Below are 56,927 nucleotides of genomic sequence, written 5' to 3'. Positions count from 1 at the left end.
CGGTACCGGTGTACGACCTCTCGCTGAGTGCCCGTACCGGCGAGGAGACGCTGCACATCGGCCGTACCCCGCTGTTCATCGCGGAGGGCGTCTTCGCCGCGGAGATCGTCGAGCGCTGCCGGGAACTGGGCCTGCTCGCGGACGCGCTGTGCCTGTCCCGCGGTCCTGTCGCCACCTTCCGGCGGCGCTTCCTGCGCGATCTGCGGGAGGGCCGCAAGTCGGTGCCGTTCCTGCTGCGCCGCGGCTGGCGGCTGATGCGCACGGAGCGCTCGATCGTCGCCCGCCAGGTGTCGCTCGGCGCGCACCCCTGCGACCGGGACGAGGCGCTGGGCCGGCTCGCGGCAGCCGCGGCGGGCCGGCAGGTACGGCAGCGGACGGCGGCCTGACCCCGTACCACCCCGTACGCACGCGAGAGCGGGGCCGGCAGGCCCCCCGGCCCACCAGCCCCGCTCCCTCGCTCCCCCGTGTTCCCCCGAAGGCCCACCCCCCAGTGGTCCCCCGTTTCTCCCCCGTTCCCCCCGTCGTCCCCCCGGACCTCAGGCGACCAGTTCGCCGAAGGCGTCCTCCTCGTCACGGCCGAAGCTGAGGACCTCGTCCTCGCGCAGCCGGCGCAGCGAGCGCCAGATGCTGGACTTCACCGTGCCGACACTGATGCCGAGTATCTCCGCGATCTCCGGGTCCGTGCGGCCCTCGTAGTAGCGCAGGACCAGCATGGTGCGCTGGAGTTCGGGCAGCCGGGCCAGCGCCTGCCACAGGACCGCGCGCAGCTCGGTGCCGCGCATCGCGTCCGTGTCGGAGGGCGTCTCCGGCAGTTCCTCGGTCGGGTACTCGTTGAGCTTGCGGCGCCGCCAGGCGCTGATGTGCAGGTTGGTCATGGTGCGGCGGAGGTATCCGCCGACCGCGGCCTTGTCACTGATCCGGTCCCACGCCCGGTACGTCGAGAACAGCGCGCTCTGCAGCAGGTCCTCGGCCTCGAAGCGGTCACCGGTCAGGTGGTAGGCGGTGGCGTACAGGGAGGCGCGGCGCTCCTGGACGTAGGCGGTGAACTCCGCTTCCGTCAGCGAACGGCGCTCCCCCGGGTCCTCCCTGTACGCGGCTCCCCCGTGAGCTTCCCCCCGTGTGTCAACCACCGCCATGTACGCGGTGTGCTGACGCCCGGTGCCGCGAGCGCACCCCCGCCCTCCCCCACGCTCGAACACGCTCGCGCGGGAGGGACCCCCCTCGGCACCGGACTTCTCCGGTCCCCGGTGCACGTCGTGCAGACGCGTGACCACTGCGCTGGTGCTGATGCTGTGCAGCGTGTTCATCTCGCGCTCCCCGTCGTGGACTTCCGGTGACTCCGTTGTGCCCGGGCTGGTTCCGGCCGGCGGCCTTGCCCGTGCCCAAAAGACTGCCGGGGTCACTTCATGGCCGTGTCTGCCGACTGTCACAGACCTGTCACAGGGGTCCCGCCGAGGCGGGTCACACACCGCGCACAGCCGGTGGCGCTACGGATGACCTGGTCCCGGCAGGTCGTACGGCGACCCTTCCATGGGCCAGAATGAGCCCGTGCCTTCCCTGTTGCTGATCGAGGACGACGACGCCATCCGTACGGCCCTGGAGCTCTCCCTGACGCGCCAGGGACACCGGGTGGCCACCGCTGCCAGCGGCGAGGACGGTCTGAAGCTGCTGCGCGAGCAGCGGCCGGACCTCATCGTGCTGGACGTGATGCTGCCCGGCATCGACGGGTTCGAGGTGTGCCGGCGCATCCGGCGCACGGACCAGCTGCCGATCATCCTGCTGACCGCGCGCAGCGACGACATCGACGTCGTCGTCGGTCTGGAGTCCGGCGCCGACGACTACGTCGTCAAGCCGGTGCAGGGCCGGGTGCTGGACGCCCGGATCCGGGCCGTGCTGCGGCGCGGGGAACGCGAGTCCAGCGACTCGGCGACCTTCGGCAACCTCGTCATCGACCGGTCGGCCATGACCGTCACGAAGAACGGCGAGGACCTCCAGCTGACCCCGACCGAGCTGCGGCTGCTGCTGGAGCTGAGCCGGCGGCCCGGTCAGGCGCTGTCCCGGCAGCAGCTGCTGCGGCTGGTGTGGGAGCACGACTACCTCGGTGACTCGCGCCTGGTCGACGCGTGCGTGCAGCGGCTGCGCGCGAAGGTGGAGGACGTGCCGTCGTCGCCGACGCTCATCCGTACCGTCCGTGGTGTCGGCTACCGCTTGGACGCCCCTCAGTGACCGGTACGCAAGGGGGGCTGCGCGGCTGGGCCGCGGGGCGCAAGGGAGGTCTGTCGCGGCTCAGGTTCACCAGCCTCAGGCTGCGCCTGGTCGTCGTCTTCGGGCTGGTGGCCCTCACGGCCGCCGTGTCGGCGTCCGGGATCGCCTACTGGCTCAACCGGGAGGCCGTGCTCACCCGCGCCCAGGACGCCGTGCTGCGCGACTTCCGGCAGGAGATGCAGAACCGCGCGGGCGCGCTGCCGGAACACCCGACCCAGGACCAGGTGCAGCGCGCGGCCGGCCAGATGGCCGCCAGCAGCCAGCACTTCAGCGTGCTCCTGGTCGCCCAGGACGCCGGCGGCAAGACCGTGTACGGCAATTCGGGCGGCATCAACGGCTTCTCGCTGGAGGACGTGCCCCGGTCGCTGCGGGACGCCGTGGCCAGGCGCCAGTCCGTGACAGACTCCAACAAGGAGCCGTACCACCTGTACTGGCAGCGGGTCGTGGAACACGGCACGCCCTACCTGGTGGCCGGTACGCGCGTCATCGGCGGCGGCCCGACCGGCTACATGGCGAAGTCCCTGGAGCCGGAGGCGAAGGACCTCAACTCGCTGGCCTGGTCGCTGGGCATCGCCACCGGGCTCGCGCTGATCGGCGCCGCGCTGCTCGCGCAGGCCGCCGCCACGACCGTGCTGAAGCCCGTGCACCGGCTGGGCGTGGCCGCGCGACGGCTCGGCGAGGGCCGGCTGGACACCCGGCTGCGGGTGTCCGGCACCGACGAACTCGCCGACCTGTCCCGGACGTTCAACAACGCGGCCGAGGCGCTGGAGCAGCGGGTCGCGGAGATGGCCGCGCGGGACGAGGCCTCGCGCCGCTTCGTGGCCGACATGAGCCATGAGCTGCGGACGCCGCTCACCGCCATCACCGCCGTCACGGAGGTGCTGGAGGAGGAGCTGGAGGCGGAGACCGGCAGCATGGACCCGATGATCGAGCCGGCCGTCCGGCTGGTGGTCAGCGAGACCCGGCGGCTGAACGACCTCGTCGAGAACCTGATGGAGGTCACCCGATTCGACGCCGGCACCGCCCGGCTGGTCCTGGACGACGTCGACGTCGCCGACCAGATCACCGCGTGCATCGACGCCCGTGCCTGGCTGGACGCCGTCGAGCTGGACGCCGAGCGCGGCATCCACGCCCGGCTGGACCCGCGCCGCCTGGACGTCATCCTCGCCAACCTGGTCGGCAACGCGCTCAAGCACGGCGGGTCGCCGGTGCGGGTGTCGGTCCGGGAAGCGGACGACTCGGTCGAGATCCGGGTCCGCGACCACGGGCCCGGCATCCCGCAGGACGTCCTGCCGCACGTCTTCGACCGCTTCTACAAGGCGAGCGCCTCCCGGCCGCGCTCCGAGGGCAGCGGGCTCGGCCTGTCCATCGCCCTGGAGAACGCCCACATCCACGGCGGCGAGATCACCGCGGCCAACTCACCCGACGGCGGCGCGGTGTTCACGCTCCGGCTGCCACGGGACGCCTCCGCACTGACCGAGGAGGACGGCGGGGACACCAAGGCCGGCGAGACCGGCCACGACAGCGCGGGGAAGGAGGGGTCATGACCGTACGACGCCTGCTGGCGCTGCCCCTCCTGGGCGTGCTGATCACCGGCTGCGGCATCCGGGCCACGGAGGTGCCGACCGACTTCGGGCCGGCGCCGTCCCGGGTGCCGTGCTCGCTGGCCGGGCCCGACGCCTCCGCGCAGTCCGCGCGCGGGGTGCCGGTACAGGTGTTCCTGCTGTGCGGGGCGTCCCTGGTGGCCGTCGACCGGACCGTGCGGGTCCCGGAGGGCACCCCGGACGCCCGGCGCCGGGTGATCGTGGCGCAGGGGCTGCTGGACCAGCTGGCCACGTCGCCGTCCGCCGCGGAGCGCTCCGCGGGCTACACGACGTACGTGCCGGGCGGCCTCCGGGTGACCGGGCCCGGCCCGAAGGACCCCGAGGACACGCTCCGGCTGGGCACGGCGCCGTCGCGGCTCACCGCCTACGCCCTGGCGCAGCTGGTGTGCACCCTGTCCGACTCGGCGGCGACGGAGGACGACGGCTCGGTCATCCTGGCCGGTCCCGCCCCGGACGCCCCGCGCCGCTACGCCTGCACCGACGAGGTCCGCGACCACCCGGGCACCACGCAGCCGCCGTCGAGCGGGGTCCCGAACGCGTAGCGCTGCGCTTGGCCTGGGCGGGGTCTCGGTTGCCGTTCGCCTTCGGCGTGGGCCGGTGTGACCGCCGCGGCCGGCGGGGTCGCGTCGCGGGGAGCCGCCGTGGGGGGTTCGTCCGTCGCCCGGCTGCGGGTCCGTCGTAGCCGCTCGCGCAGTTCCCCGCGCCCCTTCGGGGCGCTCCCGTCGGCGCCGGTCTGCGGGAGCGTCCCGGGCCGAAACGTTTCCACCGCGGAACCGATCGGGCCCGCCCCCGCGTCTACGGGGTCGTGCAGCGTCAAGGCTCCATCGGCGGCAGCGCCGCGATCCGCATCCGTGTGACGGGAGGTGTCCTCCTCGTCGCACATCTCGCCCTCGTCGCCTGGCTGATGCTGCGCCCCCTGGACGTCCCCTGGGTGATGCCCCCGAACCTGCGCCCCCTGGCCGGCATCCGGGCCGACCTGGCGCTGGGCTGGCCCCAGGCGGTCAGACCCCTCGGCGAGGGACTCGCGCTGCTCGCCCCGCTGGGCGTCCTGCTCCCGATGGCGCACGGCAGGCTCACCGTCTCCCCGGTCGCGTCCCTGATCCGCACGGCAGCGGCCGGCGCCCTCCTCTCCCTCGGCATCGCCCTGGTGCAGACCGGTGTGCCGGGCAGGGTCGTGGACGTCGACTCGGTGCTGCTGAACACGACGGGAGTCGTCCTGGCCCACCTGGCCGTCGTCCCGGCGACCCGCCTCCGGCTGCGCCGCCGGGACACGGGGGAGCTCGGTGCGCCCGAACCGGCGGTCTCCGTCCAGGAGGAGCTGTCTCAGGGCCGTACCCCGACGATTCCCAGGGTCGGTATCGCCCCTTGGAGTGATGCTTCGTCCCCTTCGTCTCCGTACTGTTGAAGGCAGTTGAGGGGTCCCGGACCGAGGGGCCGCCACCGGCTCGTGCGAGCCGACGACCACGGAGGATCCGACATGACCGCCCTTTCCCGCCCCACCCACGGCCGCGTGATCGGCGGAGTCTGCGCCGGACTGGCCCGGCGCTTCGGCACCTCGGCCACGACGATGCGGGTGATCTTCCTGGTGTCCTGCCTGCTGCCGGGCCCGCAGTTCCTGCTCTACATGGCGCTGTGGCTGCTGCTCCCGTCCGAGGACAAGGCCCGCACCGCCTGGTGAGCCCCCGCGCCGGCGCGGTCACGGACGCGGGCATGCCACAGGGGCGCGTCCGGACGTACCGGAGCGCCCCGCGCGTCGGACGGAAGCCGGGCTCAGCCGACCGGGATGCCGTTGATCGGCACGCCGTGCGTGGGCAGACCCTGCAGCGGGAGCCCGCCGAGCAGACCGGCGACCGGCTTGGTCGGCCCCTCGGCGAGGACGTTCTGGACGACGGGCTGCGCGGTGGCCGCGCCCTTGCGGACGGCCGGCAGAGCCGCGGCGACACCCGTCTTGGCCACGGGCTTCACCGTCTTCACGGCACCGCTGTCCGGCAGCGCCTCGATGACCTGCTCGGGCGGCAGCATCTTGGTGACGGTGTTCAGCGTCTGGCCGGCGTCGGGGCTGACCGGGGCCGCGTCGGCCGCGCCCGCACCGGCGGCGGCGAAAGCGGCACCGAGGGCGGCGACACCGAGGGTCTTGGCAGCAGACTGCTTCATGGTGAATGCGTCCTTGCATGCGGAGACGGAAGATCACGAACGATCTGAGCGGTCCACGACCGTAAACATCCCCGGCCGTCCGCCGCAAACACCGAAATGCGGACGCCGTGTGAGAGCACGCCCGCATTCCGGTCCGGCAAGCACCCGTCCGCTAGGCCCCGGAACCGCCAGAACCGCTGGTGGACGCGGTCTGCCGAAACAGCCATTCGGATTTCAGCTCGGCATATCCGGGCTTGATGACGTCATTGATCATGGCGAGTCGTTCATCGAAAGGAATGAACGCTGATTTCATCGCATTGACGGAGAACCACTGGAGATCGTCGAGCGTGTAACCGAACGCCTCGACAAGGTGCTCGAACTCCCGGCTCATCGTGGTGTGCGACATCAGCCGGTTGTCGGTGTTCACGGTGGCCCGGAAGTGGAGCCGGCGCAGCAGCCCGATGGGGTGCTCGGCGTAGGAGGGCGCGGCCCCGGTCTGGAGGTTGGAGCTGGGGCACAGTTCCAGCGGGATCCGCTTGTCGCGCACGTAGGAGGCGAGCCGGCCCAGCTTCACCGAGCCGTCCTCGCGGACCTCGATGTCGTCGATGATCCGCACCCCGTGTCCGAGCCGGTCGGCCCCGCACCACTGGAGCGCCTGCCAGATGGACGGCAGCCCGAAGGCCTCGCCGGCGTGGATGGTGAAGTGGTTGTTCTCGCGCTTGAGGTACTCGAAGGCGTCCAGGTGCCGGGTGGGCGGGTAGCCGGCCTCGGCGCCGGCGATGTCGAAGCCGACCACGCCCGCGTCCCGGTAGCGGTTGGCGAGTTCGGCGATCTCCAGGGAGCGGGCGGCGTGCCGCATGGCGGTCAGCAGGGCGCCGACCCGGATGCGGTGGCCGTTCTCGCGGGCGAGCCGCTCCCCCTGCCGGAACCCCTCGTTGACGGCTTCGACGACCTCCTCCAGGGACAGCCCGCGGTCCAGGTGCTGCTCGGGCGCGTAGCGCACCTCGGCGTAGACGACCCCGTCCTCGGCGAGGTCCTCGGCGCACTCGCGGGCGACCCGGGTCAGGGCCTGCTTGGTCTGGAGCACGCCGACGGTGTGCCGGAAGGTCTCCAGATAGCGTTCCAGCGAGCCGGAGTCGGCGGCCTCCTGGAACCAGATGCCGAGCTTGTCCGGGTCGGTCTCGGGAAGGCCGGCGTACCCGGTCTCCCGGGCGAGGTCCACGACGGTGCCCGGGCGGAGCCCGCCGTCGAGATGATCGTGCAGCAGTACCTTGGGCGCCCGGCGGATCTGGTCCGCGGTGGGGGCGTTCCCGGTGGGTGCGGTCTGGCTCGTCATTTCCGCACTCTAACTCCTACGCGCGTAGAGGGCCCGGTGTGCGCCACAGCGGTTTCCCGGCGCTTTTCCGTCGATACCCAACGGTGACCGGACGCACGGGTTCAGTACACCGCGCCGTTCTGACACTGTTCTGCCATGGGACAAGCGACGCCGGTCCGAACGGCCGGGCTGGGGAAGGCAGTCGGCGCGGAGCCGACGTCGGTGAGCGGAGCGGTGCTGCTGCTCCCCGGCGGGGAGGAGGTCTCCGTCCGCCGGCCGTCCCCTGTCCGGGCGCTGACCCTCGTCCGCTCCCTGGGCCGCGCGCTCGCCCGCGCGGGCCGGGACGAGGGGCTGGCCGTCCATCCGGTGCAGTACCGCTACCGCGGCTGGAACGGCAGCGAGGCCCATCCGGCGGCCGATGCCGGGTGGGCCGCCGACGAGGTCGTACGGCGGTACGGGGACGTTCCCGTGTGTCTGGTGGGCGTGGACATGGGCGGGCGCGCGGCGCTGCGGGCCGGCGGGCACGAGGCGGTTAACTCCGTGGTGGCGCTGGCCCCCTGGATGCCGGAGGAGGACGTCGCCGCGCCGCCCGAGCCGGTGAAGCAGCTGGTCGGGCGGCGGGTGCTGATCGTCCACGGCACGAACGACGACCGGACCGATCCGGAGCTGTCGTTCCGGTTCGCGGCGCGGGCGAAGAAGGCGAACCGGGAGGTGTGCCGGTTCGAGGTGCACTCCGACGGGCACGGGCTGCACGGGTACCGGGACGAAGTGCTGTGCCTGACGGTGGATTTCGTGATGGGCGCGCTGTTCGGGCACGCCGTGTCCCGCCCCGTGGAGGACGCGTTGGCCGCGCCCCCGCCGATCGGCCTGCGGATGCCGCTGGCCGCGGGGTTCGGCAAGTCGTGGAAACGGTAGGCCGGGCGTCCCTCAGCCGGGCAGCAGGTTGCCCCTCCTGGAGAGCAGGAACTTCTTGAAGGCCGCCACCGGCGGGGTGTCGGGGCGGCCGGCCGGCCAGGCCACGCCGATTTCGCGGACCGCCCTGGGGGCCGTGACCGTCAGTTCCGCCACGCCCGGGCGCGGGACGGTCGGGGGCGGCAGGAGGGCGACCCCGAGGCCCGCCGCCACCAGGCCGCGCAGCGTCTCCGCCTCCTCCCCCTCGAAGGCGATGCGGGGCTTGAAACCGGCCTCGCGGCACAGGTCGTCCGTGATGCGGCGCAGGCCGTAGCCCGGTTCCAGGGTCACGAAGGTCTCCTCGGCCGCCTCTGCCAGGCGGATGCGGCGGCGGCCCGCCAGGCGGTGGTCCGCGGGGACGACCAGGCGCAGTTTCTGCTCGTCCAGGCGCCGGGCGACCAGGTCGGGCGCGTCGGGGACGGGTGAGGTGAGGCAGAGGTCGAGTTCGCCGGCGCGCAGCCCCTCCAGCATGGCCTCGCCGTAGTTCTGCACGAGGCTGAAGCGCACGCGCGGGTGGTCGGCGCGGAAGGCGTGCAGCAGGCCGGGCACGGTCTCGGCGCCCATGGTGTGCAGGAAGCCGAAGGCGACCTTGCCGGTGGCCGGATCGGCGTCCGCGCGGACCTCCTCGGCGGCGCGCTCGATCTCGGCGAGGGCCCGCTCGACGGAGGCGAGGAAGGTGCGGCCGCCGGTGGTCAGGGAGACCGTGCGGCCGTGCCGGGCGAACAGGTCGACGCCCAGGTCCTGTTCCAGGCGGACCATCGCCCGGGACAGGGTGGACTGGGGGACGTCCAGCTCCCGCGCGGCCCGGGTGACGTGCTCGGTGCGGGCCACGCCGGCGAAGTACGCGAGGCGGGGCGCGAGCAACAGCGCCATGTCTTCTGCGTCACTGGACGGTGACAGTCGCGCCGGTGAACTCCGCTGATGCGCCATGGGAACGATTATGGCGATTCCATGCATTGGACGCATGAGTGGGGCCGGTCTACGTTCGGAGCATGTCTCCCGCCAGTACCGGGGCGCCCACCGGCCTGGGCGCCGTTCCGTCCCTCCGCACCCCCGACTCCGGCTCCGACTCCCGGCTGACCCCGGGCGGCCCCGGCTACCGCCGGATGAGCCTCGCCCTGTTCCTCGCCGGGGTCGCCACCTTCGCCCTCCTCTACTCCACCCAGGCCCTGCTGCCGCTGATCTCCGGGGAGTTCGGGGTCGCGGCGAGCGAGGCGAGCTGGACCGTGGCCGCCGCGACCGGGGGTCTGGCGCTGTTCGTCCTGCCGATGAGCGCGCTGTCGGAGCGGTTCGGACGCCGTACGGTGATGACCGCCTCGCTGGCCGTGGCCGTCACGGTCGGCATGCTGGTGCCGTTCGCGCCGTCGCTCGGCGCGCTGGTGGTGCTGCGGGCGGTGCAGGGCGCGGCGCTGGCCGGGCTGCCGGCCTCGGCGCAGGCGTACCTGGCCGAGGAGGTGCGGCCGAAGGCGCTGGTCACGGCGATCGGGCTGTTCGTGGCGGGCAACAGCGTGGGCGGCATGAGCGGCCGGGTGATCACCGGCTGGGTGGCGCAGGAGTGGGGCTGGCGGGTGTCGGTCGGGGTGATCGGCGCGGTCGCGGTCGCGTGCGCGGTGGCCTTCCGGCTGCTGCTGCCGGCCCCGAGGCACTTCACGGCGGGTTCGCTGCGCCCGCGGGTCCTGCTCGGCACCGTCCGCGACCACCTCTCCGACCCGCTGCTGCGCCGCCTGTACGCGATCGGCGCGCTGTTCATGACGGTGTTCGGCGGGGTGTACACGGTGATCGGCTACCGGCTGACGGCGGCGCCGTTCGGGCTGCCGCAGGGCATCGTGGGCTCGATCTTCCTGGTCTACCTGGTGGGCACGGTCTCCGCGTCGGCCGCGGGCCGGCTGGTGGGCCGCCTCGGCCGCCGGGGCGCGCTGTACCTCGCGGGCGGTACGACGGCGGCGGGGCTGCTGCTGTCCCTGACCGCCTCGCTGGTGCTGGTCCTGGCGGGTCTGGTGCTGATCACGGCGGGCTTCTTCGCCGGGCACGCGGTGGCCTCCTCGACGGTCAGCAAGACGGCCACGCACGGCCGGGCCCAGGCGTCGGCGCTGTACCAGTCCGCGTACTACATCGGCTCCAGTGCCGGCAGCACGGTCGGCGCGCTGGCGTTCCACGCCGACGGGTGGGCGGGCACGGTCGGCGTCGGCCTCCTCGCGGTCCTCGGCGTCGTCACGATCACCGTCCTGGGCTCGCGGGCGGCCCGGGTGGCGGCGCGGCGGGAGCCGGCAGGCGCGCACTGACCCGGCGCGCACTGACCCGGCGCACGCCGCCCGGCTTCTCCGAGCAACCATTGTGAGCTGGGCCTTTCCCCACTCCGGGGGCCATTGTCAGTGGGCTGCGGTAGCTTCCCAAGTGCTGGAGCGCGACGGCGCGCTACGGGGACGGCCACAGGGGTGGGTGGACGATGGGCAACAGCACGGCGACGGCGGATCTGGACGTCGCACTGGAGAAGCACCGGACCGAGCTGACCGGGTACTGCTACCGGATGCTCGGTTCCTCCTTCGAGGCCGAGGACGCGGTGCAGGACACCCTGGTGCGGGCCTGGCGGAGCTACGACAAGTTCGAGGGCCGTTCCAGCCTGCGCTCGTGGCTGTACCGGATCGCGACGAACGTGTGCCTGGACATGCTGGCGGCGGGCAGCAAGCGGGCCCGGCCGATGGACCTGTCGGAGGCCACCCCGCTCGCGCGGGCGGCGCTCTCCCCGCGCCCGGACAACACCTGGCTCGAGCCGATGCCGGACGCGCGCGTGCTGCCGGTCGTGGAGGACCCGGCGGAGGCGGCGGTCGCCAAGGAGTCGATCCGGCTCGCCTTCATGGCGGCCCTCCAGCAGCTGCCGCCCAAGCAGCGGGCGGTACTGATCCTGCGCGAGGTGCTGGCCTGGAAGGCGAGTGAGGTGGCCGAGCTGCTGGACACCACCGTCGCCTCGGTGAACAGCGCCTTGCAGCGGGCCCGGGCCACGCTGGCGGAGCGCGGGGACGCGGGTACCGAGGGGGCGGTGTCCGATCCGCTGGACGAGGAGCAGCAGAAGCTGCTGGAGCGGTACGTCAAGGCGTTCGAGGGCTACGACATGACGGCGCTGACGGCGCTGCTGCACGAGGACGCCATCATGACGATGCCGCCGTTCGACCTGTGGCTGCGCGGCACCGCGGACATCACCGGTTTCATGACGACCCTGGGCGCCTCCTGCGCCGGTTCCCGGCTGCTGCCGGTCCGCGCCAACGGCCTGCCGGGCTTCGCGCACTACAAGCCGGACCCGGACAACGGCGGGTTCAGCCCGTGGGCGGTGCAGGTGCTGGAGATCTCAGACGGCCGGATCACCGGATTCCACTGCTTCCTCGACACCCAGCGCTGGTTCCCGCTCTTCGGTCTGCCCCTCCACCTGGAAGCGGAGTCCGACGAGGCCGAGAAGGGCGTGTAGCGCGGGGTCGGGATCGCGCAGCCGTATCCGCCCGCCGGCCCGGCGGGCGGTCAGCTCCAGCCGGGCCAGCAGGTCGACGGCCGCCAGTCCCGGATGCCCGAGCCCGCCCACGTCGCACACGACCACCCCGGTCCCGCCGGCCTCCAGCAGCGCCCGCACATCGGCACACAGCCCCGGCACGTCGTCCCGACGGACGGGCCCGGGCAGCACCAGCACGGCGGGGGTCTCGGCATCCACGTGCGGTAGACCGGTGGGGCGGGCGGAACTCATCGGGGGCGGTGGCGGGGCCGCGGTGCCGGTCCGGCCGGCGGGGGGGGCGGCAGTGTCGGGGTGACGCCGGTCAGTCGACCGGGAACTCGCCGGTGTCGATGGTGAGGCCGAACGGCTCCGGCAGCTCGATGAGGTCGCCGAACTTGACCGCCTTGAGGACCCGGTAGACGTCACCCTTCGGCTCGCCGTAGAGCGTCGCGGTGGGGCCTTTGGGCGCCCAGCGGTCGATCAGGAGGTACAGCGGGATACCGGCGGTGGCGTAGGCGGCGGGCTTGCTGACGCGATCGTGGCCGGCGTTGGACTTGGAGGTGACCTCGACGACGAGTTCGGCGAGGGCGGCGGGGATGTGGGAGTCCGACTCCGCGCATTCCCGCACCGGAGCCACCAGCAAGTCCGGGATGAACATACCCAGCCGCGACGGCACGGCGATGGCCAGCGTCTGGAAGATCCCCCGGTCTTCGGGGACTACGGAGTAGAGGCGACGCTGGATGCGGGCCGCGATCACGCTGTGGCGAAACGCGGGAGCGGGTGACACGGTGATGATCCCCTCGATGATCTCCACCTTGCTGCCCTCGGGCCACTCCATCTCCTCCCAGTACCGGACGAGGTCGTCCCAGTTCTGGTCGGAGTCCTGGCTGACGATGCGTGCGCTCATGGCGGTCCCCTGTCGGTGCGTCAGCCGATCCGAGCATGCCGAACGGGACCGGTGCAGGTCCACCGGTCCCGTTCACCCGAAAGGGCCGTGACATGAACGGCCTACGGCCGCGGGCGCAGCTCAGGCGATACGTTCCCGCACCACCGGGGTGGCCTGGAAGGCCGTGCCCGGGGCCGCGATGTCGTAGGAGCCCGCCACCGCCTGGAGCGCGTACTCGAAGCGCTCCGGGGTGTCGGTGTGCAGGGTCAGCAGGGGCTGGCCCTCGGTCACCGTGTCGCCCGGCTTGGCGTGCAGCTCGATGCCCGCGCCCGCCTGCACCGGGTCCTCCTTGCGGGCCCGGCCGGCACCGAGGCGCCAGGCACCGACGCCGATGTCGTACGCGTCGAGGCGGGTCAGGACGCCGGAGGCCGGGGCCTTGACCACGTGCTGCTCCCTCGCGATGGGCAGCGGCGCGTCCGGGTCGCCGCCCTGGGCCGCGATCATGCGGCGCCAGACGTCCATCGCCGAGCCGTCGGCGAGGGCCTTCGCGGGGTCGGCGTCCTTGATGCCCGCCGCGTCGAGCATCTCGCGGGCCAGGGCGACGGTCAGTTCCACGACGTCCGCGGGGCCGCCGCCGGCCAGGACCTCGACCGACTCGCGGACCTCCAGGGCGTTGCCCGCGGTCAGGCCGAGCGGGGTGGACATGTCGGTCAGGAGGGCGACCGTCCTCACGCCGTGGTCGGTGCCGAGGCCGACCATCGTGGAGGCCAGCTCGCGGGCGTCCTCGATCGTCTTCATGAAGGCGCCCGTGCCCACCTTCACGTCGAGGACCAGCGAGCCGGTGCCCTCGGCGATCTTCTTCGACATGATCGAGGAGGCGATCAGGGGGATCGCCTCGACCGTGCCGGTGACGTCGCGCAGCGCGTACAGCTTCTTGTCGGCGGGGGCCAGGCCGTCGCCCGCCGCGCAGATCACCGCGCCCGTGGTGTCCAGGACGTTCAGCATCTCCTCGTTGGAGAGCAGCGCGCGCCAGCCGGGGATCGACTCCAGCTTGTCCAGGGTGCCGCCGGTGTGGCCGAGGCCCCGGCCGGAGAGCTGGGGGACGGCCGCGCCACAGGCGGCGACGAGCGGGGCCAGCGGCAGGGTGATCTTGTCGCCGACGCCGCCCGTGGAGTGCTTGTCGGCCGTCGGGCGGGACAGCGAGGAGAAGTCCATGCGCTCGCCGGAGGCGATCATCGCCGCGGTCCAGCGGGCGATCTCGCGGCGGTTCATGCCGTTCAGCAGGATCGCCATGGCGAGCGCGGACATCTGCTCGTCGGCGACCTCGCCCCGGGTGTACGCGTCGATGACCCAGTCGATCTGCTCGTCGGTCAGCTCGCCGCGGTCCCGCTTGGTGCGGATGACGGAGATGGCGTCCATGGCCATGGCGGGTGTGGTTCCTTCCGGGAGGTGCGAAGTGCGCGGCCCCCCTGCCAGCGGGGCAGGGGGGCCGTACGGCCTTACTGGGTGAGATGGTCCGGGCCGAAGGCCTGGGGCAGCATCTCGGAGAGCGGGAGGACGCCCGCCGGGGTGTCCAGCAGCAGGCCGGGGCCGCCGAACTCGTAGAGCAGCTGGCGGCAGCGGCCGCACGGGACCAGCAGGGCGCCGGTGCCGTCGACGCACGTGAAGTGCGTCAGCCGGCCGCCGCCGGTGCGCTGGAGCTGTGAGACCAGGCCGCACTCGGCGCACAGGCCGAGGCCGTAGGAGGCGTTCTCGACGTTGCAGCCGGTGACCGTGCGGCCGTCGTCGACCAGGGCCGCCACGCCGACCGGGTAGCCGGAGTAGGGGGCGTAGGCGTGGCTCATGGCCTCCCGCGCCTCGGCGCGCAGGGCCTCCCAGTCGAAGTCGGCGGCTTTCCCGGTCACTTGCCCTGTCCCTTCCGGTAGCGCATGCCGTCCGCCTTCGGCATCCGCAGGCGCTGCGCGGACAGCGACAGCACCAGCAGCGTGACGACGTACGGGGTGGCGCCGACGAAGTCGCTGGGGACCTCGTCGGTGAGCAGGTACCAGACGAGGACCAGCGCGGCCATGACGGCGCTGACCACGCCCTGCACCAGGGCCTTCTTGTACAGCTTCCAGCCGGCCAGCAGGGCGAGCAGCACGACCAGCAGCAGGAGCAGGGCGTGGACGGTCACGCCGCCGTTGCGCAGCTGGAGCGCGTCGGAGTAGCCGAACAGACCCGCGCCCATGGCGAGGCCGCCGGGGCGCCAGTTGCCGAAGATCATGGCGGCGAGACCGATGTAGCCGCGGCCTCCGGTCTGGCCCTCCAGGTAGGTGTGCGAGGTGACCAGCGCGAGGAACGCGCCGCCGAGGCCGGCGAGACCGCCGGAGACGGCCACGGCCGCGTACTTGTACTGGTAGACGTTGACGCCGAGGGACTCGGCGGCGACCGGGTTCTCACCGCAGGAGCGCAGCCGCAGCCCGAACGGGGTGCGCCACAGCAGCCACCAGCTGCCGACGAACAGCAGCACGGCGATGATCGTCACCACGGACAGGTTGGTGATCAGACCGCCGATGATGCCGGCGAGGTCGGAGACCAGGAACCAGTGGTGCTTCTCGATCGACGCGAGGCCGTCCGAGAGGCCGGGGACGGTGACGTCGGGCAGCGTGTCCGCGGGCGGGGACTGCTTGGGGTTGCCGCCCGCCCCGGCGGCCTTGCCGTCGGCGAAGAACAGCTTGGCCAGGTACTGGGTGGCGCCGAGCGCGAGCAGGTTGACGGCGACACCGGAGACGATGTGGTCGACGCCGAAGGTGACGGTGGCGACGGCGTGCACCAGGCCGCCGAGGACGCCGAAGGCGATGCCGCACAGCAGGCCGAGCCAGGGGCTGGACTGCCAGCCGATCCAGCCGGCGCCGAAGGTGCCGAGGATCATCATGCCTTCGAGGCCGATGTTGACCACGCCGGCCCGCTCCGACCACAGGCCGGCGAGTCCGGCGAGGCCGATCGGCACGGCGAGGCCGAGGGCGGCCGCCACCTGGCCGGCGGAGTCGAGCTGGTTGGCGCCGGTGATCACGCGGACGGCGGCGATGAGCAGCAGCGCGCCCGCGACGATCATGAGTATGAGGCCGAGGGAGCGGCCGGAGCGCTGCGGCGCGTCCGCCGCCTTGGGCGCCGCGGGCGGCGGCGCGTCGGTCATCGTGGCAGTCATCACGCCACCTCCTGCATCTTCGTCGGGGCGGCGGCCTGGGCGGCGAGTTCGGCGCCTACGCGCTGCTGCTGGCGCTTCAGGCCGTAGCGGCGCACGACCTCGTAGGCGATGACGACGCACAGCACGATGACGCCCTGGATGACGCCGAGGATTTCCTTGTCGTAGCCCTGGAACTCCAGGTGGTTGGTGGTGCGCTCCAGGAAGCCCCACAGCAGCGCGCCGAGCGCGATGCCGATCGGGTGGTTGCGGCCGAGCAGGGCGATGGCGATGCCGGTGAAGCCGATGCCGGCCGGGAAGTCGTTGCTGAACTGGTGGCTGTCGTTCAGCAAGGTCGGCATGCCGATCAGACCGGCCACCGCACCCGAGATGATCATGCTGGTGGCGATCATCTTCTTCACGCCGACGCCGCTCGCGGCGGCGGCGGTCTCGGACTGGCCGACGGTGCGCAGGTCGAAGCCGAACCGGGTGCGGCCGAGCACGAACCAGTACGCCACGCCGACGAGCACGGCGATGACGATGAAGCCCCACAGCTCACCGGCCGGGCCGGTGTCGAAGCTGAAGAAGTACGAGGACGACGGCAGCGGCTTGGTGGAGACGAGGGTGCCGGCCTGGTCCAGCTGGCCGAGCTTGCCGGGCTGGAGCAGGTAGGCGATGACCGCGGTGGCGATCGAGTTCAGCATGATGGTCGCGATGACCTCGCTGACGCCCCGGGTCACCTTGAGGATGCCGGCGATGGCCGCCCACAGGGCGCCAGTCGCCATGGCGCAGAGGATGATCAGCGGGATGGCGAGCCAGCCGGGCACGGTGAGCGCCCCGCCGAGCACGGCGGCGATGAACGCGGCGAGCCGGTACTGGCCGTCGACACCGATGTTGAACAGGTTCATGCGGAAGCCGATGGCCACCGCGACACCCGCGAGGTAGTACGTCGTCGCCTTGTTCAGGATGTAGACCTGGCTGTCGCTGGCGAAGCCGTAGGTCCCCATGTCGCTGAAGGCGTCGCCGGGGTTCTTGCCGGTCGCGAGGATCACCAGGGTGGTGACGACGAGCGCGGCGACGACCGCCAGCAGGGGCGCGGCGATGCCGAGGAGCAGCCGCTCCTTGTCGATCCGTGAGGTCAGCTTGTTCATCGCGCGTCGTCCTCTGTGTGCTCCAGGTGGCCGGTGGCCGCACCCGTCATGGCGGAGCCCAGCTCCTCGGGGGTGATGGTCGCGGGGTCGGCGTCGGCGACCAGTCGGCCGCGGTACATCACCCGCAGGGTGTCGGAGAGCCCGATCAGCTCGTCCAGGTCCGCGGAGATCAGCAGCACGGCCAGGCCCTCGCGGCGGGCCTCGCGGATGTAGTCCCAGATGGCCGCCTGCGCGCCGACGTCCACACCGCGGGTGGGGTGGGCGGCGATGAGCAGCTTGGGGTGGTGGCTCATCTCCCGGCCGACGATCAGCTTCTGCTGGTTGCCGCCGGACAGGGAGGCGGCGGTGACGTCGATGCCGGGGGTGCGGACGTCGTAGGCCTCGACGATGCGCTGGGTGTCGGCGCGGGCGGCCTTGAGGTCGAGCAGTCCGCCGCGCGAGTTGGGCTTCTCGGTGACGTGGCCGAGGATGCGGTTCTCCCACAGCGGCGCTTCCAGCAGCAGGCCGTGGCGGTGGCGGTCCTCGGGGATGTAGCCGATGCCGGACTCGCGGCGGTCGCGGGTCGGGGCCTGGGAGATGTCGGTGCCGTCGAGGGTGACGGCGCCGGCGTCCGGACGGCGCATGCCCATGATCGCCTCGACCAGTTCGGACTGGCCGTTGCCCTCCACGCCGGCGATGCCGAGGACCTCGCCCTTGTGGATGGTGAAGGAGATCTCGTCCAGGATGATCCGCTCGATGCCGTCGAGGTCGGTCTGCGCGAGGTGCAGGCCGTCCACCGTGAGCATCGGGACGTCGGTGACCGTGGACTCCTGGGTCTCCGGGGTGGGCAGCTCGCTGCCGACCATCAGCTCGGCCAGCTGCTTGGGGGTGGTGCCGCGCGGGTCGACGGTGCCGACGGTGGTGCCGCGCCGTATGACGGTGATCTCGTCGGCGACGGAGAGCACCTCGCCGAGCTTGTGCGAGATGAAGATGACGGTGAGGCCCTCGGCCTTGAGTTCGCGCAGGTTGTCGAAGAGGGCGTCGACCTCCTGCGGCACGAGGACGGCGGTGGGCTCGTCGAGGATGAGGGTCTTGGCGCCGCGGTAGAGGACCTTGAGGATCTCCACGCGCTGGCGGTCGGCGACGCCGAGTTCCTCGACCAGGGCGTCGGGCCGCACGCCCAGGCCGTAGGCGTCGGAGATCTCCTTGATCCGGGCGCGGGCCTTGCCCCCGATGCCGTGCAGCTTCTCCGCGCCGAGGACGACGTTCTCCAGGACGGTGAGGTTGTCGGCGAGCATGAAGTGCTGGTGCACCATGCCGATGCCGCGGGCGATGGCGTCGCCGGGGTCGTGGAAGACGACCTGTTCGCCGCCCACGGTGATGGTGCCCTCGTCCGGCTGCTGCATGCCGTAGAGGATCTTCATGAGGGTGGACTTGCCGGCGCCGTTCTCGCCGCACAGGGCGTGGACGGTGCCCGTGCGGACCGTGATGTCGATGTCGCGGTTGGCGACGACGCCGGGGAAACGCTTGGTGATGCCGCGCAGTTCGACGGCAGCGGGAGGGCTGGACGCGTTGATGGCGCACTCTCCTCGGGGAAAGGGGCTGCGGGGAGGGGGCAGGCGTCGGCGACGCTAGCGCGGCAACTCCGTGCTACACGCGTAGAGTTGACACATTGTTATGGCTCGGCGGGGGCTGTGGAGGGCGCCCCCCGCCGAGCCGGGGTCCGACGGGACCCGTCAGGTCACGGGGTGGTCTTGACCTTGATCGAGCCGTCGACGATCTTCTTCTGCGCCGCGTCCAGCTGGGCCTTGATGTCGTCGATGAAGCCACCGCTGGTGGACAGCGAGACGCCGTCCTTGGCGAGCGAGTAGGTGTTGGTGCCGGTCAGCGGCTTGCCGTCGTGGACGGACTTGACCAGGTCGTAGACACCGACGTCGACGTTCTTGACGACCGAGGTCAGGATCGAGTTCTTGTACTTGGCCAGACCCGGGATGCTGTACTGGTCCGAGTCCACGCCGATGGCCCAGGCGCCCTTCTTGCCGGCCACGGCCTCGATGGCGCCGTTGCCGGAGGAGCCGGCCGCCGAGTAGACGACGTCCGCGCCGTTGTCGAGCATGCCCTGCGCGGCCTCCTTGCCCTTGTCGGGGCTGGCGAAGCCGGAGGTGTCCGAGCCGTGGGACAGGTACTGCGTGTCGACCTTGATCTTCGGGTTGGTGTCCTTGACGCCCTGGACGTAACCCGCCTCGAACTTCTTGATCAGCGGGACGTCGACACCGCCGATGAAGCCGACGTGCTTCGTCTTGGTCTTCAGCGCGGCGGCGACACCGGCCAGGTAGGAGCCCTGCTCCTCGGTGAAGGTGATGCTGTCGACGTTCTTGCCGTTCACCACCGAGTCGACGATGCCGAAGGTGGTCTTCGGGTACTTCGCGGCGACCTTGGTCATCGAGGCGGCGTACGCGTAGCCGACACCGATGACGGGGTTGTAGCCCGCGTCGGCCAGGTCCGACAGGCGCTGCTCGCGGTCGGCCTCGGTGTCCGAGGTCTTCGCGGTCAGCTCCTTGATGTCACCGCCGAACTCCTTCTTCGCCTTGTCGGCACCGCGCGCGGCGGAGTCGTTGAACGAGCGGTCACCACGGCCGCCGACGTCGAAGGCGAGACCGACCTTGACACCCTTGCCGTCGCCCGAGGCGGGCGAGCCGGAGTCGTTGTCGGAGGAGGTGCTGCCACAGGCAGTGGCAGTCAGTGCGAGAGCTGCGGAGGCGATACACGCAGCGGAAAGCTTGGCTACCCGGCGCACGGGAAGGCTCCTTCACCTGACCTGAGCGCCTTGGCGGCGCTTGATGTGAGCACCCTGGGGTGCTCCGGCCGAAACGCCCCGGCGGCGTCGGCTTCGCGGCATCGTAACGCGCGTAGATGTCGCAAAAAACCCTCTCGCGAAGCCGTTATCGATTCGAGGCAAACACTGCCTGAACTCGATGTCTTGGTCCTCCCACACCGTTGTTGCGCACAGTGCACGATTGGCTTGCATCCGTGTTGCGCCGGGCAGGAAGGCGGCCCCCGGCCGGCCCGTGAACGGACCGGCCGGGGGCCGTCCGCTCAGCTCCGCGCCCCGTTGACGTCAAGGAACGCGGCGGCGGTGAACATCTCCACACCCACCGTGATCGCGTGCTCGTCGGCGTCGAAATCGCCCTGGTGGAGATCGCGGACCGTGCGCTCACCGGGCCGGCGCACCCCGAGCCGGGCCATGGCGCCCGGGACGTGCTCCAGGTACCAGGAGAAGTCCTCGCCGCCGAGGCTCTGCTCGGTGCTCTCCACGGACTTCATGCCGCGCCGGGCGACCATGGCCCGGCGCAGCAGCTCGGTCGACTCCCGGTCGTTGACGACCGGCGGCACCCCGCGCACGTAGGTGATCTCGGACTTGGCCCGGTGCAGGGTGGCGATCTCGTCGATCGCCGCGTGCACGATGTCGGGGGCCTGCCGCCAGGCATCCAGGTCCAGGCAGCGCACGGTCCCGGACAGCTCCGCGTGCTGCGGGATCACGTTCGGGGCGTGGCCGGACTCGATGCGGCCCCAGGTGAGGGCGAGACCGACGCGGGTGTCGACCCGGCGGCCGATCAGCGCGGGGACGTCGACGGCGACCCGGGCGGCGGCGGTGACCATGTCGGTGGTCAGGTGGGGGCGGGCGGTGTGCCCGCCGGGACCGTCGAGGGCGACCTCCAGACGGTCGCAGGCGCTGGTGATCGGCCCGTGCCGCAGCCCGACCTTCCCGGCCTCCACCTTGGGGTCGCAGTGCACGGCGAGGAGACGGCCGACGCCGGCCAGCGCGCCGTCCTCGATGGCGCCCAGCGCGCCGCCGGGCAGCACCTCCTCGGCGGGCTGGAAGAGCAGCCGCACCGGACGGGGCAGCAGGCGCTTGGCGTGCAGGTCGGCGAGGACCAGCCCGGTGCCGAGGACGACGGCGGTGTGCACGTCGTGACCGCACGCGTGCGCCCGGTCCGGCACGGTCGACCGGTACGCGCAGTCACTCTTGGTGTCCGGGATGGGCAGCGCGTCGATGTCGGCGCGCAGGGCCAGCAGGGGGACGGAGGGCTGCTCGCCCTCCGCGAGACCGATGTCACAGACGAGTCCCGTGCCCGCGCTCAGGACGCGGGGCTTGAGCCCGGCCTGCTCCAGCCGCTCCTTGATCGCGGCGGTCGTACGGAACTCCTGGTTGCCCAGCTCCGGGTGCATGTGCAAGTCGCGCCGGAAGGCGACGAGTTCGGCGTGCAGGGACTCGCTCAGCACGCCGGGGAGCACATCCCCCGGGAGGCCGGCCTCGGACTCTACGGACATCAATTGCTTCACCCTCTGAAGGGTAGGACGCCCGGCTGGTCGACTACCCCTCGATCAACAAAAGTTCAGCCCGTTAGGGGAATAAAATCTGACCGGCGGACGCATGGCGGTGAACTCTGATGGGTAAGACCTCTGTTTCCTCTTCCACGGATACCACGGTTCACGGCAGTCACGCGCGCGATGTCCACGAACCGGACCACGCCGCGGTGCCCTCCCGGTAGGGTCCGCCGACGTGAGCGACTCGACCGCGGACTTCCTCCGGACGACCCGTACCGCCTACGACACGATCGCCGGGGACTACGGCGCCCGCTTCCCTCCCGGCGACCTCCACCCGCTGGACCGCACCCTGATCAGGACCTTCGCCGAGCTGGTCACGGCGAACGGCCCCGCCCCCGTCGCCGACCTGGGCAGCGGGCCCGGGCACGTCACCGCGCTGCTGCACGAGCAGGGGGTGCCGGTGTTCGGGGTGGACCTCTCCCCCGCGATGGTGACGCTGGCCCGCCAGGCGTACCCGGCCCTGCGTTTCCACGTCGGTTCGATGACCGCGCTGGACCTGCCCGACGCCACCCTGGGCGGCGTCCTCGCCCTGTACTCGACCATCCACCTGCCGGACGAGGAGCTGTCGACGGCCTGCGCCGAGTTCCGCCGCACCCTGGCCCCCGGCGGGCACGCCCTGCTCGGCTTCCAGTCCGGCCCCGAGCCCGGCCGGCTGCACCTGACCGAGCGGTTCGGCCACGCCATCGACCTCGACTACTACTGGCGCACGCCGGAGCAGATCGCCGGGGCGCTGACGGGCGCCGGCCTGGACCTGGTGGCGACGGTGCTGCGGGAGCCGACCGCGGAGGAGACACGACCACGGGGGTTCGTGCTGGCCCGCCGGGGGTGAGGCGGGGCGGGGGTACGGCGGGGCGGGCCTAGAAGTGCTCGACCTCCTGGCCGTCGGGGACCTGGTAGCAGCCGGAGACCACCGTCAGGCTCAGCTTGGGCGGGTTCCTCTTCTTCATCCGGGTGATGTGGACGCCGGCCTTCTGCTCGTCGTTGTCGGCGATCAGGACGACGTTCCTGTTCACGCTGGTGTCCGGGCCGTACTGGACGATCTTCCAGCCGTGCCGCGGCAGCGCCGCCTTGAGGTTCTCCATCGCGGCGTCGAGATCGGCCGGTGACGTGGGGTAGAAGCTCCACGGGTGGAAGATCCGGAAGTACGTGTCCCTGTCCTTGCCCGGGCACTGCTGCACACCCGGGCGACCGTCGGACGCCTTCCCCTTGACCTTGATCAGGTCGTAGATGCCGCTGGACACCGCCTCCATCGCGTCCGACGCGTCCCGCGAGGTGCTGATGCCGGCGGAGCGGATACCGCCGGAAGTGTCGCCAGAGCTGGTGGCAGGACTGCTCCCGGAGCCGCCGGCAGCGCTGTCGTCGGTCATACCGCATCCCGTCAGGGTGGTGAGTACCAGGGCTACGGCGAGCACGAGTGCCCGCTCGGTCATCTTCTCCAGCGGTCCTCCGCCCTCTCGTGCAGGTCCCGTGCACGCGGTGAAGGAGCCTACCGAGACGTGACGACCGGGCGCCTGAGTACGCGTACTCAGGCGCCCGGTGCCGGCGGCTACGCCGGGCTCACCGCCGCCAGGCGGTGCACGTCGCGGGCCGTGCCGGTCACGCCGGAGAGGAAGCCCTGGGCGCGGGGGGACGCGCTGTCGGTGAGCCAGGTCGGGTCGATGTCGCAGACCGCCACGCGCACGCCCGTGCCGGCCAGGGCCAGCGGCAGGGTGTGGACGACGGTGGAGGGGAAGCTGAGGATCGTGCGGCCGATCGGGCCCCGGCGGGCGATCAGCTCCAGCGGCAGGTCCGGACGGACTATCTCCAGGCCCGTCTCGGCGGCCAGGCGGTGGAGTTTCTCGGCGCTCTCGCGGCGGTGGGCGAAGTAGCGGGTGGCGCCGTGGGCCTTGGCCAGGTTCCGGACGGCCTCCACATAGCGGTCGCCGTCCACGACCCCCGTCTCCACCAGGGAGGTGCCGACCAGGTCGGCGCTCTGGGTGATGCGCGGCGGGCCGAAGCGGGCTCGGGTGAAGGCGAAGTCGTTGGCGGTGACGGTCACGCCGTCCGGGACGTCGGTCACCGGCATGGAGGAGAAGACCTCGACGCGCCGGCGGTCGCTCGGGGTGAGGCGGCGCCGGGCGGAGGAGGAGACCGGCGCGAAGAGCAGGTCGCGGGCGCCGGGCCGGCCGCCCTTGCGGTGCCAGCGGACCAGGCGCTCACCGCGGGCCAGCTGGGCGACGAACTCCATCGTCGCCGTGCCGTCGTCCACGACCACGAGGTCGCGGGCGCGGGTGATGGTCAGCAGCAGTTGCACGTAGCGGGAGAACGGGTCCCCCATGACGATCCGGTCGGCCCGGCGCAGGGAGCCGGCCAGGCCGCCGATGGTGTGGAAGGGCGCGGTCGTACCGCCCCGCGCCTCCTCCCAGCGCACCCGGTACCCCTCGTCGCGGGCCAGGTCCGCCATGCGGCGCAGCTGGCCCCGGGTCATGGGGTCGGTCGGGGACAGCACGACGACGGTGAGCTCCGCGCCACCCGCCAGGGCCCCGGCGCCACCCGCCACCGCCCCGGCCGCCACCGCCCCGGCCGGCAGCCGCCGCCCCTGCGCGGGCACGGCGGGCGCCGGGCCGGCAGGGGCGGGACCGACGTCGGCGTGGCCGGCGTGCGCGGGAGCGACGTGCGCCGGCCCGGGCTGCGTGGGCAGGGCCGGCGTCGGCACGGAGGCGTCGGCCGGCCCCGCACCGCCAGGGCCGAGCGGCACACCGGAGCCCGCCCGGCCGGAGCCGAAGGGCACACCCGAATCCCCGCCGGAAGGGCCGGTGTCGTGCAGGCCGTGCAGGTGGGCCCACTCCAGTACGTTCAGCAGCTGTACCGGGCTCTCCACGAAGGCGAGCGTGCGGGCGGGGTGGCCGGCCTGGCCGGCGCGGGGGCTCATCGGCGTACGACCGTCCCGTCGTCAGTGACCTGGATTCACACCGAGACCGGCTCGCCCGCCGCCGCGGCGATCTCCGCCTCGGCGACGACGCCGGTGACGCGGCGCAGCTTCTTCATCGGGCCCAGCTCGGAGTCGTAGACCTTCTTGACGCCGTCGCCGAGGGAGGCCTCGATGGTGCGGATGTCACGGACGAGGCGGGTGAGGCCCTGCGGCTCGACCGAGGCGGCCTGGTCGGAGCCCCACATCGCACGGTCCAGGGTGATGTGGCGCTCGACGAAGGTGGCGCCCAGCGCGACCGCCGCCAGCGTGGTCTGCAGGCCCGTCTCGTGGCCGGAGTAGCCGATCGGGACGTTCGGGTACTCCTTCTCCAGCGTGTTGATCACGCGGAGGTTCAGCTCCTCGGCCTTGGCCGGGTAGGTGGAGGTAGCGTGGCAGAGGAGGATGTTGTCCGAGCCCAGGACCTCCACCGCGTGGCGGATCTGGCGCGGGGTGGACATGCCCGTCGAGAGGATGACGGAGCGGCCCGTGGCGCGCAGGGCGCGCAGCAGCTCGTCGTCCGTCAGGGAGGCGGAGGCCACCTTGTGGGCGGGGACGTCGAACTTCTCCAGGAAGGCGACGGCCTCGGTGTCCCACGGGGAGGCGAACCAGTCGATCCCCTTCTCCTTGCAGTACTCGTCGATCTGGCGGTACTCGTCCTCGCCGAACTCCACCCGGTGGCGGTAGTCGATGTAGGTCATCCGGCCCCAGGGGGTGTCGCGCTCGATGTCCCACTGGTCGCGCGGGGTGCAGATCTCGGGGGTGCGCTTCTGGAACTTGACGGCGTCGCAGCCGGCCTCGGCGGCGACGTCGATCAGCTTGAAGGCGTTCTCCAGCTCACCGTTGTGGTTGATGCCGATCTCGCCGCAGATGTAGACGGGCCTGCCGGGGCCGACCTCGCGCGAACCGAAGGTGCGCAGACGGGAGTTGGTGCTCATCAGGGGATGTCCTTACTTGGGGAGGGAATCGAGAGAGGGGCCGAGGATCCAGCTGGCGATCTCCCGGATCGCGCCGTCACCGCCGGGGACGGTGGTGACCGCGCGTGCGGCGCCGCGAACGACGTCGTGGGCGCTCGCGACCGCCACGGGCCAGCCCACGAGGGCGAAGCACGGCAGGTCGTTGACGTCGTTGCCGACGTAGAGCACGCGCTCCGGCGCGATGCCCTGCTCCTCGCACCACTGCTTCAGCGCGAGGTCCTTGCGGTCGATGCCGTGCAGCACGGGGAGCCGCAGCTTGCGTGCGCGGGCGGCGACGACCGGGTTCTGTTCCGTGGACAGGATCAGCAGCTTCAGGCCGCTCCTGCGGAGGGCCGCGATGCCGAGGCCGTCGCCGCGGTGCACGGCGACGAACTCCCGTCCGTCGGAGTCGATCAGCACCCGGTCGTCGGTCTGGGTGCCGTCGAAGTCGAGTACGACCGCGTCCACGTCGTCTGCGGTCGGCAGCGAACCGGGACGGTCCGCGTCGAAGAGGGGCGCGAGGGCGCGGGCGCGGGCCAGGTCGTGCGGGTCGTCGATCTCCAGCACCCGGGCCGGGTCGGTGCGGACCAGCTCGGTGTGGCCGAAGAAGCGGTGGCGGTGCTCGCGGAAGCCGGCGGCGTCCATCGCGTAGGCGGCGCCGGTCTCCAGGAAGTCCTGGGGGCGGTCCTGGCGGCGCGGGCGGTAGGACTTGTCGTGGTTGACGCCACGGCCGCCCTCGGTGGGCTCGTCGGCCTCGCGCCAGACGAAGCCGTGGAAGGGGGCCACGGTGACGGCGGTGTCGGCGCCGTTCTCGGCGACCGCGGCGGCGACACCGTCGATGTCCTCGCGGACGAGGAACGGGCTGGTGCACTGCACGAGCAGGACCACGTCGACGGGGGAGCCGTGCAGCGTCTCGTGGGTGTCCATGGCGTGCAGGACGGCGGCCTCGGAGGTGGCGGTGTCCCCGGCGATGGCGGCGGGCCGCAGGACGACCTCGGCGCCGGCCTCGCGGGCGGCGGCGGCGATGGCCTGGTCGTCGGTGGAGACGACGACGTCGGTCACGAGCCGGCTCGCCCGGCACTCGCGCACCGCGCGGGCCACCAGCGGGACGCCGCCCACCGGGGCGAGGTTCTTCGCGGGCACGCCCTTGGAGCCGCCGCGCGCGGGGATCACCGCGAGCACCCGGCGGATCGAAGCGCCGTGGCCCGCTGCCGGGTTGGACATGGGGTCTACTCCTTGGGGTGAGGTCACAGCTCGCCCATCCGCCGGATCACGGGGGCGACCCGCTGGACGCCGTGCCGGTAGGCGCCGCGCGCGGCCCGGCGCACGATCTGCCGGACGGGGCCGGGCGCCTTGTCGGCGGCGGGGGCACCGGGCAGCGGTACGCCGTCGGGGCCGAGGTGGTGGCGGGCGAGGATGCCGGGCAGGTAGCCGGGCGCGGTCTCGGGGGTGTAGTAGGGCGCGAGGGGCGGCAGCCCGCCCGGCCGGTCGAGCAGCCGGGCGATGCGCTCGCGGGCGCTGTCGAACGCCGTGCCGTAGGTGCCGTCGGCGGCGACGCCCTGCCGGGCCACCCACTCCTCGTCCGGCACCGGCCGGTGCCCGGCGTCGAGCTGGTCCCAGGAGGCGAGGCAGCCGGAACCGGTGAAGTGGTGGTTGCCGAGCACCTCGCGGACCCCGAGGTCGGTGAGGACCGCGGTCGGGATGCGGCGGTGCAGGGCCTCCAGGGCGGCCGTGGAGCTGACCGTGACCAGCAGGTCGGTGCGGTCCAGCACCTCGCCCATGTGGCCGTACACCAGCCGGAAGTTGGCCGGCAGGTCCTGGCCCTGGGCCAGCTTCTGGTACGGCAGCTCCTCGATGTGGGTGGTGTGCTCGCCGGGCTTGGAGCGCAGCTTGAGCAGCACCTCCCGCTCGGGGTGCTTCCGGGCGTGCTCGACGAGGCGGTTCAGCAGGTAGGTGCGGTCCCGGCGGTTGTCCGGGACGGACGGCTGGGCCGCGAACACCACGGTGCAGGGGCCGCGTCCTCGCGTCGCGGACGGCTCGTGTCCGCCGGTGTACGGCTCGCCGCCGAGGAAGGGCAGCGCGACCTCGGTGACCGAGGAGGCGTCGGCGCCCACACCCTCGTACACGGCCCGGAACCGGTCGGCGTCGTGGCGGGAGTTGGCGAGGACCAGGTCGGCGCCGTGCCGCAGCAGCAGCCCGTCGGTGAGCTTCTCGTAGACGACGCCGACATAGCCGGTGACGACCACGGGGCGCTTGCCGGAGCCCCAGGCGGCGCGCAGTCCGTGCAGCATCGCCTGCACTCCGCCGCCGACCAGCGCGAGCACGAGGACGTCGTACCGGTCGTCGGGGTCCTCGCTCATCGCGCGCAGGAACTCGACGCCGGTGACCTCGCGCAGGGAGTCGGCCTGGACGCCGACTTCCTTCAGCTGGCGGGCGGTGGGGGTGGCGCGTCCCCGCAGGAGGTAGCCGTCGAGCCGGACCTCGGCAGCCGCGGGAGTGAGGCGCTGCGCGGTGAGCGCTCCCCACTTCCACCGGGTGTCGGAGTCCGCGAGGACGGCGACCCGCAGAGACTTCTTCGCACTTGCTGGCACGCCGAAGACGCTAGGAAGCGATTCCGAGGTTCCGCCCAACCCGAATGCAACAAACGGTTAACAGCACATCGCCGAATGGGGAATCGGGACGCGATCGGCGCGCGGAACAGCCTGGTTCACAGCTTCGCCATGTGCCGTTCACCCTGCATCAAGCGGGCGGTCAAGACGAATGACGGGCCGCGCCCTAACGTCCCTGACGTGGTCAAGCTCTCCGTCATCGTGCCGTTCTACAACGTGCAGCAATACGCGCCGGACACCCTCAGGAGTCTGCAGTCGAATGCGCGTGAGGACTTCGAATTCATTCTCGTCGACGACTGCTCCCGCGACGGGACACCAGAGATTCTCGCGCGTGCGGAGCGCGAGCTGCCGGGCGCGGTCGTGGTCCGGCACGAGCAGAACGGAGGACTGGCGACCGCGCGCAACACCGGGATCGACCGGGCGCGCGGCCAGTATGTGACCTTCCTGGACGGTGACGACTGGCTCGCCCCCGGCTACTACCCGCGGCTGCTCGCCGCCATCGAGGAGCTGGGCTGCGACTTCCTGCGCACCGACCATGTGCAGTGCACCGCCCGGGCGCGCAGCGTGCACCGGGTGCCGGTGGGCCGGCGGAACACGGTGCTCAGCCCCCGGGAGGCGATACTGCCCGCCGACCGGTCCACCTCGGTGGACTACGCGTACGCGTGGGCGGGCATCTATCACCGCCGGCTGCTGGACAAGGGGTTGCTGCGCTTCACCGACGGGCTGCGCACGGCCGAGGACCGGCCGTGGATCTGGAAACTGCACCGGGAGGCGGAGTCCTTCGCCGTGGTGAACCTGCTCGGTGTGTTCTACCGGCGCGGGGTCGCCTCGTCGCTCACCCAGATCGGCGATGTGCGGCAGCTGGACTTCATCCGGGCGTTCGACCAGGTCATCGCGGAGACGGCGGCGGACCGGGAGGCCGACGTCCTGCTGCCCAAGGCCGTTCGCACCTATTGCGCGATCATCTCCCACCACCTGGGATCCATCGAGAGGTTCGAGCCGGCGGTGGCGAAGAAGCTGAAGTCCCTGAGTGCGGCCGCCCTGCGGCGCATGCCGCAGGACGTGCTGGACCAGGCGCTGGACTCCATGGACCTCCAGCGCTCCACCCGGCTGCGCCGGCTGCGCCGCCGCCCCGCCCCCACGGGAGCCGCCGCGTGACCACCCAGATCTTCCAGGCGTCGACGCTGTACGGCACGGCCACGCTCGCCGCCGCCCTGGACTCCGGCTGCTTCCGCCCGGCCGACCGGCGGATCCTGCTGGTCTGCAACAACGCGGCCACGCCCGAGACCTCGCCGGCGCTGAACGACATGCCGGGCTTCGAGCGGCTGCGGGACCGGTTCGACGACGTGGTGTCGTACAACGACGCGATCTTCCCGTTCCACCCGGGCGGCTGGTCACCCCGCGGCGACGACCTGCCGCTGTGGGAACGGTACGTGCGCCACGAGTGGCGGCTCGGCACCGACGACGTCGAGCTGGCCGTCGAGTCGATACAGGTCAACCCGTCACTGGCGCTCGCGCGGATCTTCACGGGCGCCCCGGTCACCGTCTACGCCGACGGCCTGATGAGTTACGGCCCCACCCGCAACAAGATCGACCCGCTGGTCGGCACCCGCGTGGACCGGGTCCTCCACCTGGACCTGGTGCCGGGTCTGAAGCCGCTGCTGCTCACCGAGTTCGACGTGCCCGGCGAGGTGTTGCCGACGGCCGCCTTCACCAAGGTCCTCGCCGAGCTGACGTCACTCGGCGATGCGCTGCCGGAGGTCCAGGAGCCCGCGCTGCTGCTCGGCCAGTACCTGTCCGCGCTGGACATCCTCACCGCCGAGCAGGAGGAGGACCTGCACGTGCGGATGCTTACGGGAGCGGCCGCGCTCGGCCACACCGCGGTGGTGTTCAAGCCGCACCCGTCGGCCCCGGCCCGCTTCACCCGTTCCCTGGAGCAGGAGGCGGAGCGGCTGAAGGTGGAGCTGACCGTGCTGGACACTCCGGTCCTCGCGGAGGTGCTGTACCAGCGGATGCGTCCCGCGCTGGTCGTCGGCTGCTTCTCCACCGCCCTGCTCACCGCGTCCGCGCTGTACGGCCTCCCGGTCGCCCGGGTCGGCACCGAGCTGCTGCTGGAACGGCTGACGCCGTACGAGAACAGCAACCGCGTGCCGGTCACGATCGTGGACGCGCTGCTGCCCGAGCTGACCGACCGTGCCGCCGTCACCGGGCAGCGGCAGGGCACGGACGTGGAGGCGCTGGGCGCACTGGTGCGCGCGGTGGGCTTCGCGATGCAGCCGAAGATCCTGCCGGGGCTCCGCGCGGAGACCGAGGGCTGGCTGGCGAAGAACCTGAACGAGCGGACCGCGCGCTACTTCAAGCGCAAGCGGCTGACCTCGCTGGCCCTGCCGGGCGGGGTGCCGTCCCAGCTGTCGTTCCTCCCGCGCAACGCGACGGTCCGCCGGGTGGCGCGCAAGGCCCGCGGTCTGGGCAAGGCCGTACGGCGCTGAGCGGACCCCGCGGCGGGGCGGGCCCGGTGCGGGCCCGCCCCGCCGGAGGCCGGCGAAGCGTTACGCGCTGGCCAGCGTCAGCTTCACGGCGAAGCCCAGGAACAGCACCCCGGCCGCCGAGGTGGCCGTCGCGGACAGCCGCTTGCGGCGGCGGAACGCCGCGGAGAGCCGCGTGCCGCTGAATATCAGGGCGCTCAGGTACAGGAAGCTGGCCAGCTGGGCGAAGGCGCCGAGGACGACGAAGGACAGGGCCGGGTAGGCGTATCCCGGGTCGACGAACTGCACGAAGAAGGCGACGAAGAAGAGGATCGCCTTGGGGTTGAAGAGGCTGACGACGAGGGCGCGGCGGAAGGGCCGCTCGTCGGCGCCCTGGTCGGGCGCGGCCGCCTCGACGGCCCGCTCCCGCCGGGTCCGCCACATCCGCCGGGCGGCCCGCAGCATGCCGATCGCCAGCCAGCTCAGATATCCGGCGCCGGCGTACTTCACGATCCCGAACAGCAGCGCGTTGCCCTGGAGCAGCGAGGCGACCCCCGCGGCGGACAGCGTCATCAGCACGGTGTCCCCGCACCACACACCGGCGGCGGCCGTGTAACCGGCCCGCACACCGCGGCGAGCGGCCACGGACAGGACGTACAGGGAGTTGGGGCCGGGCAGCAGCACGATCAGGATCAGGCCCGCGAGGTACGTGGGGAGGTCGATGACGCCGAACATGGAGGGAGTGTCGCACGCGGGTACGACAGCCGTCCCTCCCCGTCCGGGAGGAGGACCGACGGCTCAGAACGTGTCACTCGGTACGTGGCTCCCCCACACCTCGCGGAGCGCGCCGCAGACCTCCCCCACCGTCGCCCGCGCCCGCAGCGCCTCCTTCATCGGGTACAGGGCGTTGTCCTCGCCCTCCGCCGCCTTCCGCAGCGCGTCCAGTGCCGCGGTCACCGCGGCCCCGTCGCGTTCGGCCCGCAGCCGGGCCAGGCGCTCGGCCTGGCGCGCCTCGATCGCCGGGTCCACCCGCAGCGGCTCGTACGGTTCCTCCTCGTCCAGCCGGAAGCGGTTGACCCCGACCACCACCCGGTCACCGGAGTCGGTCTCCTGCGCGATGCGGTACGCGTTCCGCTCGATCTCGGCCTTCTGGAAGCCCCGCTCGATCGCGGCGACCGCCCCGCCCAGGTCCTCCACCCTGCGCATCAGGCCGACGGCCGCCTCCTCCACGTCGTCCGTCATCCGCTCGACCGCGTAGGAACCGGCGAACGGGTCCACCGTCGCCGGGACGTCCGTCTCGTGCGCCAGCACCTGCTGCGTCCGCAGGGCCAGCCGCGCGCTCTTGTCCGTCGGCAGCGCGATGGCCTCGTCGAAGGAGTTGGTGTGCAGGGACTGCGTGCCGCCGAGGACCGCCGCCAGGGCCTGGACGGCGACCCGGACCAGGTTCACCTCCGGCTGCTGGGCCGTCAGCTGCACGCCGGCCGTCTGGGTGTGGAAGCGCAGCATCAGCGACTTCGGGTTCCGCGCGCCGAACTCCTCCCGCATCACCCGCGCCCAGATCCTGCGCGCCGCGCGGAACTTGGCGACCTCCTCCAGCAGCGTCGTACGGGCCACGAAGAAGAACGACAGGCGCGGGGCGAAGTCGTCCACGTCCATGCCGGCCGCCACCGCCGTACGGACGTACTCGATGCCGTCGGCGAGGGTGAACGCGATCTCCTGCACCGGGGACGCGCCCGCCTCGGCCATGTGGTAGCCGGAGATCGAGATCGTGTTCCACTTCGGGATCTCGGCGGTGCAGTACCGGAAGATGTCCGCGGTCAGCCGCAGGGACGGCTTCGGCGGGAAGATGTACGTGCCCCGGGCGATGTACTCCTTGAGCACGTCGTTCTGGACCGTGCCCGTCAGCCGGTCGGCGGCCACCCCCTGTTCCTCCGCCACCAGCTGGTACAGCAGCAGGAGCAGCGCGGCGGGCGCGTTGATCGTCATGGACGTCGAGACCTGGTCCAGCGGGATGCCGTCGAACAGCACCCGCATGTCGTCGATCGAGTCGATCGCCACGCCCACCTTGCCGACCTCGCCGTGCGCGAGGGGCGCGTCGGAGTCGTGGCCCATCTGGGTGGGCAGGTCGAAGGCGACGGACAGGCCGGTGGTGCCGTGGGCGATGAGCTGCCGGTAGCGGGCGTTGGACTCCGCGGCCGTGCCGAAGCCCGCGTACTGGCGCATGGTCCAGGGCCGGCCGGTGTACATGGTCGGGTAGACCCCGCGGGTGAACGGGTACGCGCCCGGTTCGCCCAGTTTCCGGGCCGGGTCCCAGCCGGTCAGGTCGGCCGGCCCGTAGACCGGCTCGATGGGCAGGCCCGACTCCGACTGACGTGCCGACTGCTGTGCCATCGCTGCCTCCGCGCGGTGAACGGGTACTCCTCACCATGCCCCGTAGTTCGGCGGCGGTCACGCGGGGAAGCATCCCGGGCATGAGGATCCCGGGGAGCTCTGCCGCTCTGCTCGCCTCGGCCGCCGCGCTCGCCGCGCTCTGCGGGTGCACCGTGCAGCCGGCGGGCGCCGATGGGAAACAAGGTCTGCCGGTCCACGTGGAACCGCCGGGCGGTCCGGGTTCCGGCGCCGCCCGGAGCAGTCCGGGGTCCGGCAGCATTTGGAGCAGTCCGGTGCCCGGCGCCGCCCGGACGGCACCGGCCGCCCCGCCGGCGGCCACACCCACGGCCCCGCCCCGCGTCGCCTCCTCCCTGCCCGCGCCGCGGGTGCTGTGGTCACGCGGGGACTCCGGGCCGGCCGTGCGGGAACTCCAGGCGCGGCTGCGCCAGGTGGCCTGGCTGGCCGTGGGGCCGACCGGGTCGTACGACGGCCCGACCGAGCAGGCCGTCAAGGGCTTCCAGGGCAAGCGCGGCCTGCCCCGGACGGGTGCGACGGACGCCGTCACCTGGCACCGGCTGGTGGCGATGACCCGTCCGCCGGCCAGGGGGGAGCTGTATCCGAGGGCCGGTCAGCCGGCCGCCGCGGTCGATCCGCGCTGTCTGACCGGGCGGGTGCTGTGCATCAGCAAGACCAGCCGGACCCTGCGCTGGATGGTCGGCGGACGGACCCTGTCCACGATGGCGGTGCGGTTCGGCGCGCAGTACACCCCGACCCGCGAAGGGGTGTTCACCGTCTACTGGAAGTCACGCCACCATGTGTCGACCCTCTACCACTCGCCGATGCCGTACGCGATGTTCTTCAGCGGCGGCCAGGCGGTCCACTACTCGTACGACTTCGCGGCGCGCGGCTACGTGGGCGGTTCCCACGGATGCGTCAACGTCCGGGACGAGACGGCGATCGCCCGGCTCTTCGCGCAGGTGAGGATCGGCGACAAGGTCGTCGTGTCCCGCTGAGACGTCCTGCGGGGGCTGTCGGAAGCCGAGGGCCGTGCGTTGCGGGGCGCGGGCGGGACCGGGGGAACGTGTCCCGCCCGCGCCAGGTGCACGAGCCGCGGGTACGGGGGGAACCCCGGCTCCGTGCGACGGCCGATGACCAGTCGGCTCACTCATTACTGCGTCCCGGGCTCCAGAAACGTCACACCTCGCGCCGAAAAAGTTTCGGTGACCGCGAAACCGCAGGTCAGAGAGGGTGGCGTGGCTCAGAGGGCGGTGTACGTCGGAGCCGGTGACGGAGAGGTGGAGCCGGTGACGGGCGTGCCGCGGTGCGCGGGGGCGAAGGCCGAGGGAGCGGGGACGGCGCCATCCTGGTGTCGGCCGCCGTTGCCGTTGTTCTTGTCCCCGCCGTTGCCGTTGCCGCCGCCGTTGCCGTTGCCGTTGCCGTTGGCCTGGCCGTTTCCGCCGCCGTTTCCGTTTCCGTTGCCGTTCCCCTTGCCGTTGCCGTTGCCGTTGCCGTTGCCGTTGCCGTTGCCCTGGCTACCGCCCGGGTCGGCGGGGCCGTCGTCGCCCGTCCCCTTGCCGTTCCCGTTCCCCTTGCCGTGCCCGTTCCCGTTGCCGTGCCCGTTCCCCTCGCCCTCGCCCTTGCCGTTGTCCGAGCCCTGGCCGGTGGTGTTCTCGCCGCTGCCGCCACTGTTCGCGCCGCCCGTGCCGCCGGAGGCGGAGTCCCCGGCGCCCAGCAGCACCTTGCAGTACGCGGTCACGCGGCCGGGGCCGCCCGCCGCCTGCTCCAGCGCGCGCCGGCGGCCGGCGTTCAGGTCCTTGCCGTCCCGCAGCGCACGACAGGCCGCGGTGGCGCCGGACCACCCGGTGCCGGACGTGGCGGAGGGCGCCCCGGTGCCGTCGCCGGACCCCGCGGCCTCGTCATCGGTGCCGCCCCGGTGCCCCCGCGTACCGCCGTCCGGTGCGCCCGTGCCCGTCCCGCCGCCCGGAACGGACGGCGAGGTGAGCGGCTGCCCGGTGGTCGTGTCGGGAGAGACGGAGGTGGCGGGGCCGGGGGGATCGTCGCCGAACGGCGTGGGCAGCACCCCGCTGCCGGCGGCCACGGCGACCCCGCCGAGCGTGCCCGCCGCCACCACCGCGGCCAGGGCCAGGCGTACCGGGCGGTCCCAGCGGGGACGCCGGGTGCGGATTCCGGTACGGGCCGGGGCGCCGATGCGGACCAGGCCGGCGTCGGCGCCGCGTGCCGGGGTGCGGGGGGCGGCGGGGGCGTGCGCGGTCGCGGTGCCCTCCGCTTCGGCGGCCGCGCGGGCCTTGCGGAACGCGGCCAGGGCAGCCTGTTCGCCGGGGAGTTCACCGGGGGCGGGGGTCGTCTGCGCGGACAGCGCGCCGAGCGCCTGGGAGAGACGTTCGGCCTGGTCACGGGCGGAGGGGTCGACGGCTTCCAGTGACTCACCGCGCAACAGGCGTTCCGCCGTCTCACGGTTCAGCCACTTGTACTGCTCGTCGGCCATCACATGTCCTTCTGCGTCCGCGCACGCGTATGCGTCACAGTTGCGGACGTCACCGCGCCCCGGCGCGGTTCTCTTTGCGGCGGGAGCGCGTCCAGTGCGCCCGCCGATTCCGGATTGTCGCCGATCAGCTCCGCGAGACGCTTCAGACCGCGGTGCGCGGCGGTGCGGACGGCGCCCGCGCGTTTGCCGAGGGTCTCGGCGGCGGTCTTGGCGTCCAGGCCCACGACCACGCGCAGGACGACCGCCTCGGCCTGGTCCTGCGGGAGCCGGGCGATCAGGGAGAGGGTGCTGTCGGTGGCCAGGGCCTCGATGGCCTCGCCGGCCGTGTCGGACTCGGCGGCGCGGCCGGTCAGCTCGGTCTCGTCGCCGCCTATGGCGGGGCGCCGGCCCCGCATGCGTATGTGGTCCAAGGCGCGGTTGCGGGCGATCCGGGCGGCCCAGCCGCGGAAGCGGTCGGCGTCACCGCTGAAGCGGTCGAGGTCACGGGCGATCTGGAGCCAGGACTCGGACGCGACGTCCTCGGCGTCCAGGTCGCCGACCAGGGTGCGGACGTACCCGAGCAGGCGCGGATGCACCGCGCGGTACACCGTACGGAACGCGGTCTCGTCCCCGTCCTGTGCCGCACGTACCGCGGTGGTCAGCTCCGCGTCGTCCCCCAGCACCGTACTCCCTTTACGCCTGTCTTCGGTCGGCGCGAAAGGCACGTTACGGCGTGAAACCGCTGCCCGTCCATGTCTGTAGAAGATGCAACTAACTCGTGACCGGTTTCGGATGTGCGCAGCGTGAGGCCGGGACGGGGTCGCGATGTGGCCGTGCTGTGGCGAGGTGTGACAGAAACCGCACCCGCGGCGCTGAAAGGAGTACGGGCCGCACGCGGCCCGTCCACGCGACGGCCGGGGCCTCTCCTGTGGGGGGTGGCGGCCCCGGCCGTTGCCTTGGTCGCGTGTCACGGGCACCTCACGGCTTTCCGCCGGAGGAGTCGCCGCCGGCCGCTCTGCCGCCGGCCGGCTTCCCGGCCGACGAGCTCCCCGCGGCCGCGTTCCCCCGGCCTCCGCCCTTGCTCTTCCCCTTGCCGGTGTCCTTGGCGGTGTTGCCGCTGTTGCCCCCGCTGCCTTTGCTGCCGTTGTTGCCGGAAGTCCCCGCGTGGCCGGGGTGCTCGCCCTGCCCGGCCTCCCTGCGGGCGGCGCAGTAGGCGGCGACCTTCTCCGGTCCCCCCGCCGCCGTGACGAGCCGCTGCCAGGCCGCCGCCTCCAGGGCGCCGCCGCGTTCCCCGGCCCGCGTGTAGGCACGGCAGTGGGAGAGGGCGTCCCGGGCGGTGGCCGGCCGGCCGGGGCGGTCCGTGGACGCGGTGGCCGAGGGCCCGGCCTCCGTGGCGCCGGCCGAGGCGGGCGGGGTGCTCGCCACCGGCCGCGCGGACCGCGGCGACCGGCTCCGGTCGTCGTGGTGCGTGCCGGACCCGGCCGAGCCGATGGCCGCGACGGCGACTCCGCCCAGCGTGAGGCTCGTCAGCGCGAGCGAGAGGGTGATCCGCAGCGAGCGGCGGGCGGCTGCCGGCCGGCCGGGCCGCCAGTCGTCCCGGGCGCGGGTCCGCGCGTCGTGCGCTCCCGCGTCGCGCGCGGCGCGGAACGCGGCGACGGCGCCGCGCTCGGCCTCGGCGTCGACGCGGCCGGCGCGCAGCGCGGCGGCGAACCGTGTCTCCAGCCCGGAGGCACCGCCCGGGTCCGGCGTGGCGAGGGCACCGCCGGGGTACGCACGCCGACGACCGGCCGGCCCGCCGCCGCTGTGCCGTTCACCCATGCCCGTTCCCGCCCTCACCCGGTCCACCCGGAACTCCGTACGCCGATCCGCCCCGCCCGCGCGCGGGGCCCCAGGCGCCCGCACCCGCCGGTCACCACGGCCCCGCGCCCGCCCGTGCCGGCCGGCCGTCACCGCCCCGCACCCGCGACGACGGGCTCCCGAAGCCGTTCGTCCCACCCCTGCATACGTGCCGCGCCCGCCGGTGCGTTCACCCCGGCTCACCCCGCGGCGGCGGATCCGTGTCCGGTGCGCCGTCCGCGCCCAGCTGGCGGGCCAGGCGGCGCAGGCCCCGGTACGCGGCCGTGCGGACGGCGCCGGGGCGTTTGCCGAGGACCCGGGCCGCGGCCGGGCCGTCGAGGCCGACGACCACCCGCAGCAGCACCGCCTCGGCCTGGTCCCGGGGCAGCGCGCGGACCAGGTCCAGCGCGCGTGCGGTGGAGAGCGACTCCAGGGCCTGGTCGTGGGTGCTGTGCCGGCCGGGCAGCTCCAGGGCGTCCTGCTCCAGCCGCGCCGCCCGGGGCCGTACGCGCTGCCGGCGCAGGTGGTCCAGCGCGCGGTGCCGGGCGATGGTCGCGGTCCAGCCGCGAAAGCCCGCGCCGTCGCCCCGGAACCGGCCGAGGTCGCGTGCGATCTCCAGCCAGGCCTCGGAGGCGACGTCCTCGGCGTCCTCGCCGACCAGGCCCCGCAGGTAGCCCAGCAGGCCGGGCTGCACGATCCGGTAGGCCACGGCGAACGCGGTCTCGTCGCCGTCCTGGGCCCGCGCGACGGCCGCGCCCAGCTCCCCGTCCCGCGGCTGCGGGCGGCGGGGTTCCCCTCCCTGGCCCAAGACCGTCCTCGTTCGTGCCGAGTTCCTGGCCACTGCGTGGCGCTTGCCTCACGGTGCGACACGCTCCGGCCGTGTCCCCGCCCTCCACGATCATCAGCGTCGGCCCCGACGGAAGTGTCACAGCCGGGCCGGACCGGTCAGCCGGGGGCGGTCGCGTCCCGGCACAGCAGCCGCAGCGAGCCGTGGCCGCCGTAGCAGCGGCGGGCCTCGTCGATGGGGTCCCACAGCCGGCCGTCGGGGGTGCGCAGCCAGTGCTCGCCGCCGGTCGCCCACCACTCGGCGCCGGTCTGGCGGACGATCACCTCGCCGGCGTAGGCGCCGAAGCCGCGCAGCACGCTCTCGACGGCCGCGTACGGTGGCTCCTCCCGCCGTATCTCCTCGATCATCCGGTCCACCCGCCACAGGCTCTGTGCCGAGTAGTCGAGCCGTACCCGCGCGCCCTCGCGCATGGTCGCCACCGCGTCCGCCGCCCACCGCGCGGGCCTGGCCGCGGCACTCGGCCTGGTCCCGTGCGGTGCCGCCGGGGACGGGGCCGTCGCATGGGCTGTCACCTGAGTCGTCACTTGGGCTGTCACATAGGGAAGAGCGAGCGGGGGCGGGGTTCCGTCACTGTCGTTCGAAACGTTTCTCCCGACGTTCGGCCAACCACCGCAGCACCACCCCACATCCGCCGCACCAGGATCACAGGCTCCCCTCACGTCCCGGCCCCGCGGCGCCGCGCGCCCGGCGCGAGACCACCGCGCGCAGCACCCGGCGCCCCTCCACCGATATCTCCAGCGCCCGGCGCAGCCCCTGGGGGCCGTGCCCGGCGAGGAGTTCGAGCACGGCGGCCTGGCGGCGCAGTTCGGCGACGACGAGCGGCGGCAGGCCCGCCGGGTCGCCCGCGCGCCCGGCGTCGGGGCCGTCCGGGGCCGGGTCGCCGTCGGCTGCGGGATCGAGCAGCCGGTGGACGCGCAGCGCGGCGACCGAGCAGGCGTCGGCCCAGGGCCGTACCGCGCCGGGCGTGCGCTCGGCCGGGGCCGACTCCAGCATGTGCCGGGTGAGCCGCGCGGCCTCGTCGGCGGCGGGGTCGGCGGGGCCGAGCGCGGTGCGGGCCCGGGCCAGGCCGGCGGACCAGTCGGAGTCGTCGGCGAGGTGGGCCCACAGCGGGCGCAGCAGTTCGTCGTCGCCTCCGAGCGACGGCAGGCATCGATCCAAACAAGCCAATCCGCTGGTGGCCAGTCCGCGTTCGTCGGCCTGCGCGATGAGTTCCACCAGGCTCATGAATGCCTCTCTCGCCAGGGCGCCGACCGGTACGGAGCCCGCACTGCCCCTTACTGCGTGCGACGGCGCGGGAGTGTCACAGCGAAGACTTTCAGCCAAAGAGGGCAGCGGCGGGTGGTCAGCCGGAGACGGGGACCGGCAGCTCGCCCGAGAACACCTTGCGCTCCTGCATACGGGTCAGCCGGACGACCACCACGATGGCGAGGACGGCCGCCGCGATGTCGATCGCGTCGGAGAACAGCGTCACCCGGGCGGCGTCGCGCAGTTCGGCCGCCGTCTCGGCGTTCCGGGACGTGGTGTACGCGTACCGGCCCGCGAGGAGGCTGATGATCCACAGCGTCCACCAGGCGTTGACCGGCGTGTGCCCGGACCGCGTGCCCCAGGGGGCGCTGGCGTCCCAGCTGTCGGCGACGATCCGGCGCGGGAACCAGAGGTTCACGACCGGGCAGAACCAGCCGCCGATCGTCCAGCCGCGCTTCATCCGGTGCCGGGAGGCGTCGAACACCTCGGCGTTCACCCGGACCCGCCACAGCCAGCACAGGTAGACGACCGTCGTGGCGACCAGCGCGGCCGTCTGGGAGACGCCGGCCACCGCGTAGAGGGCGTCCGCGCGGTCGGCCCGGTCGACGACGCCGGTCCCGGCGGCGCCGTCGGCGATGTCGCCGGTGACGTCGAGTTCCAGGAGGTCCGCGAAGCAGGCGAACAGGTCGGTGGCGATGACCAGCCCGAGCAGTACGGCGGTGGCGCGGGCGAGCACGGCCGGTGAGCGCAGCCAGGCGCCGCCGGGCGGGGCGGTGTACGGCGACGCGGGCATGGGCGCGGGCATGGGTGAGGTCATGAAGGAGTTCCCCCGGGAAGACGAGATCCGAGACGGCACGGCTCTCCCCGAGCCGGCGCGTGCGTACGGCTGCCGACGCGCGTGCGATCACGCGAGCGGACACCGGAACATACGGCCGGACGCCGCCGTGCGTCCACTCGGTTCTCAGCCCAGCCGGTCCGCCAGACTCCTGAAGTCCGCCCAGGACAGCGCGGGTGTGCCCGGGTCCCAGAGCTTCTGCGCGGTGGCCCGCAGCGGCATCCGGATGCCGGCGGCGACCTGTGCCTCCGTCTGCGCGTGCGGGAAGTCGGACCAGACCGCGAAGGAGCCGCCGAGGATCTGCCCGTCGTAGCGCTCCGGCACGGCGGTCGTGCCGCGCAGCACGCGCGGGTTCCACTGCTCGTAGATCCGCTGTCCGGTCGGGTAGACGAAGGTCTGCGGCTGTCCGAGCACGTAGTAGAGGAACTCGTCGTTGTAGTTGAGCACCTTCCGTCCCGCGCTCAGGTACTCCACGGGTTGCCGGGCGCCGATCTCCTTGCCGGTCCAATAGGCGACCTGGATGTCCGGGCCGGGCCGCACGGAGGTGTTCCGGTAGAAGCCGTCGTTCCAGGCGCGGACGGTCCGGTCGTGGGCGCGGACGGTGGCGGCGCGATCGTCGAGCCAGCCGGTGGCGAGGTCAGCGACGGTCGCGCCGGCGCCGAAGGTTCGCCGCGCCGCGGCGGCCAGCTGCGGGTAGGAGGTCTGCGGGTCACGGACGGTCAGCGCCTGGTACTCGTCCCCGCCCAGGTGCCACCGGCCGCCGGTGAAGAGCCCGGCGTACTCGTCGAGCAGGTCGTCGACGATCCGCGCGGCGGCGTCCTTGGAGATGTCGACGGCGCCCCGCGTCGCCGCGCCGCTCGCGTTGCGCAGCTGGAGGTCCGGGTGGGCGGCGATGACGGCGCCCAGGTGCCCCGGCGAGTCGATCTCGGGGACGACGGTGATGTGCCGGCTGTCCGCCAGCGCGACGATCTTCCGGACCTGGGCCTTGGTCAGGTGGTCCTTGGAGACGATCTCGGGGTGGCTGTCGGACGCGATCCGGAAGGCCTGGTCGTCGGAGAAGTGCAGGCCCAGCTCGTTGAACTTCAGGTCGCCCAGCTCGCGTATCCGGTCCTCGATCCAGGTCTCGCCGTACGGCTTGCGCGCGATGTCCAGCATGAACCCGCGCACCGGCTTGGCGGGCTCGTCCCGTACGACGCCCTCGGGTGCCGTACCGCCGTCGTGGACCTCCTGCTTCAGGGTGCGGGTGCCGTAGAACACGCCGGCCTCGCCGGGCCCGCTGATGTCGACCCGCCCACCGCGGACGGTCATGGTGTACGACTCCTCGCCGCCGCCCCCGCCGCCGAGCGCCAGCCGCAGGTCGCCCGCCCGTACGTCGTCCCGCTCCCCCGCGTAGCGCAGCCCCAGCTCCCCGGCTATGAGCCGTCCCTCGTCGGCGAGCTCGGGGTCGCTCACCACCACCCGCCCGCCAGGCCCCGGTGTCCAGCCGGGTCCGGGCGCCGGGGCGTGGGAGCGCACCGCGGGTATCGTGCGCGGCGCCCGCGACAGCGGATAGGAGCGGCTCGGGCTGGGACTCGCCGACGGTGTGCCCGGATCGCCGGTGCCGGCCACCCGCCCGGACGACGACTGCCGCGCGCCCGCGTCCGGCCGTCCGCCGCCCCCGTCCGAGGCGGCCCACACGCCGACGCCCGTGCCGAGCGCGATGGTCCCGACGAACGCGGCGGCCACCACCGCCCGCTTCCGCATCACCTGCCGCGCCGGACCGCCCCGGCGCCTGTGCCTGTGCTGGATCACCCTGCCAACGTACGACCGATCGACCGCCCAGCTGTCATCCAAGCGTTCTGAAACTCTCCCGTCCGGGTGAATTTCAGGCATCCCTCGGACACAGCGTGACCACTCTCGATAACCTGAGGCCACACTTTTCACAGCATCCCCTGCCACACCACCCGTGACGCGAGGACCCACGCTGCCCGCCCACCGCCTGCCGTATCTCCCCACACCCCTCGACGCCTTCAACACCGCGCCCGCGGACGAGGCCCGCGCCCTCCTCCTGCACTGCCTGCACAGCCTGCGCTGGTCGCGCCGGATCGCCGACCACCGCCCCTACCCGGACCTGGACGCCCTGCTGGCCGCCGCGGACGAGGCGGCGTACGACCTCTCCCCCGGCGATCTGGCCGAGGCCCTGGCCGGCGAGTCCCTCCCCGAGCTTCCCGAGGACACCTACTCGGCGGCCCACATGGCCCTGGGCGCCGCGCACGCCGCGTACGAGGCCCGATTCGGACACGCGTTCGTCATCTACCCGGGCGACGTCGCGCCGGACGAGGTCATCGACCACATCCTCGAAGCGATCCGGTCACGATTGGCGAACGATCCCGAGGAAGAACGGGTGGTGGCGGCGGACGAGCTCCGCCGCCTCGCACGGGGCCGGCTGCTGGCCCTGCTCAGCGGCGCGGGGCGCTGTTCGATTTGTGGTTGCCGCCATATGGCCGCGACCAGCACAAACACCCCCGCACCCGGCAAATGACAGTCGAACCCGCCCCGCCGGCGGCCCCCGCTAGCCCAACCGCGTGCCACTTTGATCACACCGGTAGGCCCCCCGTAAGCAGCACGGCGGCACGTGGATACCATGCAGAGGGCCGGTGGACCGTACCCGGCCGGGCCCGACCGACAGTGAAGCCGGCGCGGCCCTAGTCCCCGCTCCCGGAGGGTTCTTCCGTGCCGGCTGGAACGCTGTACCGCGGCCGGGAAGGAATGTGGTCCTGGGTGGCTCACCGAGTCACCGGCGTCCTCATCTTCTTCTTCCTGTTCGTTCACGTGCTGGACACCGCTCTCGTGCGTGTCTCCCCCGAGGACTACGACAAGGTCGTAGCCACGTACAAGACGCCGATCGTCGCGCTGCTGGAGTACGGCCTCGTCGCCGCCATCCTCTTCCACGCGCTCAACGGTCTGCGCGTCATCGCCGTCGACTTCTGGTCGAAGGGCCCGCGCTACCAGAAGCAGATGTTCTGGACCGTGATGGGTGTCTGGATCGTCCTGATGGCCGGGGCGATCTACCCGGTCCTCGGCCACGCCGCCCGTGTTCTCTTTGGGAGCTGACGCCGATGTCCACCACTGAAACCACCGCGTCCGGAGTCGGCCCCGTCGAGGGCGCCCCCGTCTACACCGTCGACAACCCGGCCCCGCTGATCGAGGCGCCGCGCAAGCGGACCAAGAAGTCCCCGAAGTCGACCCGGGGCAACTTCGAGCTGGCGGCCTGGCTGTTCATGCGCCTGTCCGGCATCGTCCTGGTCGTCCTCGTCCTCGGCCACCTGCTGATCCAGCTCGTGCTGGACGGCGGCGTCTCCAAGATCGGCTTCGCCTTCGTGGCCGGCCGCTGGGCGTCCCCATTCTGGCAGGTCTGGGACCTGCTGATGCTGTGGCTCGCGATGCTGCACGGCGCCAACGGCCTGCGCACGATCATCAACGACTACGCGGAGCGCCCGAACAGCCGGCTGTGGCTGAAGGGCCTGCTCTACACCGCCACGGTGTTCACCATCCTGCTGGGCACGCTGGTGATCTTCACCTTCGACCCGAACATCCGCTAGGCACGGGGCTGCGAGAAACATGAAGATCCACAAGTACGACACCGTCATCGTCGGCGCCGGCGGCGCGGGCATGCGTGCCGCCATCGAGGCGACGAAGCGCAGCCGCACCGCGGTCCTGACCAAGCTCTACCCCACCCGCTCCCACACGGGCGCCGCGCAGGGCGGCATGGCCGCCGCGCTGGCCAACGTGGAGGAGGACAACTGGGAGTGGCACACCTTCGACACGGTCAAGGGCGGTGACTACCTGGTCGACCAGGACGCCGCCGAGATCCTGGCGAAGGAGGCCATCGACGCCGTCCTCGACCTGGAGAAGATGGGCCTGCCGTTCAACCGGACGCCGAACGGCACCATCGACCAGCGCCGCTTCGGCGGTCACAGCCGCAACCACGGCGAGGCCCCGGTCCGCCGGTCCTGCTACGCCGCGGACCGCACCGGCCACATGATCCTCCAGACGCTGTACCAGAACTGCGTCAAGGAGGGCGTGGAGTTCTTCAACGAGTTCTACGTCCTGGACCAGCTGATCACCGAGGTCGACGGCGTCAAGCGGTCGGCCGGCGTGGTGGCCTACGAACTCGCCACCGGTGAGATCCACGTCTTCCAGGCCAAGGCCGTCATCTACGCCTCCGGCGGCACCGGCAAGTTCTTCAAGGTGACGTCGAACGCCCACACGCTGACCGGTGACGGCCAGGCGGCGGTCTACCGGCGCGGCCTGCCGCTGGAGGACATGGAGTTCTTCCAGTTCCACCCGACCGGCATCTGGCGCATGGGCATCCTGCTCACCGAGGGCGCCCGCGGTGAGGGCGGCATCCTGCGCAACAAGGACGGCGAGCGCTTCATGGAGAAGTACGCTCCCGTCATGAAGGACCTGGCGTCCCGCGACGTCGTGTCCCGCTCCATCTACACGGAGATCCGCGAGGGCCGTGGCTGTGGTCCCGAGGGCGACCACGTCTACCTGGACCTGACCCACCTGCCGCCGGAGCAGCTGGACGCCAAGCTGCCGGACATCACCGAGTTCGCGCGGACCTACCTCGGCATCGAGCCGTACACGGACCCGATCCCGATCCAGCCGACCGCGCACTACGCGATGGGCGGCATCCCGACGAACGTGATGGGCGAGGTCCTGGCGGACAACACCACGGTCGTCCCGGGCCTGTACGCGGCCGGCGAGGTCGCCTGCGTGTCCGTGCACGGCGCCAACCGGCTCGGCACCAACTCGCTGCTGGACATCAACGTCTTCGGCCGCCGCGCCGGCATCGCCGCCGCCGAGTACTCGGCGAAGGCCGACTACGTCGAGCTGCCCGACGCCCCGGAGTCCTTCGTCGTCGAGCAGATCGAGCGGCTGCGCACCTCCACCGGCAACGAGCGGGTGGCGACGATCCGCCGCGAGCTGCAGGAGACCATGGACGCCAACGTCATGGTGTTCCGCACCGAGCAGACGATCAAGACGGCGGTCGAGAAGATCGCCGAGCTCAAGGAGCGCTACAGGAACGTGGCGATCCAGGACAAGGGCAAGCGTTTCAACACGGACCTGCTGGAGGCGATCGAGCTGGGCAACCTGCTCGACCTGGCCGAGGTCATGGCGGTGTCGGCCCTCGCCCGCAAGGAGTCCCGCGGTGGTCACTACCGCGAGGACTACCCGAACCGCGACGACGTCAACTTCATGCGCCACACCATGGCGTACCGCGAGGTCGGCGCCGACGGCTCGGAAACCGTCCGTCTCGACTACAAGCCGGTCGTCCAGACCCGCTACCAGCCGATGGAGCGTAAGTACTGATGGCTACCCCTGTTCTGGACAAGGCGGACGCGGCCGGCCAGCCCGAGCCCGGCTTCGCCGACTCCCCCTACATCACGGTCACCTTCCGTGTCCGCCGGTTCAACCCGGAGGTCGCGGCGGAGGCCACCTGGGAAGACTTCCAGCTGGAGATCGACCCCAAGGAGCGGGTCCTCGACGGCCTCCACAAGATCAAGTGGGACGTCGACGGCACCCTCACCTTCCGCCGCTCGTGCGCGCACGGCATCTGCGGCTCGGACGCGATGCGGATCAACGGCAAGAACCGCCTTGCCTGCAAGACGCTGATCAAGGACATCAACCCCGAGAAGCCGATCACGGTCGAGCCCATCAAGGGCCTGACGGTCCTGAAGGACCTGGTCGTGGACATGGAGCCGTTCTTCCAGGCGTACCGGGACGTCATGCCGTTCCTGGTCGTCAAGGAGACGAACGAGCCCACCCGGGAGCGCTACCAGTCCCCGGAGGACCGCGAGCGCTTCGACGACACCACGAAGTGCATCCTGTGCGCGGCCTGCACCTCGTCCTGCCCGGTGTTCTGGAACGACGGCCAGTACTTCGGTCCGGCCGCGATCGTGAACGCCCACCGCTTCATCTTCGACTCGCGTGACGAGGCCGGCGAGCAGCGGCTGGAGATCCTCAACGACCGTGATGGCGTGTGGCGTTGCCGCACGACCTTCAACTGCACGGACGCCTGCCCGCGCGGCATCGAGGTCACGAAGGCGATCCAGGAAGTCAAGCGCGCGCTGATCACGCGCCGCTACTGAGCCACGGACACGCCTGAGCTACGGCCCCGCCCCCGGTTCCGCACCGGGGGCGGGGCCCTTGTCGTCGCGGGGCGAGTGCCGTCCTGGCCGGTCCGCCGCCGTTCTTCCCCGCCTCAGCCCTGGAACACCTGGGCCACGGCCAGGCCCTGGCCGGCGGCGAGCCGGTAGACGGCACGCAGTTCTTCCAGACAGTCGCGCAGGCCGTCCTCGTAACCCTCGGGGATGTCGCCTCCCCGGAACATCGGCGACAGCACCGCCGGCGCCGCGCGCATGACGTCGTCCAGGTCGATTCCGGAGAGGGTGCCGTCCACCCGGGTCACCTCGTCCGGCGTCAGGGACAGGCACACCGTCCCGACGCCGTCGTCACCCACCAGACGTCCGCCCGAGATCATCAGTTCCGCCAGGTCTGCGGTGTCCGCCCGCTCCAGCATCTGCCGCAGGACGTCTCCGTCCTCCCCCAGGTCGCACAGGGGAGCCGATGGATCGTCCTCGGACCGCTCCTCCAGGTCGTAGAACCGTGCGACGACCGTGTCGAATCCGGCGGCGATCTCTCCCTCCGGAAGAGGGAAGAGGGAGACGTTCATAATGCTGCGGAACCTTTCGGCCGAAGGGGTTCAGTAGCTTACCAGCGGGCCCGAAAGCCCCGGCAGCAGCGGAGAACTGTCGGTGCCGCCGTAGTCCCAGGGGCTCTTGGACCAGTCGTGGTTCGTCACGTTGTCGTGGTACCAGCCCTTCCAGCCTTCCCAGCCGTCCGACAACTTCTTGTACCACGGCTCCTTTTCGTGAACGGGCACCCTGACCGGCGGCGGGTTCTTGTCGGGTCCGCCGTCGCGGTTGGTGCGCTTCGTCTTGTAGGCGATGACCCCTTCGCTCTTCACCGACGGGAACGCGTCCACCCATTCGTCCGGCTTGAACAGGTTGGGTCCCTTCAGCGGCATCATGTCGAAGCCGATCTTCACGGTCATCTGCTTGGTCTTGGGATTGCTGTCCAGCTTCTCCTGGAGGGTCTTCACATATTTCTTGACCTCTGCGTCACCGTCCTTTTCGACCTTTCCGCCGAAATTCTTCACGTCCCAGACGTAGACGGTGTCGTCCGTCCAGTAGGAAAGGTCGATCCAGCCGTTCTTGGTCTTGTTCCCCACCTTGATACGGACGTGGTTCTGCGAGTCGCGGAATCCCCTGGTCTGCTGGAGGTCGACATACACCTTGCCGCCGCCCCGGGGCTGCACGAAGTTCAGCCACACCTGGTACATGATGATCGTGGTGTCGTGCGCCTTGGTGTACCGCTCCCGGATGATCTGGTCCTTGCGCTTCTTCTCCTGCTGGGCGTGGAGGGACTCCTCCTTCACGAGGTCCCGCAGCCCGGTCGGGTCACTCTGCGACACCGGGCTGTTGTGGCTGTACGCGTAGCCGTTGGCCTGAAGGGGGTCGGCGATGTCCACCACCGGGTCGGCGGACAGGAAGCGGCCGGAGCTCTGGTCGTACTCGCGGGCGCCCAGGTGGGTGAGACCGGTGGCCGCGTCGTCTATGCCCACGCCGAGGTAGCCGCGCCTGTTGGGCCAGACGGCCGGTCTGGCCCCGCGGGTCTCGCCGTACGGCTTGAACGCGCGGCGGGTGACCGGCTGGGTGGCGGACAGTTCGACGCTGGTGGTCGCCGTGCCCACCTGGTCGGCGATCAGCACGTTCAGCTTGTGGCCGCTCGTGGAGCCGTTCGTCGTGGTACGGACCACCGTGGGGGCGCCCGCCTGCTGGTAGGCGCGCGAGGCCAGGGTGATCGTCCCGGTCGCGTTCGTGGTCAGCTCCGTCTCGCCCAGGTAGAGGGTCGAGCCGGAGGGGGAGTTCTCCAGCAGGCGGTTGCCGTCGGCGTCGTAGACGTACGTCGTCTTCCGGCCGTCGTCGGTGATGTTGTCGAGCTTGTTGTCGGGAGTCCAGACCAGGTGCTGGGTGGTGGTGGCGAGGTCCCGCAGCTCGGTGTTGCCGCTGTCGTCGTAGGTGTAGACGCTGCCCTTGCCGGACGGGCTGGAGGCGATGCTCGTGACGGTGTGCGGCTGCTTCAGGTAGGCCGGCGTGGTGCCGTTCGCGGCGACCGTCTTGCCGTAACGGTAGGTGTACGACACGTTCTTCGACGCGTCCGCCGTGTCGAAGTCGGTCATGGTGGCGCGGTTGCCGAGCCAGTCGAAGGTGAAGGACTGGCGGTAGGCGGTGGCGCCGGTCGAGAGCGTGGCGGTGTCGGGGGCGGTGGCCGCGAGGCTCGCGGACAGGGCGCTGTCAGGGCTGGTGGTGTCGCCGGCCTCGTCCGGGGCGTCGGCGACGGGCCCGGAGGATGCGGCGTAGTCGTCGCGGTAGCCCCAGGTGGTGCCGCCCGCCGACTTGCAGCCGGTGCCGTCGCGGCCGGGCGTGAGGCTGGACGTCCAGGCGTGGACCAGCTCGCCGAGCACGTCGTAGGTGAAGCACTGGTTGTCCCAGGTGTCGCCGGTCGCCTCGCTCAGCTTGCGGGCGTTGGAGGTGATGGTGCCCGAGACGTCGTAGGAGTAGTAGCTGTCGGTGGTGTGCCGGGGGCCGGCGCTCTCCAGGTCGGTGACCGTTCGCTGGAGACGGCCCGTGTGCGGGTCGACGAAGTTGGTCGTCCACACGCGGGACGGCTGGGAGCCGGAGACGACCCGCAGGGGCTCGCCGTACGGCGAGTACGTGACGTCGGAGGCGTACCAGGACAGGCCCGAGGTCGACTCCGCGAGTCCGTCGGAGTCGTAGCGGGTGACGACCTTCTCCTTGGCCAGGCCGCCGGCGGCGGGCAGCGTGACGGTCTGCCGCTTGCCGGTCGGGGTGTAGGTGTAGGCGTAGGAGTAGGTGCCGGCCAGGCCGGTGGTCATCGAGTTGGCGGGGATGACCGTCTCGGCGCCGGTGGGGTTGTAGAGGGCGTCGTAGCCGGTGATCCGATTGACGTAGTCGCCGGTGCCGGTGTGCCGGATGGAGGCGGACAGCTTGCCGATGCCGCCCGGCGCGTCGTCGTACTGGTACTCCCGGACCGGGGTGGAGGTGGCCGAGCCCTCCCGGACGTAGCGCACCCGGCCGAGCGGATCGTATTCGGTGAAGGTGTCCTGCGAGCGGGCGTTCTGCGTCCGCTCGGGCCGGTCCGCGCTGTCGTACCAGGTCCTCGTCGTCCCCGTGTCGGGGTCGGTGCTGGAGGTGAGCCGGCCGCGGGCGTCGTAGGCGTACGACCAGACGTTCCCCGCGGGATCGGTCACCGTGCTGCGGTAGCCCCGGGCGTCGTACGCGTAGCGCGTCGTGCGGCCGGACTCGGCGGAGGAGGAGTTCCTGGTGTAGTGCTTGACGGCGGTGACCCGGCCGAGGGCGTCGAAGGACGTGAGCGTGGTGGGCGTGGTGGATCCCGGAGGGTTCACCCAGGTGCTGGTGAAGTCGTGGTCGGTGTAGGTGGCGTACTTGTAGTCGCCGGCCTGGTACACCGATGCACGGACCTCGCGCTCCATGCCGTCGTAGCGGTGCTTGACGTAGCTGGGGATCGCCGCCTTGGACCGTGAGGCGAACAGCTGCGGCTCCGGGTCTCCCGCGGCGAGATAGGGATTGGTCCCCTCGTCCACGAGGCCGTGGTCGTCGAAGGTGGTGTCCACGACGATCCGGCCGGGGCCGTGCGCCTCGGTCTGGGTCTGGACGACGCGCAGCAGACCGTCGTAGAGGGTGATCTGGCTGGCGTACGTGCCGTCGTCCTTGAGCGTCTTGAAGGTGACGGCGGCGGGCCGGTTCTCCTTCTTCGTGGCGACGGCCGGCTGGTAGCCGACCATGACGTCCGGGGACTGGCTGCCGGAGGAGCGGGCCGCGGACCAGCCCTTGACGAGCCGGCCGAGGCCGTCGTACTCGGTCCGTCCGACCCGGCCGTTGGGGTCGGTGACCGTGAGCGGCAGGGTGCGGCCCGGATCGTAGGTCGTCGTGGTGGCCTGCTGCCGGGCGTTGATCGTCTTGATCGCGGTGACCGGGCCGCCGGTCTCGGGCGTGTACTGGGTCTCCTCCGTGCCCACGCCCGGCTTGGTGACCGTGCGCACCCGTCCGAGGTCGTCGTACGTCGTGTCGGTGACGACGGAGTACGAGGTGCCCGCGCCGTCGGTCTCGGCCACCGAGGTGACCCTGCCCCTGGTCGGCGTGGCGCCGTACGCGAGTCCGTCGTAGCTGGTCCGCGTGGCCGACTTCAGCTCGGTGGCGGGATCGGCGTTCGCGTAGCCGGCGCACGAGGTGCCGGTGCTGCGCTGCTCCTTGGGCAGGCCGATCAGCCAGGCGGTCGTGTTGTGGACGTACGAAGTCACGCTGCACGTCTGGTCGGAGAGTGTCTCGCCACCGCTTCCGTTCGGCTTGGCGACGGCCGTCTCGACCTGGAGGGGCAGGCCGTAGGTGCCGTCGACGGTGGTGCGGGTGCGCACCGTCCGCGTGCCGCCGTCGTCGTCGACGGTCTGGATGTCGTCCGTGCGCTCGACGCCCGTGCGGTAGGCGACGAGGGGTTGCGCGTCGGTCCCGTCCTCGTTCTCCCGGGCGCGCGAGGCGATCTGCCTGGACCAGGGGAAGTTCAGCGTGCGCCGGACGACGGGGCCCGCTGAGTCGCGGTAGGTGATGGTCTCCGCGGCCATGCCCGCGTACTGGGGTGCGTCGTCGGCGAGCAGCGTGTACTGCTTCCCGGAATCCTTGACCTCGCCGCCCGTGCCCTGGAAGTAACGGGTCACCGAGTACGACTGGGAGTTGACCTCGCCCGGTCCGGGGACGGACTTGCTGCCCTTGGTGACCGAGACCTGCCGGTAGCCGCGCCAGTCGCTGTACGTGCGCAGGGCGCTCCGGGTGAACTCGTCGTCGCTCCTGGCCCAGGCGGGGCCGTCGTAGGCGTACTTGGTGACGACGGGTTTCCCGTGTGAGGTGACCTTGTCGGTCTCGGTCACCGAGGCCACGACGTACTTGTTGAACCAGGCCTTGGCGGGCGTCTTCTCGTCGCCGTCCGGTGACCAGCGCACCGGGTAGCAGGTGCCGTTGGCCTTGCCCTTGTCCTCGGCGGGCTCGCTCCGGCAGCCTCCGGTGTACTCGACCTCGATGTCACCGCCGTACTCGGTGGAGACGGTGCCGATGCGCGGGCGGGTGAAGCCGGGTCGTTGATCGTTCCTGCCGGAGAGCACCAGGTTGGGCAGCTGCCGGTCCTTCAGCCAGCTCCGCAGGGGCGAGGCCGATCCCACGGTGTAGGGGGCGAAGCTGACGCCCTCCTCGGACTGCGGGGTGCCGGTGGTGTCGCCGGGGCCGTAACCGGTGCGGGTGACGGAGTCCAGCCACAGGCCGGGCGAGGTGTCGTACCAGTCCTCCGGGAAGGACTGGTGAAGGGTGTAGGTGTCCACCTTGCCCAGACCCTGCTGGCCGGCGCGGGCGGCCTTGGTGGTGATGGTGTCCAGGCGCAGCTGGGTCCAGAAGGACGGGAAGGCGGGGCAGAGCTTGGAGGTGGACTTGCAGTTGAGGTTGCCGGGGGTGTCCCACCAGGGCCGGTAGGCGCCCGGGTCGCCGGTCTTGCCGAAGTTGGCGGGGTCGCAGGCGGTCGTGGACTTCAGGCAGCGCTGCGCGGTGCCGAACTCGACGACGGCGGACGGCTTGGTGAGGCTGTCCGGGCGCATGCCGTACTCGATCGAGACCGGGTACTGCGCGCGGTCGTACGCCTCGGGCGTCTTGAACTTCTTGCGGACGGCGTAGTAGTTCGTCTCCTGCTTGTAGTTGACGATCATCGTGTTGCCGTTGACGTCGACGACCTTGTCCAGGCCCCAGCGCCATGCCTGCTGCTTGCCGGCACCGCAGCGCGACTCCGCGAAGGTGTCCGCGTGGCACGGCTCGCCGGGGTGGTTGCCGAAGACGGGCACGGTCGAGACCGAGTCGCTGTCGGCGTGCCCGCCACCGACCTGGTCGAGGCCGTAGTAGTACTGCGTGCCGTCGACGGTGGTGACCACCCAGTACTCACCGTTGTTGTCGTCGTTGCCACCGCCCACGCGGTGTTCGACGCGGGTGCCGTTGTCCTCCTGGAGGTGGTAGATCTCGGTGGACTTCTCGGGGTCGGCGCCGGAGCTCGCGTCCCGGACCAGTTCCGTCGTCCTGCCGCCCAGTGACATCACGGCGTTGTACGACACCCAGCACAGGTCGGACGTCTTGTCCTTCTTGGCCGTGTTGTTCGGGGTGCCGGCGTTCAGCTTCTTGCGGTCGTCCTCACAGGACCGGTACCGGCGTTCGATGTAGCCGGGGTCGTAGTTCCACCCCTCGCCGATCCAGGAGGCCTGACCGGAGGAGACGGCCGTCCGGCCGTCGACCGCTTGGGAGTTGTAGTCGAGCGAGATGTCGGGTGCGGGGCCGGCCGGCGGGCTGGGCACGGTCACCGGGTAGGACCAGGTGAACGCGCCCGACGGGCCGCCCGCCTCCCACTTGCCGTCGGAGGCCAACGGGGTGGCCTTGAAGGAGCCGCCGGCACCGCCGCCGGAGTCGACGGCCGCGACGACCGCCGTACCGGGGCCGGTCGCCACCGGGGTCACCGACGCGGTCCGGCGGTAGGCCGCCTGGACCGCTCCGGCTCCGCCGGACGGGGCGGGCTGCGCCACTGCCGGCGTCACGTCCGCGCCGGCCGCCGGATCGACGGTGGCCGTCAGAGACGTGGTCGCCGTGTCGTTGGACGTCTCCAGCTCCTCGTACTGCTGGCACGCCTCGTCGTCAGGGGTGGTCAGGTAGCAGTCGGGGAACTGGACGAGCCGCAGTCGGGTGGCCCAGTCGGCCCCGTAGAGACTCCTGAACTTCGAGTAGTCGAGCTTCAGCGAGACGGGCACCGCACCGGTGTCGGGCGCCCGCACCACCATGACGGTGCCGTCGATTCCCTGGCTGACGCCGCCTGCGCGGTCCGGGATGTCGACGTGCCACACACCGGTCGGCCTGGGTTGGTCCGCCGCCTGCCCCAGGCTGACCGGCACGTTCGGGACCGGGGTGAGCGCCGCCTGGCCGGCCGTCGCCACGGCGTTCCGCGCCGAGGGCTGTGTCGCCGGCCCGGCGCCGAAGTCGACCTGACCCGTCAGCAGGGAGGGCGGGGAGACCGTGTTGTCCGGAACGGTCAGCTGCTCCTGGGGCAGGTCCACCCGCAGGGTGGCCACCTTGGGCTTGACCGACTTCCCGAGCAGGGGCTGGTCCTGCTCCAGCGCCTCCAGATCCACCGTCTCGCGCCCGGCCTCCGCCTTCGCGGGGTCCGGCGGCAGCGCCAGCGCTCGTGCGGGCAGCAGGCCGACGAGGAGTGCCGCGGCGAGGAGCGGCACCGCGGTGCGCGCGTGGCGGCCCCGGCGCGCCATCACGGATCGATCGAACACGGCAGAGTCCCCCCGGACCACTGGAAGCGGGACCGGAGTCGGACCACGCGTGACGACGTATCAAACAGCGCAGATTCTGTGATCACCCTGTGAGTGAAAACCAGTCATGTAAAGGCGATGTGAGCATGGTCACGAGGCGTAACGCCTCGCTACGCACCGAACAGGGGTCAATCCCAGAAAATGCCGCCGGCCGGGAGCGGACGGACCCTTGCGAGTTATGGGTCACAGCGTCACCCGCTCCCCCAAAACGGCCTCCGTTTTCGGGCGGATCAGGGAGCTTTGACCGACTCACGGCCGGGGACGTGCGGTACCGACGCGGTTGCCTCACGCCCGCTCCGGAGCGGAGTGACGCCGGGCCGGGCACGCGCGTCCCACGGTCACCAGGTGACGACAGTTTGCTTTTAGGTCATCATCGGCTCGCCCAGCCCGCGCCCTGTCGCGCGCCGGCATCGGGGAAACGAGGGGGAAGGGGAACCCGGCCGATGACACCCAACTGGCGCCGCAGACCTGGCCGTCGGGCCGCTGCCGCACTGGTCGTGAGCACGCTGGTCGCCGGGGGCGCCGTCGGTGCCGGGTTGTGGCCGGACGGCGGGACGGCCCCCGCCGACGGCCCGCACCCACGCCCGGCCCGGACCGTGACCGAGGACGCGGCCCTCGCCCAGGCCGCGCGCACGGGCAGGACGGTCGAGGTCACCGCCGCCCGCACCAGCCACTCCACCACCTGGGCCCGGCCCGACGGCCTCATGCGCAAGCGCCTCTACTCCTCACCCGTCCGGGCCAAGGTGGGCGGCGAGTGGAAGAAGATCGACCCGGACCTGCACCGCACCGAGGCCGGCTGGGAGCCGAAAGCGACCAACACCCGCATCGTCTTCTCCGCCGGTTCGCGCGGCACGGTCGGTCAGCACGCGGACCGGACCGCCACGCGCCGCGTCTCCCTGCTGAGGGACGCCGCCGCCGACACCGGAACCCCGCTGGTCACGCTGCACGTGGGCGACCACGACATCCAGCTCACCTGGCCGGGTGCCGTGCCCAGCCCGGTCATCGACGGCAACCGCGCGCTGTATCCGGACATCTTCCCGGGCGGCGACCTGGTGCTGACCGCCGACGACGACGGCTTCGCGCAGCTCGTCGTGCTGAAGAACCGTCAGGCGGCCTCCGATCCGCACGCCCAGCAGCTCGCCTACGGGCTCCACTCCGCCGATCTCACGTTCCGGCTCGACCCGCTCAGCGACATCGTCAGCGCGGAGGACGAGAACCGCGACGAGGTCGCCATGTCGCCGACCCCGCTGATGTGGGACAGCACCGGCACGCCCGCCGTCACCGACGGCACGGTGGGGGCGAGCGCCCAGCCCACCGGCCCCGAGACACCCGACGCGACGGACATGGCCGTCCCGACACCCGACGACAGCCCCACGCAGGAGGAACCGGCCGAGTCCGACGAGCAGCAGGACACGGACGTCGAGACGCTGCCGCCCGCGAGCGACGGTCCCGAGCCCACGGGCTCCGACTCGCCGCTGCCCTCCGCGCCCGCGGAACCGTCCCCCGAACCCTCCCGGACCGGACCGGCCGCCACCCTGAGCCTGCCCCTGCTCGACGGCCCCTCCCCGGATTCGCGGGGCTCCCTGGTCGACGCCGATCTGACGGACGGCCGGTGGACGCTCGCCCCCGACCCGGAGTTCCTGGCCGCCCCGGACACCACCTACCCCGTCTTCATCGACCCCTCGGTGAAGAAGCACATCCAGCACTGGACCACCGCCTACGACCGCTTCCCCAAGGCCACGTTCTACGACGGCAAGGGCTTCAACAAGGGCGGCACCCACGAAGCGCGCGTCGGCTTCGAGTCCGACACCTGGGGCACCTCCCGGTCCTTCTTCAACATGACCTTCGACAAGGACCTCAAGGGCACGAAGATCACCAGCGCGAAACTGCGCATGCTGGAGACGTACTCGTGGTCCTGTAGCGCCCGTTCCATGAGCGTGCACCTGACCGGAGAGATCGACTCGCACACCAACTGGAAGAACGCGCCCAAGCTCCACGACGGCAACAAGCTGGCCACCAAGAGCTTCGCCCACGGCTGGAAGGCGGCCAGCTGTCATGACGCGTACGAGGCCTTCGACGTCAAGCGCGGCGCCCAGGACGCCGCCGACGACGGCGACGACACCATCACCTTCGGCCTGCGCGCCCGTGACGAGGACGCGCAGTACGCGTGGAAGAAATTCCAGGCCGACGGCGACAACGCCCCCGTCCTGGAGCTGGTCTACAACCGTAGACCCACCATCGTGCCCAACTCCCTCGATCTCGGTCCGGACGGCAAGTGCACCACCACCAAGCCGTACGTCCGGATGGGCTCCGGTGACCTGACGTTCACCGCGAAGGCCACCGACAAGGACCACAACCTCGACTACTTCGACTTCGACCTGTGGGAGACCGGCCACTGGGACACCACCGGCGACCTGCTCAAGTCGACCGGCAAGGTTTCCGCCGGCTCCGACACCGACACCGCGCTGCGGACCACGCCGAGGTTCTCCACCAGTGGTCTGAAGAGCGGCGCCACCTACTCCTGGCGGGTGCAGGCCCGGGACGACGCCGGTTCCACAAGCGGCTTCCAGCCGAAGACCCCGTGCCGGTTCGTGCTGGACACCACCGCGCCGCGTCCGCCGAAGGTGTCGTCCACCGACTTCCCCGATGCCGACGGCAGTGAGAACGGCTTCGGCAACGACCCCGAGGACGCCACCTGGTCCGCCAAGAAGTTCGGCACGCCCGGCTCCTTCACCGTGCGCGCCCTGAACAGCGACGTCGTGCGCTACGAGTACGGGTTCAACTCGGCGAACTACACCGGCAGCCTGGCCCGGAATACCGGCTGGGCCACCGCGATCAGCTCCACCATCTCGAACGCCAAGCCGCCGACCGCCGGGCCCAACGTGCTGTACGTCCGGGCCGTCGACAGCGCCGGCAACCCCTCCGAGCCCACGAGGTACTACTTCTACGTCAGCCCGCGTGACCAGGTCGACAAGCCCGGCGACTTCACCGGGGACGGCCTGCCCGACCTGATGACCGTCACCGAAGCCGGCAACCTCGCCCTGTATCCCTCCCAGGCCGACAAGGACGCCCTCAAGGGCACCGGCGACCTGGACTACTCCATGGCCGGTGCCTACCACGACAACCCCGCGAAGGACCCCGGCGGTGACGCCCAACCGCCCTACGTCGCCGCTCCCAGCGGCCACTTCAAGGGCGCGCTGATCAGCCACAACGGTGACATCTACGGTGGTGACGGCCTGCAGGACCTCGTCGTGCGGGTCGGCGGCAAGCTCTGGGTCTACCCCGGCGACGGCTACGGCGCGGTCAACACCGACAAGCGCCGGGAGATACTGCTGCCCGCCGGCTCCCCCGCCCCCGGGACCTTCACCCAGATCCTGGCCACCGGCGACATCACCGGCGACGGACGGACCGACTTCTTCGCCACCGTCCGTAAGAGTGACGGCACCGACGACGAACTGTGGGCGTTCACGGGCTACCA

General features: G+C 71.9%; 49 protein-coding genes (2 of these 49 running past the window's edge). 19 read left to right on the top strand and 30 right to left on the bottom strand.

Going from position 1 to position 56,927, the window contains the following annotated elements:
* A protein-coding gene (locus AB0947_RS04255) for a uridine kinase (protein ID WP_366748702.1) crosses the window boundary here: on the top strand, positions 1 to 386 show its 3' portion. It extends 250 nt beyond the left edge of the window; 386 of the gene's 636 nt are visible here — the last part of the coding sequence; the start codon falls outside the window, past its left edge; the stop codon is at positions 384 to 386.
* Between the two features lie 150 nt (positions 387 to 536).
* On the opposite strand, the gene AB0947_RS04250 is transcribed toward AB0947_RS04255, so the two are convergent.
* The gene (locus AB0947_RS04250) at positions 537 to 1,307 is read right to left on the bottom strand and encodes a SigE family RNA polymerase sigma factor (protein WP_366748701.1); all 771 of its coding nucleotides are present in this window, start codon (positions 1,305 to 1,307) and stop codon (positions 537 to 539) included.
* Between the two features lie 241 nt (positions 1,308 to 1,548).
* Between AB0947_RS04250 and afsQ1 the strand changes: the two genes are divergently transcribed.
* The 5 genes from afsQ1 (at position 1,549) to AB0947_RS04225 (ending at position 5,547) form a co-directional block, all read left to right on the top strand.
* Complete coding sequence (gene afsQ1, locus AB0947_RS04245) at positions 1,549 to 2,226, top strand: two-component system response regulator AfsQ1 (protein ID WP_106980762.1); 678 nt, start codon at positions 1,549 to 1,551, stop codon at positions 2,224 to 2,226.
* Positions 2,223 to 3,812: a HAMP domain-containing sensor histidine kinase gene (locus AB0947_RS04240; RefSeq protein WP_366748700.1), complete on the top strand. Its 1,590-nt coding sequence runs from the start codon at positions 2,223 to 2,225 to the stop codon at positions 3,810 to 3,812. The genes afsQ1 and AB0947_RS04240 overlap by 4 nt, the downstream gene beginning before the upstream one ends.
* On the top strand, positions 3,809 to 4,411 hold the full coding sequence (locus AB0947_RS04235; protein WP_366748699.1) for a hypothetical protein: 603 nt from the start codon (positions 3,809 to 3,811) through the stop codon (positions 4,409 to 4,411). Before AB0947_RS04240 ends, AB0947_RS04235 begins: the two co-directional genes overlap by 4 nt.
* A gap of 263 nt (positions 4,412 to 4,674) precedes the next feature.
* On the top strand, positions 4,675 to 5,274 hold the full coding sequence (locus AB0947_RS04230) for a VanZ family protein (RefSeq protein ID WP_366748698.1): 600 nt from the start codon (positions 4,675 to 4,677) through the stop codon (positions 5,272 to 5,274).
* 72 nt (positions 5,275 to 5,346) lie between these two features.
* Positions 5,347 to 5,547: a PspC domain-containing protein gene (locus tag AB0947_RS04225; RefSeq protein ID WP_366748697.1), complete on the top strand. Its 201-nt coding sequence runs from the start codon at positions 5,347 to 5,349 to the stop codon at positions 5,545 to 5,547.
* Between the two features lie 92 nt (positions 5,548 to 5,639).
* On the opposite strand, the gene AB0947_RS04220 is transcribed toward AB0947_RS04225, so the two are convergent.
* Together AB0947_RS04220 and AB0947_RS04215 are read right to left on the bottom strand one after the other, a co-directional pair.
* A complete protein-coding gene (locus tag AB0947_RS04220; RefSeq protein ID WP_366748696.1) occupies positions 5,640 to 6,023 on the bottom strand; it encodes an ATP-binding protein in 384 nt (127 codons plus the stop codon).
* A gap of 151 nt (positions 6,024 to 6,174) precedes the next feature.
* Positions 6,175 to 7,338 (bottom strand): adenosine deaminase, encoded by a 1,164-nt coding sequence (locus tag AB0947_RS04215; protein WP_366748695.1) that lies wholly within the window; start codon positions 7,336 to 7,338, stop codon positions 6,175 to 6,177.
* Between the two features lie 135 nt (positions 7,339 to 7,473).
* Here AB0947_RS04215 and AB0947_RS04210 point away from each other — a divergent pair, with 135 nt between their 5' ends.
* Complete coding sequence (locus tag AB0947_RS04210) at positions 7,474 to 8,232, top strand: alpha/beta hydrolase (protein WP_366748694.1); 759 nt, start codon at positions 7,474 to 7,476, stop codon at positions 8,230 to 8,232.
* Positions 8,233 to 8,244: 12 nt separating this feature from the next.
* Here the strand turns inward: AB0947_RS04210 and AB0947_RS04205 are convergent, their stop codons facing one another.
* Positions 8,245 to 9,198: a LysR family transcriptional regulator gene (locus AB0947_RS04205; RefSeq protein ID WP_366748693.1), complete on the bottom strand. Its 954-nt coding sequence runs from the start codon at positions 9,196 to 9,198 to the stop codon at positions 8,245 to 8,247.
* 62 nt (positions 9,199 to 9,260) lie between these two features.
* Here AB0947_RS04205 and AB0947_RS04200 point away from each other — a divergent pair, with 62 nt between their 5' ends.
* Positions 9,261 to 10,550 (top strand): MFS transporter, encoded by a 1,290-nt coding sequence (locus AB0947_RS04200; RefSeq protein ID WP_366748692.1) that lies wholly within the window; start codon positions 9,261 to 9,263, stop codon positions 10,548 to 10,550.
* 164 nt (positions 10,551 to 10,714) lie between these two features.
* Positions 10,715 to 11,728: a sigma-70 family RNA polymerase sigma factor gene (locus AB0947_RS04195; protein WP_366748691.1), complete on the top strand. Its 1,014-nt coding sequence runs from the start codon at positions 10,715 to 10,717 to the stop codon at positions 11,726 to 11,728.
* Here the strand turns inward: AB0947_RS04195 and AB0947_RS04190 are convergent.
* The 9 genes from AB0947_RS04190 to AB0947_RS04150 form a co-directional block, all read right to left on the bottom strand.
* A complete protein-coding gene (locus AB0947_RS04190; protein WP_366748690.1) occupies positions 11,612 to 11,998 on the bottom strand; it encodes an STAS domain-containing protein in 387 nt (128 codons plus the stop codon). The genes AB0947_RS04195 and AB0947_RS04190 overlap by 117 nt on opposite strands.
* Before the next feature lie 70 nt (positions 11,999 to 12,068).
* Entirely contained in the window at positions 12,069 to 12,653 is a 585-nt protein-coding gene (locus AB0947_RS04185) for a Uma2 family endonuclease (protein WP_366748689.1), read from the bottom strand.
* 120 nt (positions 12,654 to 12,773) lie between these two features.
* Positions 12,774 to 14,051 (bottom strand): thymidine phosphorylase, encoded by a 1,278-nt coding sequence (locus AB0947_RS04180; protein ID WP_366748803.1) that lies wholly within the window; start codon positions 14,049 to 14,051, stop codon positions 12,774 to 12,776.
* An 80-nt stretch (positions 14,052 to 14,131) separates the two neighbouring features.
* Entirely contained in the window at positions 14,132 to 14,536 is a 405-nt protein-coding gene (locus AB0947_RS04175) for a cytidine deaminase (RefSeq protein ID WP_366748688.1), read from the bottom strand.
* Positions 14,533 to 15,819 (bottom strand): ABC transporter permease, encoded by a 1,287-nt coding sequence (locus tag AB0947_RS04170; protein WP_366748687.1) that lies wholly within the window; start codon positions 15,817 to 15,819, stop codon positions 14,533 to 14,535. The genes AB0947_RS04175 and AB0947_RS04170 overlap by 4 nt, the downstream gene beginning before the upstream one ends.
* Positions 15,819 to 16,946, bottom strand: coding sequence for an ABC transporter permease (locus tag AB0947_RS04165; protein ID WP_366748686.1), 1,128 nt, complete (start codon positions 16,944 to 16,946; stop codon positions 15,819 to 15,821). The genes AB0947_RS04170 and AB0947_RS04165 overlap by 1 nt, the downstream gene beginning before the upstream one ends.
* Positions 16,943 to 18,502, bottom strand: coding sequence for an ABC transporter ATP-binding protein (locus tag AB0947_RS04160; protein WP_366748802.1), 1,560 nt, complete (start codon positions 18,500 to 18,502; stop codon positions 16,943 to 16,945). The genes AB0947_RS04165 and AB0947_RS04160 overlap by 4 nt, the downstream gene beginning before the upstream one ends.
* Positions 18,503 to 18,666: 164 nt before the next feature.
* Entirely contained in the window at positions 18,667 to 19,722 is a 1,056-nt protein-coding gene (locus tag AB0947_RS04155; protein ID WP_366748685.1) for a BMP family ABC transporter substrate-binding protein, read from the bottom strand.
* Between the two features lie 299 nt (positions 19,723 to 20,021).
* Complete coding sequence (locus AB0947_RS04150) at positions 20,022 to 21,257, bottom strand: amidohydrolase (RefSeq protein WP_366748684.1); 1,236 nt, start codon at positions 21,255 to 21,257, stop codon at positions 20,022 to 20,024.
* Between the two features lie 232 nt (positions 21,258 to 21,489).
* Here AB0947_RS04150 and AB0947_RS04145 point away from each other — a divergent pair, with 232 nt between their 5' ends.
* Entirely contained in the window at positions 21,490 to 22,143 is a 654-nt protein-coding gene (locus AB0947_RS04145) for a class I SAM-dependent methyltransferase (RefSeq protein ID WP_366748683.1), read from the top strand.
* A 28-nt stretch (positions 22,144 to 22,171) separates the two neighbouring features.
* On the opposite strand, the gene AB0947_RS04140 is transcribed toward AB0947_RS04145, so the two are convergent.
* The 5 genes from AB0947_RS04140 to AB0947_RS04120 all read right to left on the bottom strand — a co-directional run bounded on the left by AB0947_RS04140 (position 22,172) and on the right by AB0947_RS04120 (position 27,808).
* Complete coding sequence (locus AB0947_RS04140) at positions 22,172 to 22,744, bottom strand: hypothetical protein (RefSeq protein ID WP_366748682.1); 573 nt, start codon at positions 22,742 to 22,744, stop codon at positions 22,172 to 22,174.
* A 116-nt stretch (positions 22,745 to 22,860) separates the two neighbouring features.
* Positions 22,861 to 24,225, bottom strand: a complete 1,365-nt coding sequence (locus AB0947_RS04135; RefSeq protein WP_366748681.1) for a hypothetical protein — start codon at positions 24,223 to 24,225, stop codon at positions 22,861 to 22,863.
* 35 nt (positions 24,226 to 24,260) lie between these two features.
* Positions 24,261 to 25,199: an N-acetylneuraminate synthase family protein gene (locus tag AB0947_RS04130; protein ID WP_366748680.1), complete on the bottom strand. Its 939-nt coding sequence runs from the start codon at positions 25,197 to 25,199 to the stop codon at positions 24,261 to 24,263.
* Between the two features lie 12 nt (positions 25,200 to 25,211).
* Complete coding sequence (locus AB0947_RS04125; protein ID WP_366748679.1) at positions 25,212 to 26,441, bottom strand: N-acylneuraminate cytidylyltransferase; 1,230 nt, start codon at positions 26,439 to 26,441, stop codon at positions 25,212 to 25,214.
* Positions 26,442 to 26,464: 23 nt separating this feature from the next.
* On the bottom strand, positions 26,465 to 27,808 hold the full coding sequence (locus tag AB0947_RS04120) for a DUF6716 putative glycosyltransferase (protein WP_366748678.1): 1,344 nt from the start codon (positions 27,806 to 27,808) through the stop codon (positions 26,465 to 26,467).
* A gap of 198 nt (positions 27,809 to 28,006) precedes the next feature.
* Between AB0947_RS04120 and AB0947_RS04115 the strand changes: the two genes are divergently transcribed.
* The gene (locus AB0947_RS04115) at positions 28,007 to 28,984 is read left to right on the top strand and encodes a glycosyltransferase family 2 protein (protein ID WP_366748677.1); all 978 of its coding nucleotides are present in this window, start codon (positions 28,007 to 28,009) and stop codon (positions 28,982 to 28,984) included.
* Entirely contained in the window at positions 28,981 to 30,315 is a 1,335-nt protein-coding gene (locus tag AB0947_RS04110; RefSeq protein WP_366748676.1) for a polysialyltransferase family glycosyltransferase, read from the top strand. The genes AB0947_RS04115 and AB0947_RS04110 overlap by 4 nt, the downstream gene beginning before the upstream one ends.
* Positions 30,316 to 30,375: 60 nt before the next feature.
* On the opposite strand, the gene leuE is transcribed toward AB0947_RS04110, so the two are convergent.
* Both leuE and AB0947_RS04100 read right to left on the bottom strand, forming a co-directional pair.
* The gene (gene leuE, locus AB0947_RS04105; RefSeq protein ID WP_366748675.1) at positions 30,376 to 31,026 is read right to left on the bottom strand and encodes a leucine efflux protein LeuE; all 651 of its coding nucleotides are present in this window, start codon (positions 31,024 to 31,026) and stop codon (positions 30,376 to 30,378) included.
* Positions 31,027 to 31,089: 63 nt separating this feature from the next.
* A complete protein-coding gene (locus AB0947_RS04100; RefSeq protein WP_366748674.1) occupies positions 31,090 to 32,682 on the bottom strand; it encodes a methylmalonyl-CoA mutase family protein in 1,593 nt (530 codons plus the stop codon).
* Positions 32,683 to 32,762: 80 nt separating this feature from the next.
* Here AB0947_RS04100 and AB0947_RS04095 point away from each other — a divergent pair, with 80 nt between their 5' ends.
* The gene (locus AB0947_RS04095) at positions 32,763 to 33,674 is read left to right on the top strand and encodes a L,D-transpeptidase family protein (protein WP_366748673.1); all 912 of its coding nucleotides are present in this window, start codon (positions 32,763 to 32,765) and stop codon (positions 33,672 to 33,674) included.
* 245 nt (positions 33,675 to 33,919) lie between these two features.
* Here AB0947_RS04095 and AB0947_RS04090 read toward each other — a convergent pair whose 3' ends face one another.
* From AB0947_RS04090 to AB0947_RS04055, 8 genes are all read right to left on the bottom strand, one after another.
* Positions 33,920 to 35,167 carry a hypothetical protein gene (locus AB0947_RS04090; protein ID WP_366748672.1) on the bottom strand — a complete coding sequence of 416 codons (1,248 nt, stop codon included), beginning with the start codon at positions 35,165 to 35,167 and terminating at the stop codon, positions 33,920 to 33,922.
* Entirely contained in the window at positions 35,167 to 35,829 is a 663-nt protein-coding gene (locus tag AB0947_RS04085) for an RNA polymerase sigma factor (RefSeq protein WP_366748671.1), read from the bottom strand. Before AB0947_RS04085 ends, AB0947_RS04090 begins: the two co-directional genes overlap by 1 nt.
* 295 nt (positions 35,830 to 36,124) lie before the next feature.
* Positions 36,125 to 36,964, bottom strand: a complete 840-nt coding sequence (locus AB0947_RS04080; RefSeq protein WP_366748670.1) for a hypothetical protein — start codon at positions 36,962 to 36,964, stop codon at positions 36,125 to 36,127.
* Between the two features lie 208 nt (positions 36,965 to 37,172).
* The gene (locus AB0947_RS04075) at positions 37,173 to 37,790 is read right to left on the bottom strand and encodes an RNA polymerase sigma factor (protein WP_366748669.1); all 618 of its coding nucleotides are present in this window, start codon (positions 37,788 to 37,790) and stop codon (positions 37,173 to 37,175) included.
* Positions 37,791 to 37,927: 137 nt separating this feature from the next.
* Entirely contained in the window at positions 37,928 to 38,341 is a 414-nt protein-coding gene (locus AB0947_RS04070) for a hypothetical protein (RefSeq protein WP_366748668.1), read from the bottom strand.
* Between the two features lie 130 nt (positions 38,342 to 38,471).
* A complete protein-coding gene (locus tag AB0947_RS04065) occupies positions 38,472 to 39,053 on the bottom strand; it encodes a hypothetical protein (RefSeq protein WP_366748667.1) in 582 nt (193 codons plus the stop codon).
* A gap of 118 nt (positions 39,054 to 39,171) precedes the next feature.
* Entirely contained in the window at positions 39,172 to 39,891 is a 720-nt protein-coding gene (locus AB0947_RS04060) for a DUF4328 domain-containing protein (protein WP_366748666.1), read from the bottom strand.
* A 144-nt stretch (positions 39,892 to 40,035) separates the two neighbouring features.
* Positions 40,036 to 41,652 (bottom strand): glycoside hydrolase family 20 protein, encoded by a 1,617-nt coding sequence (locus tag AB0947_RS04055; protein ID WP_366748801.1) that lies wholly within the window; start codon positions 41,650 to 41,652, stop codon positions 40,036 to 40,038.
* 202 nt (positions 41,653 to 41,854) lie between these two features.
* On the opposite strand from AB0947_RS04055, the gene AB0947_RS04050 reads away from it, so the two are divergent.
* The 5 genes from AB0947_RS04050 (at position 41,855) to AB0947_RS04030 (ending at position 46,043) form a co-directional block, all read left to right on the top strand.
* Positions 41,855 to 42,430 carry a 2-oxo-4-hydroxy-4-carboxy-5-ureidoimidazoline decarboxylase gene (locus AB0947_RS04050; protein WP_366748665.1) on the top strand — a complete coding sequence of 192 codons (576 nt, stop codon included), beginning with the start codon at positions 41,855 to 41,857 and terminating at the stop codon, positions 42,428 to 42,430.
* A gap of 191 nt (positions 42,431 to 42,621) precedes the next feature.
* Positions 42,622 to 43,002, top strand: coding sequence for a succinate dehydrogenase, cytochrome b556 subunit (gene sdhC / locus AB0947_RS04045; protein ID WP_037856824.1), 381 nt, complete (start codon positions 42,622 to 42,624; stop codon positions 43,000 to 43,002).
* A 5-nt stretch (positions 43,003 to 43,007) separates the two neighbouring features.
* The gene (locus AB0947_RS04040) at positions 43,008 to 43,490 is read left to right on the top strand and encodes a succinate dehydrogenase hydrophobic membrane anchor subunit (protein WP_171153437.1); all 483 of its coding nucleotides are present in this window, start codon (positions 43,008 to 43,010) and stop codon (positions 43,488 to 43,490) included.
* 19 nt (positions 43,491 to 43,509) lie between these two features.
* Entirely contained in the window at positions 43,510 to 45,264 is a 1,755-nt protein-coding gene (gene sdhA, locus AB0947_RS04035) for a succinate dehydrogenase flavoprotein subunit (RefSeq protein ID WP_171153439.1), read from the top strand.
* Complete coding sequence (locus AB0947_RS04030; RefSeq protein ID WP_366748664.1) at positions 45,264 to 46,043, top strand: succinate dehydrogenase iron-sulfur subunit; 780 nt, start codon at positions 45,264 to 45,266, stop codon at positions 46,041 to 46,043. The genes sdhA and AB0947_RS04030 overlap by 1 nt, the downstream gene beginning before the upstream one ends.
* Before the next feature lie 113 nt (positions 46,044 to 46,156).
* Here AB0947_RS04030 and AB0947_RS04025 read toward each other — a convergent pair whose 3' ends face one another.
* Together AB0947_RS04025 and AB0947_RS04020 are read right to left on the bottom strand one after the other, a co-directional pair.
* Complete coding sequence (locus AB0947_RS04025; protein ID WP_366748663.1) at positions 46,157 to 46,627, bottom strand: DUF1877 family protein; 471 nt, start codon at positions 46,625 to 46,627, stop codon at positions 46,157 to 46,159.
* A gap of 30 nt (positions 46,628 to 46,657) precedes the next feature.
* Entirely contained in the window at positions 46,658 to 53,392 is a 6,735-nt protein-coding gene (locus AB0947_RS04020; protein WP_366748800.1) for an RHS repeat-associated core domain-containing protein, read from the bottom strand.
* Between the two features lie 500 nt (positions 53,393 to 53,892).
* Here AB0947_RS04020 and AB0947_RS04015 point away from each other — a divergent pair, with 500 nt between their 5' ends.
* Positions 53,893 to 56,927 carry the 5' portion of a DNRLRE domain-containing protein gene (locus tag AB0947_RS04015; protein WP_366748662.1) on the top strand. 433 nt of this gene lie beyond the right edge of the window, so only the first 3,035 of its 3,468 coding nucleotides appear in the window; its start codon is at positions 53,893 to 53,895; the stop codon falls past the right edge of the window.

Source organism: Streptomyces sp. NPDC047841 (genome assembly GCF_040704085.1).
Taxonomy (GTDB): domain Bacteria; phylum Actinomycetota; class Actinomycetes; order Streptomycetales; family Streptomycetaceae; genus Streptomyces; species Streptomyces argyrophylli.
The sequence above is the reverse complement of the archived record's forward strand: the minus strand, read 5'-3'. Positions and strand labels throughout refer to the sequence as shown.

Excerpts from the sequence above, each read along its gene's own strand:
- AB0947_RS04220 (WP_366748696.1), bottom strand. The coding sequence starts at position 6,023 with ATGAAGCAGTCTGCTGCCAAGACCCTCGGTGTCGCCGCCCTCGGTGCC.
- AB0947_RS04180 (WP_366748803.1), bottom strand. The coding sequence starts at position 14,051 with ATGGACGCCATCTCCGTCATCCGCACCAAGCGGGACCGCGGCGAGCTG.
- AB0947_RS04250 (WP_366748701.1), bottom strand. The coding sequence starts at position 1,307 with ATGAACACGCTGCACAGCATCAGCACCAGCGCAGTGGTCACGCGTCTG.
- AB0947_RS04225 (WP_366748697.1), top strand. The coding sequence starts at position 5,347 with ATGACCGCCCTTTCCCGCCCCACCCACGGCCGCGTGATCGGCGGAGTC.
- sdhA (WP_171153439.1), top strand. The coding sequence starts at position 43,510 with ATGAAGATCCACAAGTACGACACCGTCATCGTCGGCGCCGGCGGCGCG.
- AB0947_RS04185 (WP_366748689.1), bottom strand. The coding sequence starts at position 12,653 with ATGAGCGCACGCATCGTCAGCCAGGACTCCGACCAGAACTGGGACGAC.
- leuE (WP_366748675.1), bottom strand. The coding sequence starts at position 31,026 with ATGTTCGGCGTCATCGACCTCCCCACGTACCTCGCGGGCCTGATCCTG.
- AB0947_RS04135 (WP_366748681.1), bottom strand. The coding sequence starts at position 24,225 with ATGAGCCCCCGCGCCGGCCAGGCCGGCCACCCCGCCCGCACGCTCGCC.
- AB0947_RS04100 (WP_366748674.1), bottom strand. The coding sequence starts at position 32,682 with ATGGCACAGCAGTCGGCACGTCAGTCGGAGTCGGGCCTGCCCATCGAG.
- AB0947_RS04205 (WP_366748693.1), bottom strand. The coding sequence starts at position 9,198 with ATGGCGCATCAGCGGAGTTCACCGGCGCGACTGTCACCGTCCAGTGAC.
- AB0947_RS04080 (WP_366748670.1), bottom strand. The coding sequence starts at position 36,964 with ATGGGTGAACGGCACAGCGGCGGCGGGCCGGCCGGTCGTCGGCGTGCG.
- AB0947_RS04065 (WP_366748667.1), bottom strand. The coding sequence starts at position 39,053 with ATGAGCCTGGTGGAACTCATCGCGCAGGCCGACGAACGCGGACTGGCC.
- AB0947_RS04170 (WP_366748687.1), bottom strand. The coding sequence starts at position 15,819 with ATGACTGCCACGATGACCGACGCGCCGCCGCCCGCGGCGCCCAAGGCG.
- AB0947_RS04020 (WP_366748800.1), bottom strand. The coding sequence starts at position 53,392 with ATGGCGCGCCGGGGCCGCCACGCGCGCACCGCGGTGCCGCTCCTCGCC.
- AB0947_RS04165 (WP_366748686.1), bottom strand. The coding sequence starts at position 16,946 with ATGAACAAGCTGACCTCACGGATCGACAAGGAGCGGCTGCTCCTCGGC.
- AB0947_RS04130 (WP_366748680.1), bottom strand. The coding sequence starts at position 25,199 with ATGAGCACCAACTCCCGTCTGCGCACCTTCGGTTCGCGCGAGGTCGGC.
- AB0947_RS04150 (WP_366748684.1), bottom strand. The coding sequence starts at position 21,257 with ATGTCCGTAGAGTCCGAGGCCGGCCTCCCGGGGGATGTGCTCCCCGGC.
- AB0947_RS04025 (WP_366748663.1), bottom strand. The coding sequence starts at position 46,627 with ATGAACGTCTCCCTCTTCCCTCTTCCGGAGGGAGAGATCGCCGCCGGA.
- AB0947_RS04210 (WP_366748694.1), top strand. The coding sequence starts at position 7,474 with ATGGGACAAGCGACGCCGGTCCGAACGGCCGGGCTGGGGAAGGCAGTC.
- AB0947_RS04190 (WP_366748690.1), bottom strand. The coding sequence starts at position 11,998 with ATGAGTTCCGCCCGCCCCACCGGTCTACCGCACGTGGATGCCGAGACC.
- AB0947_RS04055 (WP_366748801.1), bottom strand. The coding sequence starts at position 41,652 with ATGCGGAAGCGGGCGGTGGTGGCCGCCGCGTTCGTCGGGACCATCGCG.
- AB0947_RS04030 (WP_366748664.1), top strand. The coding sequence starts at position 45,264 with ATGGCTACCCCTGTTCTGGACAAGGCGGACGCGGCCGGCCAGCCCGAG.
- AB0947_RS04125 (WP_366748679.1), bottom strand. The coding sequence starts at position 26,441 with ATGTCCAACCCGGCAGCGGGCCACGGCGCTTCGATCCGCCGGGTGCTC.
- AB0947_RS04235 (WP_366748699.1), top strand. The coding sequence starts at position 3,809 with ATGACCGTACGACGCCTGCTGGCGCTGCCCCTCCTGGGCGTGCTGATC.
- AB0947_RS04195 (WP_366748691.1), top strand. The coding sequence starts at position 10,715 with ATGGGCAACAGCACGGCGACGGCGGATCTGGACGTCGCACTGGAGAAG.
- AB0947_RS04095 (WP_366748673.1), top strand. The coding sequence starts at position 32,763 with ATGAGGATCCCGGGGAGCTCTGCCGCTCTGCTCGCCTCGGCCGCCGCG.
- AB0947_RS04140 (WP_366748682.1), bottom strand. The coding sequence starts at position 22,744 with ATGACCGAGCGGGCACTCGTGCTCGCCGTAGCCCTGGTACTCACCACC.
- AB0947_RS04200 (WP_366748692.1), top strand. The coding sequence starts at position 9,261 with ATGTCTCCCGCCAGTACCGGGGCGCCCACCGGCCTGGGCGCCGTTCCG.
- AB0947_RS04090 (WP_366748672.1), bottom strand. The coding sequence starts at position 35,167 with ATGGCCGACGAGCAGTACAAGTGGCTGAACCGTGAGACGGCGGAACGC.
- AB0947_RS04215 (WP_366748695.1), bottom strand. The coding sequence starts at position 7,338 with ATGACGAGCCAGACCGCACCCACCGGGAACGCCCCCACCGCGGACCAG.
- AB0947_RS04060 (WP_366748666.1), bottom strand. The coding sequence starts at position 39,891 with ATGACCTCACCCATGCCCGCGCCCATGCCCGCGTCGCCGTACACCGCC.
- AB0947_RS04040 (WP_171153437.1), top strand. The coding sequence starts at position 43,008 with ATGTCCACCACTGAAACCACCGCGTCCGGAGTCGGCCCCGTCGAGGGC.